Source organism: Pedobacter cryoconitis (genome assembly GCF_014200595.1).
Taxonomy (GTDB): Bacteria; Bacteroidota; Bacteroidia; order Sphingobacteriales; family Sphingobacteriaceae; genus Pedobacter; species Pedobacter cryoconitis_C.
Window position 1 is genome coordinate 1,499,458 of record NZ_JACHCG010000001.1, and the last position, 57,671, is coordinate 1,557,128.

Annotated in this window: 49 protein-coding genes (2 of these 49 only partly in view); 26 read left to right on the forward strand and 23 right to left on the reverse strand. The window is 39.0% G+C overall.

Annotated features, from left to right (window positions below):
- The 4 genes from HDE70_RS06075 to HDE70_RS06090 form a co-directional block, all read left to right on the forward strand.
- Positions 1 to 1,363, forward strand: the end of a protein-coding gene (locus tag HDE70_RS06075; protein ID WP_183888741.1) for a neuraminidase-like domain-containing protein. Its footprint begins 7,841 nt before the window's first position; 1,363 of the gene's 9,204 nt are visible here — the last part of the coding sequence; its start codon lies off the left edge, out of view; the stop codon is at positions 1,361 to 1,363.
- 102 nt (positions 1,364 to 1,465) lie between these two features.
- A complete protein-coding gene (locus HDE70_RS06080; RefSeq protein WP_260160513.1) occupies positions 1,466 to 1,891 on the forward strand; it encodes a DUF3995 domain-containing protein in 426 nt (141 codons plus the stop codon).
- A gap of 97 nt (positions 1,892 to 1,988) precedes the next feature.
- Positions 1,989 to 3,029, forward strand: a complete 1,041-nt coding sequence (locus HDE70_RS06085; RefSeq protein WP_260159963.1) for a hypothetical protein — start codon at positions 1,989 to 1,991, stop codon at positions 3,027 to 3,029.
- The gene (locus HDE70_RS06090) at positions 2,959 to 5,292 is read left to right on the forward strand and encodes a hypothetical protein (RefSeq protein ID WP_183888745.1); all 2,334 of its coding nucleotides are present in this window, start codon (positions 2,959 to 2,961) and stop codon (positions 5,290 to 5,292) included. The genes HDE70_RS06085 and HDE70_RS06090 overlap by 71 nt, the downstream gene beginning before the upstream one ends.
- Before the next feature lie 73 nt (positions 5,293 to 5,365).
- Here the strand turns inward: HDE70_RS06090 and HDE70_RS06095 are convergent, their stop codons facing one another.
- The gene (locus tag HDE70_RS06095; protein ID WP_183888747.1) at positions 5,366 to 7,675 is read right to left on the reverse strand and encodes a glycoside hydrolase family 3 protein; all 2,310 of its coding nucleotides are present in this window, start codon (positions 7,673 to 7,675) and stop codon (positions 5,366 to 5,368) included.
- 270 nt (positions 7,676 to 7,945) lie between these two features.
- On the opposite strand from HDE70_RS06095, the gene HDE70_RS06100 reads away from it, so the two are divergent.
- Positions 7,946 to 8,449 (forward strand): GNAT family N-acetyltransferase, encoded by a 504-nt coding sequence (locus HDE70_RS06100; protein ID WP_183888749.1) that lies wholly within the window; start codon positions 7,946 to 7,948, stop codon positions 8,447 to 8,449.
- Entirely contained in the window at positions 8,436 to 9,377 is a 942-nt protein-coding gene (locus HDE70_RS06105) for a bifunctional helix-turn-helix transcriptional regulator/GNAT family N-acetyltransferase (RefSeq protein ID WP_183888751.1), read from the forward strand. Before HDE70_RS06100 ends, HDE70_RS06105 begins: the two co-directional genes overlap by 14 nt.
- 5 nt (positions 9,378 to 9,382) lie before the next feature.
- On the opposite strand, the gene HDE70_RS06110 is transcribed toward HDE70_RS06105, so the two are convergent.
- Entirely contained in the window at positions 9,383 to 9,757 is a 375-nt protein-coding gene (locus HDE70_RS06110; protein ID WP_183869120.1) for a VOC family protein, read from the reverse strand.
- A 166-nt stretch (positions 9,758 to 9,923) separates the two neighbouring features.
- Between HDE70_RS06110 and HDE70_RS06115 the strand changes: the two genes are divergently transcribed.
- Entirely contained in the window at positions 9,924 to 10,700 is a 777-nt protein-coding gene (locus HDE70_RS06115; protein WP_183888753.1) for a glycoside hydrolase family 16 protein, read from the forward strand.
- 51 nt (positions 10,701 to 10,751) lie between these two features.
- Here the strand turns inward: HDE70_RS06115 and HDE70_RS06120 are convergent, their stop codons facing one another.
- The 7 genes from HDE70_RS06120 to HDE70_RS06150 form a co-directional block, all read right to left on the reverse strand.
- Positions 10,752 to 11,108: an RNA polymerase sigma factor gene (locus HDE70_RS06120; protein ID WP_183869115.1), complete on the reverse strand. Its 357-nt coding sequence runs from the start codon at positions 11,106 to 11,108 to the stop codon at positions 10,752 to 10,754.
- Between the two features lie 153 nt (positions 11,109 to 11,261).
- Positions 11,262 to 11,897, reverse strand: a complete 636-nt coding sequence (locus tag HDE70_RS06125) for a cysteine hydrolase family protein (RefSeq protein ID WP_183888755.1) — start codon at positions 11,895 to 11,897, stop codon at positions 11,262 to 11,264.
- Between the two features lie 58 nt (positions 11,898 to 11,955).
- Entirely contained in the window at positions 11,956 to 12,531 is a 576-nt protein-coding gene (locus HDE70_RS06130; protein WP_183888757.1) for a Crp/Fnr family transcriptional regulator, read from the reverse strand.
- A 5-nt stretch (positions 12,532 to 12,536) separates the two neighbouring features.
- Positions 12,537 to 13,490, reverse strand: a complete 954-nt coding sequence (locus tag HDE70_RS06135; protein WP_183888759.1) for a DUF4249 family protein — start codon at positions 13,488 to 13,490, stop codon at positions 12,537 to 12,539.
- 2 nt (positions 13,491 to 13,492) lie between these two features.
- Positions 13,493 to 16,030: a TonB-dependent receptor gene (locus HDE70_RS06140; RefSeq protein ID WP_260160514.1), complete on the reverse strand. Its 2,538-nt coding sequence runs from the start codon at positions 16,028 to 16,030 to the stop codon at positions 13,493 to 13,495.
- Positions 16,014 to 17,006 carry a FecR family protein gene (locus tag HDE70_RS06145; protein ID WP_183888762.1) on the reverse strand — a complete coding sequence of 331 codons (993 nt, stop codon included), beginning with the start codon at positions 17,004 to 17,006 and terminating at the stop codon, positions 16,014 to 16,016. Before HDE70_RS06145 ends, HDE70_RS06140 begins: the two co-directional genes overlap by 17 nt.
- Before the next feature lie 19 nt (positions 17,007 to 17,025).
- Complete coding sequence (locus HDE70_RS06150) at positions 17,026 to 17,616, reverse strand: RNA polymerase sigma-70 factor (protein WP_183869110.1); 591 nt, start codon at positions 17,614 to 17,616, stop codon at positions 17,026 to 17,028.
- A 115-nt stretch (positions 17,617 to 17,731) separates the two neighbouring features.
- Between HDE70_RS06150 and HDE70_RS06155 the strand changes: the two genes are divergently transcribed.
- The 9 genes from HDE70_RS06155 to HDE70_RS06195 all read left to right on the forward strand — a co-directional run bounded on the left by HDE70_RS06155 (position 17,732) and on the right by HDE70_RS06195 (position 27,548).
- Positions 17,732 to 18,214 carry a hypothetical protein gene (locus HDE70_RS06155; RefSeq protein WP_183869109.1) on the forward strand — a complete coding sequence of 161 codons (483 nt, stop codon included), beginning with the start codon at positions 17,732 to 17,734 and terminating at the stop codon, positions 18,212 to 18,214.
- A gap of 36 nt (positions 18,215 to 18,250) precedes the next feature.
- Positions 18,251 to 18,721: a Dps family protein gene (locus tag HDE70_RS06160; protein WP_183869108.1), complete on the forward strand. Its 471-nt coding sequence runs from the start codon at positions 18,251 to 18,253 to the stop codon at positions 18,719 to 18,721.
- Between the two features lie 121 nt (positions 18,722 to 18,842).
- A complete protein-coding gene (locus HDE70_RS06165) occupies positions 18,843 to 20,984 on the forward strand; it encodes a hybrid sensor histidine kinase/response regulator (protein ID WP_183869107.1) in 2,142 nt (713 codons plus the stop codon).
- Between the two features lie 160 nt (positions 20,985 to 21,144).
- Positions 21,145 to 22,458: a M16 family metallopeptidase gene (locus HDE70_RS06170; protein ID WP_183888764.1), complete on the forward strand. Its 1,314-nt coding sequence runs from the start codon at positions 21,145 to 21,147 to the stop codon at positions 22,456 to 22,458.
- Positions 22,459 to 22,489: 31 nt separating this feature from the next.
- Positions 22,490 to 23,932, forward strand: coding sequence for a M16 family metallopeptidase (locus HDE70_RS06175; protein WP_183888766.1), 1,443 nt, complete (start codon positions 22,490 to 22,492; stop codon positions 23,930 to 23,932).
- 119 nt (positions 23,933 to 24,051) lie between these two features.
- Positions 24,052 to 24,924 carry an AraC family transcriptional regulator gene (locus tag HDE70_RS27425; RefSeq protein ID WP_183888768.1) on the forward strand — a complete coding sequence of 291 codons (873 nt, stop codon included), beginning with the start codon at positions 24,052 to 24,054 and terminating at the stop codon, positions 24,922 to 24,924.
- A gap of 71 nt (positions 24,925 to 24,995) precedes the next feature.
- Positions 24,996 to 25,682, forward strand: coding sequence for a hypothetical protein (locus HDE70_RS06185; protein WP_183869103.1), 687 nt, complete (start codon positions 24,996 to 24,998; stop codon positions 25,680 to 25,682).
- 127 nt (positions 25,683 to 25,809) lie between these two features.
- Positions 25,810 to 26,385 (forward strand): DUF1572 domain-containing protein, encoded by a 576-nt coding sequence (locus tag HDE70_RS06190; protein ID WP_221302011.1) that lies wholly within the window; start codon positions 25,810 to 25,812, stop codon positions 26,383 to 26,385.
- Positions 26,386 to 26,666: 281 nt separating this feature from the next.
- Positions 26,667 to 27,548 carry an AraC family transcriptional regulator gene (locus HDE70_RS06195; protein ID WP_183869102.1) on the forward strand — a complete coding sequence of 294 codons (882 nt, stop codon included), beginning with the start codon at positions 26,667 to 26,669 and terminating at the stop codon, positions 27,546 to 27,548.
- 81 nt (positions 27,549 to 27,629) lie between these two features.
- Here the strand turns inward: HDE70_RS06195 and HDE70_RS06200 are convergent, their stop codons facing one another.
- The 3 genes from HDE70_RS06200 to HDE70_RS06210 all read right to left on the reverse strand — a co-directional run bounded on the left by HDE70_RS06200 (position 27,630) and on the right by HDE70_RS06210 (position 30,872).
- The gene (locus tag HDE70_RS06200) at positions 27,630 to 28,769 is read right to left on the reverse strand and encodes a peptide-N-glycosidase F-related protein (RefSeq protein WP_183888770.1); all 1,140 of its coding nucleotides are present in this window, start codon (positions 28,767 to 28,769) and stop codon (positions 27,630 to 27,632) included.
- 96 nt (positions 28,770 to 28,865) lie between these two features.
- Positions 28,866 to 29,759: a M57 family metalloprotease gene (locus tag HDE70_RS06205; protein WP_183888772.1), complete on the reverse strand. Its 894-nt coding sequence runs from the start codon at positions 29,757 to 29,759 to the stop codon at positions 28,866 to 28,868.
- A 228-nt stretch (positions 29,760 to 29,987) separates the two neighbouring features.
- Positions 29,988 to 30,872, reverse strand: a complete 885-nt coding sequence (locus HDE70_RS06210; RefSeq protein WP_183888774.1) for a M57 family metalloprotease — start codon at positions 30,870 to 30,872, stop codon at positions 29,988 to 29,990.
- 328 nt (positions 30,873 to 31,200) lie between these two features.
- On the opposite strand from HDE70_RS06210, the gene HDE70_RS06215 reads away from it, so the two are divergent.
- The gene (locus tag HDE70_RS06215) at positions 31,201 to 33,000 is read left to right on the forward strand and encodes an MASE3 domain-containing protein (RefSeq protein WP_183888776.1); all 1,800 of its coding nucleotides are present in this window, start codon (positions 31,201 to 31,203) and stop codon (positions 32,998 to 33,000) included.
- Between the two features lie 52 nt (positions 33,001 to 33,052).
- Here HDE70_RS06215 and HDE70_RS06220 read toward each other — a convergent pair whose 3' ends face one another.
- The gene (locus tag HDE70_RS06220) at positions 33,053 to 33,925 is read right to left on the reverse strand and encodes an N-acetylmuramoyl-L-alanine amidase (RefSeq protein WP_260159985.1); all 873 of its coding nucleotides are present in this window, start codon (positions 33,923 to 33,925) and stop codon (positions 33,053 to 33,055) included.
- Between the two features lie 266 nt (positions 33,926 to 34,191).
- Here HDE70_RS06220 and HDE70_RS06225 point away from each other — a divergent pair, with 266 nt between their 5' ends.
- Both HDE70_RS06225 and HDE70_RS06230 read left to right on the forward strand, forming a co-directional pair.
- A complete protein-coding gene (locus HDE70_RS06225) occupies positions 34,192 to 34,497 on the forward strand; it encodes a hypothetical protein (protein ID WP_183869097.1) in 306 nt (101 codons plus the stop codon).
- Positions 34,498 to 34,669: 172 nt separating this feature from the next.
- A complete protein-coding gene (locus HDE70_RS06230) occupies positions 34,670 to 35,188 on the forward strand; it encodes an ExbD/TolR family protein (protein ID WP_183888778.1) in 519 nt (172 codons plus the stop codon).
- A 58-nt stretch (positions 35,189 to 35,246) separates the two neighbouring features.
- On the opposite strand, the gene HDE70_RS06235 is transcribed toward HDE70_RS06230, so the two are convergent.
- From HDE70_RS06235 to HDE70_RS06270, 8 genes are all read right to left on the reverse strand, one after another.
- The gene (locus HDE70_RS06235; RefSeq protein WP_183869095.1) at positions 35,247 to 36,200 is read right to left on the reverse strand and encodes an EamA family transporter; all 954 of its coding nucleotides are present in this window, start codon (positions 36,198 to 36,200) and stop codon (positions 35,247 to 35,249) included.
- Positions 36,197 to 36,688 carry an Lrp/AsnC family transcriptional regulator gene (locus tag HDE70_RS06240; RefSeq protein ID WP_183869094.1) on the reverse strand — a complete coding sequence of 164 codons (492 nt, stop codon included), beginning with the start codon at positions 36,686 to 36,688 and terminating at the stop codon, positions 36,197 to 36,199. Before HDE70_RS06240 ends, HDE70_RS06235 begins: the two co-directional genes overlap by 4 nt.
- A 76-nt stretch (positions 36,689 to 36,764) precedes the next feature.
- Complete coding sequence (locus tag HDE70_RS06245; RefSeq protein WP_183888780.1) at positions 36,765 to 37,424, reverse strand: HAD family hydrolase; 660 nt, start codon at positions 37,422 to 37,424, stop codon at positions 36,765 to 36,767.
- A gap of 62 nt (positions 37,425 to 37,486) precedes the next feature.
- Positions 37,487 to 40,372 (reverse strand): TonB-dependent receptor, encoded by a 2,886-nt coding sequence (locus HDE70_RS06250; RefSeq protein WP_183888782.1) that lies wholly within the window; start codon positions 40,370 to 40,372, stop codon positions 37,487 to 37,489.
- Positions 40,373 to 40,933: 561 nt separating this feature from the next.
- On the reverse strand, positions 40,934 to 42,277 hold the full coding sequence (locus tag HDE70_RS06255) for a RagB/SusD family nutrient uptake outer membrane protein (RefSeq protein ID WP_183869091.1): 1,344 nt from the start codon (positions 42,275 to 42,277) through the stop codon (positions 40,934 to 40,936).
- 17 nt (positions 42,278 to 42,294) lie between these two features.
- Positions 42,295 to 45,342: a SusC/RagA family TonB-linked outer membrane protein gene (locus HDE70_RS06260; RefSeq protein ID WP_183888784.1), complete on the reverse strand. Its 3,048-nt coding sequence runs from the start codon at positions 45,340 to 45,342 to the stop codon at positions 42,295 to 42,297.
- A 333-nt stretch (positions 45,343 to 45,675) separates the two neighbouring features.
- Positions 45,676 to 46,299 carry a chloramphenicol acetyltransferase gene (locus tag HDE70_RS06265; RefSeq protein WP_183888786.1) on the reverse strand — a complete coding sequence of 208 codons (624 nt, stop codon included), beginning with the start codon at positions 46,297 to 46,299 and terminating at the stop codon, positions 45,676 to 45,678.
- Positions 46,299 to 46,997, reverse strand: a complete 699-nt coding sequence (locus HDE70_RS06270) for an HAD family hydrolase (protein ID WP_221270723.1) — start codon at positions 46,995 to 46,997, stop codon at positions 46,299 to 46,301. The genes HDE70_RS06265 and HDE70_RS06270 overlap by 1 nt, the downstream gene beginning before the upstream one ends.
- 73 nt (positions 46,998 to 47,070) lie before the next feature.
- Here HDE70_RS06270 and HDE70_RS06275 point away from each other — a divergent pair, with 73 nt between their 5' ends.
- Positions 47,071 to 47,640, forward strand: a complete 570-nt coding sequence (locus HDE70_RS06275; protein WP_183888788.1) for a Crp/Fnr family transcriptional regulator — start codon at positions 47,071 to 47,073, stop codon at positions 47,638 to 47,640.
- 31 nt (positions 47,641 to 47,671) lie between these two features.
- On the opposite strand, the gene HDE70_RS06280 is transcribed toward HDE70_RS06275, so the two are convergent.
- Together HDE70_RS06280 and HDE70_RS06285 are read right to left on the reverse strand one after the other, a co-directional pair.
- Complete coding sequence (locus HDE70_RS06280; RefSeq protein ID WP_183888790.1) at positions 47,672 to 48,658, reverse strand: hypothetical protein; 987 nt, start codon at positions 48,656 to 48,658, stop codon at positions 47,672 to 47,674.
- 116 nt (positions 48,659 to 48,774) lie between these two features.
- Positions 48,775 to 50,178: an alpha-amylase gene (locus HDE70_RS06285; RefSeq protein WP_183869086.1), complete on the reverse strand. Its 1,404-nt coding sequence runs from the start codon at positions 50,176 to 50,178 to the stop codon at positions 48,775 to 48,777.
- A gap of 217 nt (positions 50,179 to 50,395) precedes the next feature.
- Here HDE70_RS06285 and HDE70_RS06290 point away from each other — a divergent pair, with 217 nt between their 5' ends.
- From HDE70_RS06290 to HDE70_RS06315, 6 genes are all read left to right on the forward strand, one after another.
- Positions 50,396 to 51,502: a hypothetical protein gene (locus HDE70_RS06290; protein WP_183888792.1), complete on the forward strand. Its 1,107-nt coding sequence runs from the start codon at positions 50,396 to 50,398 to the stop codon at positions 51,500 to 51,502.
- A 67-nt stretch (positions 51,503 to 51,569) separates the two neighbouring features.
- On the forward strand, positions 51,570 to 51,860 hold the full coding sequence (locus HDE70_RS06295; RefSeq protein WP_183888794.1) for a hypothetical protein: 291 nt from the start codon (positions 51,570 to 51,572) through the stop codon (positions 51,858 to 51,860).
- A 29-nt stretch (positions 51,861 to 51,889) separates the two neighbouring features.
- Entirely contained in the window at positions 51,890 to 52,369 is a 480-nt protein-coding gene (locus HDE70_RS06300) for a DUF421 domain-containing protein (protein ID WP_183869083.1), read from the forward strand.
- Between the two features lie 155 nt (positions 52,370 to 52,524).
- A complete protein-coding gene (locus HDE70_RS06305) occupies positions 52,525 to 53,703 on the forward strand; it encodes an ROK family protein (protein WP_183869082.1) in 1,179 nt (392 codons plus the stop codon).
- Positions 53,704 to 53,778: 75 nt separating this feature from the next.
- Complete coding sequence (locus tag HDE70_RS06310; RefSeq protein ID WP_183869081.1) at positions 53,779 to 57,045, forward strand: SusC/RagA family TonB-linked outer membrane protein; 3,267 nt, start codon at positions 53,779 to 53,781, stop codon at positions 57,043 to 57,045.
- Between the two features lie 21 nt (positions 57,046 to 57,066).
- Positions 57,067 to 57,671, forward strand: the 5' portion of a protein-coding gene (locus tag HDE70_RS06315; RefSeq protein WP_183888796.1) for a SusD/RagB family nutrient-binding outer membrane lipoprotein. The gene runs 991 nt beyond the window's last position; 605 of the gene's 1,596 nt are visible here — the first part of the coding sequence; its start codon is at positions 57,067 to 57,069; its stop codon lies beyond the right edge, outside the window.

Below are 57,671 nucleotides of genomic sequence, written 5' to 3' on the forward strand. Positions count from 1 at the left end.
TTTTGCGGATTGGAAATTACAGGAAACCCTGGCGGCGAAGGAACTTGATTCTCTGGATAAACAAATTGCTGCGGCCCAGATCAGGCAGGAGATTGCAGAAACCGACTTGCGTAATCATTTGATACAAATTGATAATGCGAAGAAAACGGATGATTTTATGCATCAGAAATATACGAATAAACAGCTTTATGACTGGATGATCGGACAGGTGAGCTCAGTTTATTTCAGTGCTTACAGCCTGGCGCACGATTTCGCTAAAAAAGCAGAGAAGAGTTATCAGTTTGAATTGGGGAATGACGATACATATATTCAGTATGGGTATTGGGATAGCTTGAAGAAAGGGCTTCAAAGTGCTGATAAACTGCTTCATGATCTCAAAAGGATGGAATGTGGTTATCTGGATAAGAATAAACGGGAATATGAGCTGACGAAACATGTTTCGGTTTGTTTGCTGGATCCGCTGGCTTTAGCACAGCTGCGCGCAACAGGGGTATGTGATTTTGATTTGCCCGAAGCTTTGTTTGATCTGGATTATGCAGGACAGTATTTCAGAAGGATTAAGTCTGTGAGTGTGAGTTTGCCTTGTATTGCCGGGCCTCATACTATGGTGAGTGCTAAATTATCGCTCGTTAAAAACAAGTACCGTAAAAATATGAACCAGAATAACCTGGCAGGGACGGGGTATACAGAAGATCCGGCTGGGAATGACGACCGTTTTGTTTTCAATATTGGTGCAATTCAGTCTATTGCAGCTAGTAGTGCGCAAAATGATAGTGGTATCTTTGAATTGAATTTCAAAGATGAAAGGTATCTGCCTTTTGAAGGTACGGGGGCGATCAGCAGCTGGCGGCTGGAATTACCGGGAACAATCCGGCAGTTTGATTATACCACGATTACGGATGTTGTTTTACATGTAAAATATACAGCCAGAGAGGGTGGATCGGTACTTAAAGGTTTAGCAGAGACAAGTTTGAAGGATCGTTTAAATGCGATCAGTCAGACGCTGAATGAAACCGGGTTACATTTAGGTATTAATGTCAAACAGGAAATGCCTGATGTCTGGAACCTGCTGCTTAAAAATGCTTCAACTCCGGTCACGATCGCAAAATTCAAATTGCCCTATTTTGTTCAGCCCTTAACGGCAGCGATCAGCAAGGTCATTTTTGTGGCCAGGGTAAAGGGCGATCCGGGCACTTATACGCTGAAGATAGGTGGGGCTGACCTGAATTTCTCTAAATCTTCTAATTTGCTGAAAGCAGAAAGTGCTGTTATTCAGTTGGACACTGAGTTTATCTTGTCTGGAGATGCAGCTCAGCTGGCTAAACTGGAAGAATTGGTTATGGTGGTGAAATATGGGATTTAGATAGGGTTTTTGCAGGGGTACTATGCCAGAACCCCTGTACAATTAGTCCTGAAATACACTTTTTTCTTTTCCGGACATGCTTGAAAAACTGTAGTTTTGAGCATGCTTATTTTTCTGACTTTCCTGAATTCACTGATCCTGATCATTTTGTCATTGCTCCATATCTATTGGGCATTTGGCGGGCTTTGGGGAAAAGATCTGGCTGTACCAACAAATCGGTCGGGTCAGAAATTATTTATGCCCAGCGTTCTTTCTACACTGACTGTGGCCGTCGGGTTGCTGATTTTTGCACTATGTAATCTCAGTATTCAATTTTCAGCTGTTTTGCCGCTAAACCCACTATTTCTGAAATATGGAATTCTTGTGATCGGACTCATCTTTCTGCTACGTGCAATTGGTGATTTTAATTATGTTGGCTTGATGAAAAAGTACAAAACATCCGATTTCGCCAGGCAGGACAGGTTATTTTACACGCCTTTGTGTTTAACGCTTTTTGCTGCTCATTTACTGATCTTTATAGGGTTTTAACGGGATAAAATCTCGTTCTGCTGAAAAGGAAACCAGATTTGTCTACCTTTACAGCATTCTTAAATCGTATTTGAGAATGAAATATTAATTTGCTGATATGCGTCAAAAAGTGTTTTTATTCGGGCTGATTCTTATGGGACTGACCACCTGTTCTATTACGGGCTGTAAAGAAAAAAAATCTACGGCAAGTTCTGCTTTTTATTACTGGAAAACCACTTTTTTATTGGATAAATCTCAGGCTGCACTTTTAAAGGATGGAGCTGGTAATCAATTATATCTTCGTTTATTTGATGTGATCTGGGATGAACAGAAAAATGATGTCCGGCCCAATGCTGTAATCAATATTAACCAGGATGTGAGTCAATTCCATATTGTCCCGGTTATTTATATCACCAATAAGACCTTTGAAAAACTAACTGCTGATCAAATAGAGCCACTGGCCGAAAAAGTCAATAAGTTAATCAATGAGATTACCACACAAAATAAAGTGTCCTATCAAAGTGTTCAGATAGATTGTGACTGGACTACGGGGACTAAAAATCGTTATTTTGCTTTTCTTAAGGCTTTTAAAGCGGCTAATAAAAAACAGCTGGAAGCAACGATACGCCTGCATCAGATCAAATATGCAGACCGTACAGGTGTACCACCCGTTGATAAAGGCTTATTAATGTTTTATAATATGGGCAAGATTTCAGCTCAGCTGAAACAGCGTAATTCCATTTACAATGCAACGGATGCCTCAAAGTATATCAGCTATCTGCCTACTTATCAATTGCCTTTAGATATTGCGCTGCCTTTGTTCTCCTGGACAATACAAATCAGAGAAGGGAAGATCATTCAGCTTTATGGTAAGATAGGTCAAAAAGAATTGTCAGACCGCAATAACTTTCAGCAAACAGCTCAATCAAATGTTTATAAAGCGAACAAAAGCTTTTATCTGTCAGGTCTTTATATCAAAGAAAATGATTTGTTTAAACTTGAGGATGTAAATTCCAGGTTATTAAATCTGGCAGCGAAACAACTCTCCAGACACCTTGCACATCTTGAAAATAGAAATATAATATACTATGAATTATCAACCGTCGCTGCTTCAGCGCTTGAAGCAAAAGATATCAAAGAAGTTTCTGCTCATTTTTAGCGTCTGCTCCATTGCGGTAGCAGGTGTTGTAGTCGCCTGTGGTGATGGGGGCTATTATGATGATTTTGAGAGTTCCAGCTTTGCACCTGAAGCTTTTGTAAGCAGTACTTATTCTCCTTTTTTCTTTACCAGTGAAATCACATACTATAATGGATATAATCTGGATAACAGCAATACCCGCTATAATCAGCTGGTTGTGACCGAATGGAATTCCTGGTTTGAGAATAAGGTAGATACTTCCGCATTGAAAACACTGCTTATCAAAGCCAGTTCCGGAAATATTGATTCTGTTGCCCGTTATTATAAAGGCAAGCTGGATGTATTGCCAGCAGGAATGCCTGATCTGAAAAATACAAAAGCGAATAAAAAGAAAGTAAATGCTTTTCTTGACTATCTACTTTTAGCTAAAGAGTGCGAGGTTTATGCAGTTGGGGATGGTGATTACTGGTCTTATGAAAAAACTCCTGTCAAAGAGGTACCTGTAGTTTTGGAGAATACTTTATTGAAAGCTGTTGCTGAAGCAAAAGATCCTTTTATCAAAGAACGTTTATGGTTCCAGATGGTGCGTTATTACTATTTCAAGCAGAAACAACATGCAGCTGATGTGCCAAAGGTTGATGTACCCTTACCAGCCTATTTTGCTAAAGAGGAAGCTACTTTTCCAAAAAACATGATGTATTACCGTGCATTGGGGTATCTGGCGGGTTATTATTACCAAAAGGGAGACTTTGCACAGGCAAACTATCTGTACAGCTTATGTTATAATTACTCTTTTGAAATGAAAATCCCTAGCAGATGGAGTTTTCATCCTCAGAATGAGACAGACTGGAAACAGACTTTAAACCTGGCCAGAAATGGAGACGAGAAAGTCACTTTATGGCAGATGTTAGGAAGCAGCAGGGATGAAGCCCGTGCGATTAAGGAAATTTATGCGATTGATCCTAAATCTGAGAAACTTGATCTCTTATTGAGCAGACTGGTTAATATCAGAGAGTCACAAGGGCAATCATGGAAAGATACGAGTAAAATTGATCCGGTAACACGTCTGGCAATATCAAATGAGCGGGCTTTGGTCAGCAATATTGCCAATGAAGAGAAGACCTCAAAACCTTATTACTGGAACCTGGCTGCGGGTTATCTGAATTCACTTTCGGGTAATTATGCAATGGCCAAAACATTTTACACCAAAGGAAGAAAGCAGTTACCTGTCAATGATACTTTGGTTATGGCACAATATAAAGTGCTGAACTGGCTGCTTTATTTGAAAACGCTGAAACATATTGATGCAAAGGCTGAAGCGGAGATGGTTGAGCCTTTAAACTGGCTGAATAGCTTAAGCAAGAATAAAAAATCTATTGCTAATCTGCGTTATAACAGTGCGATTGCCCAAAGTATGATTTTGTTATCTGCACAATATAAAAAACAGGGAAATGTATTAAAAGCATACTTTTTTGCTCCTGAAATGGCGTTCTATAATAGCAATGAAAGGATAGAAGCGGCAAAAGCATTGCTTAATAAAAAAGATAAAACTCCTTTTGAACTGGCTATGCTGAATTATTATTCGATCAATGTCGGGCAGCTGAGCTATTTACAGGCTATGTTATTGGTTTATCAGGAGAAATTGGACGAAGCTATTGTGTTGATGAAACAGGCAGATACGGTCAATAGAACTGAGCTGATGGCTAATCCTTTCAATATCAAGATTCAGGATTGTCATGATTGCGATCATGAGGCCGACAAGGGTAAAAAACATTTTACAGTGCTGGGCTTTATTGAAGCTTTAAAAACAATTAAAGGGGATCTGGCTGCGGGTAAAGAAGTATCCAGAAATGCAGCCCTGCTAGGTAATGCTTATTATAATATTACGCATTATGGGAATGCTCGGGTATTTTACTATTCAGCAAGCGTAACTGAGAGCTATGGAGATTCTCCTTATAGTATTCCGGTACCTTATAGAAAGATAGTTACTGATAGTAAAGTCGCAGAGAAGTATTATCTGCTGGCGCGCGCCAATGCAAAAACTAAAGAGTTAAAAGCGAAGTACACTTATATGGCAGCTAAATGTGAACGGAATGAGATTTACAACGTGCAATACAATAGTCCAGGTAATGACCGGAAGTATTATGGGGGCTTTGATTTTAGTAAAATACCTACTGGTAAATATTTTGCGGAGTTGAAAGCACAGTACAGCCAGACCAAATATTATCAGGAAGTATTAAATGAGTGTGGTTATTTTAAAGCTTACATCAATAAGAAACCTTAATTGAATAGTTATTCAACTTTTAAGAAGGAGCGGCATTTGTAGCCGCTCCTTTTTTTATGGGATCATACCCGGCTTATTTGGAATGATATTTAGCGTTGCGCTCATCGCTGATTTGTCCTTTCCAGTTCATTCCATAACCAAAATCATAAACATGTCCCTGCGCGTCTGTATGGCAGGTCATATCGAAAGGGACGTCTTCATATTGCTGCTCTACTGTTAGCATGTTAGCTGGCATCTGAACGGGCAATAAGCCTGAAGGTTCTGCTGCTCCTGAAATAATATCCATTACAGCTTGTCCGGAAACGCCAAAGTGTAAGACAATTCCTTCCACCTGCTGCTCAAATTCATTAAATATCATGGGTTTGGAGGCGTTAACAACTACAATCACTGGTTTGTCTTTCATCGCTGCTTTTGTATCCAGGATCGTTCTCAAATCCATCGTATTATAGGCGGTAACGGTTTTATTAATATAAGAGCGATTGCTAATGGAAGGATCTATAACCGGATCTCCCGCAGCCATACTTTGTACTCTGGCTGTAGAAGCAGTGTAAGCGTTATATTGTAAAGTGATTGGGACATAACCATTGCCTCCGGCTTTTCTGTCCTTCAAATCATACCCGCCCACCGCACTGTAAGGACTGGATACAAAAACAATAGAAAAATCGGCCTGGGCAGGGTCTTCTGTTACGTTATAATATTTTTTGATCAGATTGATATCTACCGGGTAATCAAATTTTGGAGCGGATAAGTTTCCCCACCAGTCTTTGGAAGCTGGATAATAGATTCTTGGCACAAATACGGTTTTGTTCTTTGCCACAGGCAGGATGGAAGACTTGTTTTTAAGCAAGACTACAGACTTCAGCTGCGCCTGGAATCCTGCTTTCATAAATTCAGTATTGCCTACAATCTGTTTGCTTTCCTGAGGATCAAGGTAAGGGTTTTCAAAAAGCCCCACTCTGAAAATGTTTTTCAATAAACGGATTGCTGAAGTTTCAAAGCGGGCACGCATAAATTTTGCTCCATATTCTTTGATACCCATTTGATAAGCGGCCATGATCGGTTTGATTTCATTGTTCCCGCCAAACTGATCTACGCCTGCCATAATCACTTTATAATGTCTTTCATTAATGGTTAATGCCTCAGCACCCCAGGGCTTACCTGCAAAAATATCGGGTGTAGCACCTTCATTGCCCGTAATGAGCCAGTCTGTACAGACCACGCCATCATAATTGTATTTCTTTCTGAGCAGGTCTGTAATCATGTATTTGCTATACCCGTTGGCAACATTCTGACCAGAGGGATCTTGTCCGCTGGTAATGGTATAATAAGGCATTACTGCTGCCGCTTCTTTGGTTTTGCCATCCAGTTTAAAAGCCCCGTTGATGAAAGGGCTCAGATGCTGTTCAAAATTCTTTCCGGGATAAACGGTAAATTTTCCATAAGCCCAGTGTCCGTCGCGGCCACCTTCTTCAGCGCCTCCGCCGGGCCAGTGTTTAACCATGGCGTTGACACTTTGATAACCCCAGCCATCTTTGATTTCATCTTTTCCGGAAGAAGTTTGAAAACCGTCAATATAAGCACGCGCCATATCCGCAGCTAATAACGGGCTTTCCCCAAAAGTCATGGCGATGCGGTACCAGCGGGGTTCTGTCCCTAAGTCGATTTGCGGGGAAAGTGCTGTGGAAATACCTAATGCCCGGTATTCCCGGGCGGCGATGTGTCCAAATTCCTTCACGATGGCCGGATCAAATGTTGCCGCCATGCCCAATCCATCAGGCCACATGGAAATGGTACCTCCGGCGCCTGCGTTAAATTCACTGTTTATAGTTGCCGTATGACGGGGATCGGTACTGGTATTTCCCGGAATGCCAAGCCCTATACCTTCTACAAAAGCCTGCATGTTGTTGTTCCATGCTGCGGCTACTTCAGGGCTCTGTACTTTGGTAATCAGGATATGCCGCAGGTTATCTTCTTTCAGGAATTTCTTTTGGTTATCACTCAGGTCTTCTGCTTTAGCCTTGCTTTTACTGAAAGCCATTCCACTATAGGTTGCTGCACCAAAGCCAGCATCAGCACCAGGGAGCATTTGGTGGCCGCTATAAAGCATCAAGCCTGAGATTTGCGCAATGGTCATTTGCTGCGCCAGATCTTTGGCCCGCAGATCGGCAGATAATCTCCAGTCTTCGTATTTATCCAGCTTCCCGTTTTTATTCAGATCCTTAAATTTAAGCCCGTCAACGGTTAGTATTTTTACACCCGACGCCGGATTATAACCTAATATAATTCCGTTCGGATTAGTGATCAATTTATAGTTTTTTCCTTCCTGGGCGTAGGTAACCTGGAGGCAGGAGAAAACCAGAAGCGTTAATATTTCCTTTTTCATACAGTTTAATTTGGTTTGTTTTACGGTTGTTTTGTTGTTGATGTGGTTTATTATCAGTGATATAAGGTGATATCTGGTGTTTCTTATATCTTTATGCTTCGGTATGAAGCAATGGTAAACTTTATTTTCTGTTTTTCCAAATCCATATTTAATCCGGGTATACTATTGCTATAAAAACCCTGCATCATTTTATCTCTCCAATGCAATTATTTGATAATAATTTGTATTTATGTAGGTGACTACGTACTTTTACACTTATATAGTAGACAGATGGAAACACAATTTGAAATTACCACTTCAACAGTTGCAGAGACTGAACAAATCATTGACTTAATTCTTACTATTCAGCAGCAAGAATTCAATATTCCGATTACTGCGGCAGATCAGCCGGACCTGAACGAGATAGATCAATTTTACAAAGCACCAGGGGGAGAATTCTGGATTGCGAAACATCAGGATCAGGTGATCGGTTCTATTGCCTTAATTAATATAGGTGAGGGGATCGGGGTTATCCGTAAAATGTTCGTCCACAAAGATTACAGAGGTAAAGAGAAAGGGATTGCGCAAAAGCTGCTGGTTACCCTGATTGCTTATGCCAGAACAAAAGGAATTGAAGCAATTTACCTCGGCACTGTCCAGAAATTACAGGCAGCGATCCGGTTTTATGAGCGGAATGGTTTTGTACCAATCGAAAAAGCGAACTTGCCGGCGAGTATGCCTTTAATGAAACTGGATACTCATTTTTTTGTTTTACAGATGAATGATGACAAATAAAGAAACTGCTAATTTAATCGATGAGTCTGGTATACTAGCCATTTCAACACGTTTACAACGCTTAAGTGAACAGTTCCGTAAGGATGGGTTATTGTTGTACAAAGCTTTTGGGATAGAGTTCGAACCAAAATGGTTTCCCGTAATTTATACGCTGCAATTCAAATCTCCTTTGAGTATCCTGGAGCTTGCGTCCGAAATTGGCTATGCACATCCTTCGACAATCAGTTTGCTGAAAGAGCTGGAACAGCAAAAGCTGATCAGCTCTTTGCGGGATAAAACTGATGAACGAAAACGGCTGATTGTCCTGACAGGAAAGGCCTGGGAACTGATTGAGCAGATGAAACCAGTATGGGAAGTGATGGTCAAAGTATTATCAGAAATTACTGAGAATGAAAATAGCTTGCTGAAGGCGCTGAATGAATCTGAAGCACAACTTCGTAAGAAAGGGTTTTTAGAAAGGGCATTGGTTCTGGTAGACCAGCTAAAAAAAGAGGAGGCCGGGGCTGATGTCGTGCCTCTTGAAATGGAGGTTCAGTTAGTGGAAACTACGGAAGGATTGAAAACTTCTGGTGCTATATTGAAGTCCGTTTTAAGGGAAACGGATGCAGATCAGTTGTTTGCGGTGACTATAGCTGATCAATCTTCACACTTCCTGGCTACTGTACACGATTTGCCCGCAGGAACATGCAGTTACCACAAAACTAAATCAGGGAACAAAATCGAAGGACTGGCTATATTGGAGCAGTACAGGGGAATGGGAGTAGGGAAAGCGTTAATTCAAGCGATTACTGCTTCACAAAATGAAGTTTTTTATGTGCATTCACCAATTTCTTTGGTGAGCTGGTTTGAAAAAACAGGTTTTTTGAAAAAAGGCAAACAGCTCGAGGAATCCGGTAATCTTTATTACAAAATGATTTTTAATACTTAAAAAGGTCAGGAATCTTTATAATTACTTATTTCTATTAAATTCAGATCAGGATCATTAATGTAAACGGATATAATAATTCCGTTTGCTCCTGATTTTTCAACCGGGCCTTCCAGAATCCGGATGTTTTTATCTTGAAGATGGGCAATGACTTTTGCGGTCGTCCAGTTACTGATCAGGCAAATATCTGCTGAGCCTACACCTGCTTTATTCCTGGTTTCCTGTCCCAAAAGTTGGAGATTTATCTTTTGGTTACCAAACTTCATTGCTCTTCTGCCGTTGCTAAAGGTTATCGGAGTCATCAGGAGAATGGATTCATAAAAGTTGACTGATCGCTCAATATCAGTTACAGTAATTACGATATGATCAAAATGGCTTATCATTTCTGTGTGTTTATAATGGATTTCTTATTTAACGGGCAATTTATGTAAGAATTGTCAGAAGAAAGCTTGAAATATATTTATGATTTCATTACCCCTGTTTGTTTTACTAAGTGTCAATAGGTTAGATGATTATATAAACAACTAAACCTAAAACCCCAAAAAACCTATGAAAAACATGTATTTTATTGCACTCCTTGCGATGCTGGCCATTTCTTGTAAAAAAGATCAGGCTATTGCTGAAAATTCAGGACAGCAAACGGATAAAAAATCGGTTGCTGCCGTGAGTACTATTGTTTTTAGTGGCCTGACCTGGAATGTCAAAGATGTAGGCAATACCACAGTCGGCCCTGGCCCTAATTACTGGTCAGGAAGCAGCGTCTGGGTAGACGCACAGGGATTCCTTCATTTAAAACTGAAGAAAGATCCGGTAACCGGCAGATGGAACTGTGCGGAAATTTATTCACAACAGAACTTTGGTTACGGTTCTTATATCTGGCAAATTGAAGGCCGTCCTGATCAGTTAGATCCAAATATAGTACTCGGTTTGTTCAATTATAAAGCCGGTGATGACGGGCATCACGAAGTAGATATTGAATTTGCAAGATGGGGAAATAGTCAGTGGCCTAATTTCAATTACACCGTATATCCTGCCTATGGAAATCCGGAGACAAGGGATTCCAAAACTTATGAACTGGCTTTAAATGGTACTTATAGTACTTATAAGTTTACACGTACCAGTCAGCAGGTTGCTTATAAAAGTTATCATGGACATACGCAAAATGAAGCAAATGCTTTTTATGCCTATAATACGCCTGCTGGTTTCCCGGTAAGTACAGAAGCGCTGCCAGTACATATGAATTTATGGTTGTTTAGTGGTCATGCTCCCATAAATGGACAGGAAGTAGAAATTATTATCCACTCCTTTAAATTTACGCCTCAATAATTATTAATTAGGAAGCTGGTGAAATTATTGTTTCACCAGTTTTCTTCCTGTTTAGTTAATTCCGGTAGGCATGGAAATTAACATCAGGTGGCTTAAACCGCTCTCAAAATGACGCTCTGTTTTGCCTTCAATGTATAATTGCAATATATAAGAACGCAATGAAGCTAATAAGTACGGAAGTAATTTATCGATTTTCCCATTTTCTCTTTCTTCCCAAAGATTGACAAAAACACTTTCCGTAATTGATTCAGCGAGCTTTGGATTTTTTATCCTTTTATAAGACTCGTTATAGACTTTCTTCCAATACCGTTCAAAAATTTCTATGAATGCCAGCCGGTCGCCTTTTTTTAAATGTTCGAGTAGCATCACATCGCTGAAGTAACTGTACACGGTTTTTTCTGATTCCATAGTAATCCTTTTAGGTCAATATAATTGGCTTTTTATTTATCAAGTATAAAAAAATAACCGCTAATTATTATCAAAATAAATGCTTGTAATTCAGTTTTTTATAGCTAAAAGCATTTAAAATAAAATATTAGCGGTTATTAATGATAAGTTTTTTTAAGGTTGTTTCAGGAATTCCTGAGTGGTGCCGATTTCAGCATAAAAAAAGTTCAGGGCAGCTAATAAAGCTTTCTGCACTTCTGCTGCTTTTACCTGCTGTCCATTTACTTCCAGATCTCTCGTTGCGGTTGCATCTGCGATGACTTCGCAGTTAAAGCCAAAATCTTTAGCTGCTTTAACTGTTGCATCAATACAAACGTGGGTCATCATACCTGCAAATACAAGATTTTTAATGTTTTTGCTTTGAAGATATTTCAGTAAATCCGTTTCACGAAAACTGTTAGGGTAGTGTTTGATGATTAGTTTCTCGTTTTTTATCGGTTTTACACTTGCATAGATTTCAGCGCCTTGTGTATCGGGTAAGAAAAAGGTGGCGCCTTCTTGTGTGGCAATATGCTGAATATGAATCACCGGCATATTGATTTTTCTGCTTTTTTCAATTAGCAGCCGGGTATTTTCGGCCGCCTCATTTGCACCGGAGAGCGTCATTTTTCCATCGGGGAAATAATCATTCTGGACATCAATCACAATTAATGCACTATTGGTATGCGCTTTCTTTTGAGCAAATACAGCAGGGATACTAGATAAAGTAACCAGACAGGTTACACCAAGATTTAAGATTGCTTTTTTCATTTTTGTTTTTTTATTCAACAAAAGTATAGCGCTCTTTTTTGCAAAAAATTGAACTAGTTCAATGGGAAAGTTTTTTCCGGATCTTATTGAGAAACTCATGTGTAATGCCCAGATAAGCTGCAATTTGCAGTTGTGTCAACCGTTCTTCCAGCCGGGGGTATTTTTCTATAAATTCAAGATAACGTTGTTCAGCTGTTTTACCGATTGAGGAAATCACCCTGCGCTGAAAAGAAACCAATGTTCTCTGGTTCATAATCCGGAATAGTTTCTCCACCTGGGTGAGCTGCTGGTATAAAAGGTCTTTATCAGGTTTATTAATGCATAAAACCTCGCAATCTTCTAAGGCCTCAATAGTTAGAATAGCAGGAACCTGGTTGGTGAAACTATCAATATCGGTAGCCCACCAGTCTTCAACTGCAAAGTAAATGATTTGCTCTGAACCATTTTCATCCAGGTAATAAACTTTAAAACAGCCTTTAGTGACAAAAGCTTCATATCTGCATACTTCTCCGGCACGTAAAAGAAATTCCTTTTTCCTGAATTTGCGAAGATGAAAGTTTGCACAAAACTGTTCAAATTCTTCCGCTGTAAGCTGAATGTGTTTTGAGATGTTTTGATGAAGCAGACCGAACATAGCTTTTATTTTTTAATGATGATCTTCTGGATATAGGCAGCGCCCCAAATCCCAAAAGCATCTGATATGTTTCCTTTAACAGGGACATCCAGCACGCCAACAATGCTTTTGGCAGCTTGCAGATCTATGCTGTATAAATAATTGAAATAGGCAGCAGAAGTAGATTTTACAACCAGGGTGTACCGCATATTTTCAGCTTTTAAGGTACTCTGGTCATAGTCGATTTCTAAGGTGGTTTTATTTCCATTGAATGTTTTATCCGTTAAAAATATCCTTCCCGAATGATCTTTTAGCACGTTGAATCTTACATTTTCAGTTCTGTTATCATCAGTGGTAATAAATAACCGATCAAATTTTGCATCAAAAGTAGTATCGCGCTGAAGTACTAAGGCAGGATTGGTTTTCAATAATGCTGTAAATTCAGCTTCTGAGTTGACTTTTACCTTTTGTCCGTTGGCCAGATAGTATCTGTCTACGGTATATCGATTGGCCCTGAGTTCAAAAGTATAAAAATTAGGTTCTGTGCTCAGGTCAACAATCTCGGCCTCCATATAGGTTGAATCCTGTTCAAGCAAATTGAGTTGAAAAGCAGGGGGAATAGTAGTCTCTGCCTGGTATGTTTTTCCCTGGTAAGCAACAGACAATTTGTAATTTTTGCCGGCAATAGCCTTTTTTCCCATGTAGTTACCTTTTCCCATGTAAAGATACTTTTCTATCAAGGTGTTATTCTGGTCAAGCAGACTGATCTGAGCATCTTCAACATTAGGAAAACCTGCCGCAGCGGCAGAGAAAACGGATGTGCTTAAGTTGATTAGTGCATCATCTTGCTGATTAAATTCACCCAATACAACCAATTGAGGGTTCTTAGCTGAAAGTTCTACATTTGTTTCTTTTTCACAGCCGCTCAGGGCTAAAAACAGAAGCAGGGCCAGAAGATTTATTTTCCTGTAAATAGGCATGGCTAAAATTTATACGTAAAGGTAAAATAAGGAATTAATTTTAGCTTGGCTTCTTCCAGAATATTTACTTTGTTAGACTGCTCATTGACCGAGACATATAAATAAGATGACGCTGAATTCGCAATTGCATTGTACATTCCTAAAGTCCAGATTCTTTGATGCCCGTTACTAAATTTACGGGTAAGGTTCAAACCCAGATCAAGTTTGTAATTGTTGGAGAGCGTGTAATTGTTTAATCCAGAAATGATATAAGTATTCGGCGCGGAAGTATTCCCCAGAACTTCGTCAATGCTTTTATGTATAGTTTGTGGTACTGTCACATGCCTGCCTGTAATATAAGTCCAGAGGGCAGATATTTCCAGTCTTTTCCCTAAAGAAGCATTGACTGCAAAATTAAAGTTATGCCTTAAATCCTGATCTAGGGGGAAGCTTTGTCCCAGGTTAAGGGCTTTAAACTGTCCGGTAGTTTTGGATAGGGTATAGGCCATTTGAAATCTCAGCCAGTTCAGTTGTTGTACATAACTAAATTCTATCCCTCTGCTGATCCCCTTTCCCGAGGCCAGCCGGTCCTCAATTTTTCTCGCAAAATAACCATTGGCAATATCCTGTCCTGAGCCCAGTGCCAGTAAGTTATCCATGTTTTTTAAATAGATTTCCGCACTAAAGCTGCTTGTTTTTCCTGCTTGCAGGCGATAAGAAAGGTTGATGATTTCGGAAGTCTCTGGTTTAATGTTTTTACTGCTTGGAATCCTGAATTCCGTTGGAACTGAAAGGCCATTCGTTGTAAACTGATGTATAAATTGAGACATTTTTGAATAAGACGCAGTAATTATCTGGTTATCACTCAAACGATAAGAGAGCCTTATCCTTGGCTGTAAAGTGTTGTAGAATGTAGTCCCTGATTTAAATCCGGTATAGTGCAGGCCTGCCGTTAATTCTGTACGTGTTCCAATCTTAACTTCATCTTCGATATAGGCATCTAAATTAAGGGTGTTAATGGTGATGTTTTCTTCTGTGCTCAGGCCAACCGGAAAGATAAATGAATTCATACTCACACCACCTCCAAAATTTAACTTAAGATCCGGCCTTAAATAATAATTGAAATCACTTTTTAATCCGTAATCCTTTACTGTGGTATATACACGTTTTGGCAATCCAACCAGTGTGGAAACCAGGTTAGCATCCAGACTATTTCTGTACTGACTAAAAGTGGCAGTCGTGTTTTTAAAGAGACGGGGACTTAAAATACTATTCCACCTGAATGCCACCAGCCGGTTTCCCCATTTTAAGGTCGATCTTAAAGCCTCCTTACTGTCCTCAGGGATGTCTAATTTTTGCCGGTAAGAGTCATTGCCTAAATAGGTGCTGATATAAAATCTGTTATTAGGGTTTGCTATGTAATTGAGTTTCAGGTTCACGTCTAAAAAATAATAATAGAGCCCTGCATCCTCTAATGCTTTTGCACCTAGTAAATCCAGCCAGCTTCTCCTGGTATTCAGGGAAAAAGAGGCTTTATTTTTGATAACCGGCCCTTCAAGACCGGTAGATGCATACAGTAAACCAATGGTTGTATGGCCATGGTATTTTTCCATGTTACCATCTTTGGAACGGACATTCAATACTGAAGAAAGACGCCCGCCGTATTTTGAAGGAAAATCGCTGCGGTAAAAGTCCACGCTTTTGAGTACGTCAGGATTGAAAATGGAAAACATCCCGTTAAAGTGATTGATGTTATAAATGGAAATATCGTCCAGGGTAACCAGGTTCTGATCGGCATTTCCACCTCTTACAAACATACTTACTGAGCCACCAGAGTTACCTGAAACACCAGGATATAACTGAATGGCTCTGATGACATCTTTTTCTCCCAGAAAGGAGGGGAGTTTATTTGCTGCTTCCAGATCTACATGATCTCCGCCTATATTTAAATTATTCCGGGATTCTGTACTTTTTGTAACGACCAGCTCAGGAAGATCTACTCCGGATTTCAGGAAAATATCCTTCCGGATACTTTTTCCGTCCAGATTAATTTTTACGGTGACCGGGGAATAGCCTGTATGCGTAATCGTCAATTCATAACTGCCTTTTTCAAGACTGATACTATAGAAACCAAATCCGTTGGTTACAGCAATACTGTTACTTTCAGTTTCTGTGATATTGGCGCCAATGATAACCTCTGAACTCCCTTCCTCTTTGATGAAACCGCTCAGGGTAATGAGCCTGGGGTTGCTGATCAGCAGTATTTTTCCTTCGTATTCCTTAATCTGAATAGATTCTGCACGCAAAATTTCTTCCAGCAACTCTCCGACGGTGCTGATACGATTGGACAGGGTTATCTTTCTGTTCATCCTGATGTTATCAGGATTATAAGTTAATAAGATGCCGGTTTGCTCAACCTGAGTTAGAAAAGAAGAGATTAATCCTTTTCTGTGGGTGATTTTTATAGGCGTGTTTAATAGCCCGGCCTTGTTTTGTGCATTTAAAATAACAGGGGCCAGAATTAAAAATAGGAAAAGATAGAATTTATTCCCTGTTATCATTCTCACAGGCTAAATTATGGATTAATATATAATCTTTTTTAACCTCGTAATTAAACTTAAGAATGAGTTTTAATTCTTCTAATACACTTTCTAAAGTCTGGTTCTTAAAAGTTGCTGTTACCGCGCACGATGCAGCATTATTATCCAATATAATTTTTCTGTGATAGGTGTTTTCAAGTACTTTGACCAGACTGGACATCCGCTCTTTTCTGAAAACTAAAATGCCTGTTTTCCATGCATATTCATTTTCAGACGCAACGGTGTCTTTTTCAAGCTGATCATTATGTAGTGTTCCTCTGTTACCTGGTAATAACGTAATGGCAAGGCCGCGTTTTTCAGTACTGCTCAGTTGTACTTTTCCGGTCCTCACGGTAACTTCTACCTGTGCCTGAGCAGTATTGACATTAAATGAAGTACCCAGAACTTTTACCTGTCCTTTTCCGGCTTCAATAATAAATGGTCTTGCCGGGTTTTTGGTGACCTCAAAGAAAGCTTCTCCTTCAAGTCTTACCTGCCTTTTATCTCCGGAGAGCAGTTTAAAATATTTTAAAGTACTGTTTGCATTCAAAGTAACCAGGGAGCCATCTGCCAGTGTAACCTGCTTATTGGCGAAATTTCCTGAGCTTACCGTGATTAAAGGGTTATAGTAAGAGCTATAATAAATCAATGCAAAACTGGTGACCAGGAACAGGGATGCAGCAATAGACATCCACCAGATACGTTGTCCGGTTGTTTTGACTAATTTTATGGTTTGAGTTTGTTTTCCTCTGATCTGAGCGTCTATATTTTGCCAGGCATCATCTAAGTTGCAATCAGGGTTGTAAACAGCCTGCTCAGCTTTTTCTATCAATGATTTTAAGCGGCTATATTCCAGCGGATTGGATTTGATCCATTCTTCCACAGCTATGTTTTGCTCTGGAAGAAGCCCGCCGTTGAAGTGTTTGGCCAGAAGAGAATTAATATCTTGATTTTGCATGGTAGCTGTTAAACAAAGATTAAACGTAAAAATTTAGAATACCCCTATGTTCCAGAAAATAAATTAATGAAAACAAAACAGATAGGGGAATATAGTGCGTACGGGCAAATTCCCGCATAATACTGATCGCTTTACCCATTTGGTTTTCAACTGTTTTAATGGAGATCCCCAATTCGGTGGCGATTTGCTGGTAAGTAAGCTTATCAATCCGGCTCATCCTGAAAATAGCACCGCATTTTGGTGGAAGCAATGCCAGCGCCTGGTCAACAAGTGTCTGTATATCTGTATTTTCTTTATCTTCTTCTGCTGTTTCTAATGGGGTGTCTGTTATTTTATTGTAAACTGTTTCATCCTCCATTGATAGGGTATGAACTTTTTTCCTCAGCCTTGAAATACAATTATTGCGTACCGCAGTGATCAGGTAGTATAGCGCATTTTTATCATTCACCATGTCCTGCTTTATTTCCCAGAATTTCACAAATACTTCTTGTACGGCATCCTGACTTTCGTCGGAGTCGGCAAGATATTTATAAGCATGCATACACAATGTTTTGTAATGCAGGCGGAATAACTTCTGAAAATCTGAATATAAAGGTTCTTGTATGTGCATATAATAACACCCAGCCTGGGCTTGCAATTGGCAAAGATAAATTAATTTAAAATATAACGTGGGGGTATTTATGATTCTTGCCGTCTATGGGGAAAGGAATAATAAATTATACCGGATGTTTAGAAGGAAAATTGCTGTAATTGTTACATTAATTGTTTTATGCGGGGTCTTCAGCAGGGTTAAAGCACAAGGCAGGAAATTTGGAAGATTAAATAGCCTTCGCTTGTCTGAAAGTGTAGTGAGAGGAAATTCAAATCTCTCTATATTAACTGTTTTGGGCTATCGTTACCAGTTTAGTGAAGAATTAAAAGTTGGTGCCGACTTCGGTTATCATAGTGGTACTTATGATGATCACAAGGTAAAAGAGTTTAATGGTGCTGCCAGTATTGATTTCACTTATTCACATGGCAGAACGGTAGAATTCTATGGCTCAGTCGGTGCTGGATATGGCTTGTTTACCGATATTCTTGCCAATAAGTTTAGCTATCAGTTCAATCCGCTGGCTATGCGGATTGGCAATGGAAGTATAGCAGGTTTTGCTGAGCTGGGCTGGGGATACAGAGGTCTTTTAACTGCCGGGCTTGCCTATAAATTTTAACTCCTGATCAGCTCAATTTTTTACATTTTAAATTATATGGAACCAATTATCGGAATTATAGAAAATAACCCGGCAAAAGTAGCGCAGATGCTGAATGTAGTTTTGGCAGATGAATTTTTGCTTTATACCAAAACAAAGAATGCCCACCAAAATCTGGATGACAATGATCTTTATTTGAAATTGATGCTTTTTAAGGAACAATATGAGCAGCTGGAAAATACTATGGACAGTATTGCAGCACGTATTCATTCCACGGGATACAATATCCCGGTTACACCCGAGATATTTTTAGAACTCGAGCATCTGGCTGAGCAATCCCTGATCCATACAAATGGGGTGGAGCTTATCCATGAACTATTGGAAGATCATGAAAGCCTGATCATCCGCCTGCAAAAGAAAGCTGTTTATTTTGGAAATGAACTTCAGGAACCGGGAGTTGGCCGCTATATTATTGAACTAATGGAAATACATCAAAGAATGATGCTGGAACTGAAGATTTATTTGTAAATTAAACAATCCCTGTGTGATACGTTAACCACAGGGGTTTTTACTGCCTGTCCTGATTATAAAGGGAGGCTAAAAAAATTAATGGTATTTTTGTCGTTCTATTGAATGAAATATTTACGATTTGAAACCTACATACACTAAATTTCTATCGAGAAAAATTATTCTTGCCTTCTTAGCCGGCGTTATCGTTCTGGCTATAGCTGCCTTATTTGTGCGTTATTCTATCACCCATAAATTAGAAAACCTTTCCAAATTCGCTTACGATATAGAACGCGATCAATCCAAACCACAACGGGCTTTATTATTACTTCATCAGGCGGAGGACGATTTTCAGGAATCACTTTTAAGCACAGACAGTACTAAAAGCAATGCCTACAAAGTAAAATTGTCACAGGCTTTTGATGAGATCGATTCTTTGCTTAAAGAAAACACCGATACGGCGGGTTTATCTGCTGTACAGCGTAATAAAGTTAGATATTGGTATCACAAGAAGTTAAAGCTATCCGAAAACTTATATACACTTAAGCATAATTTTGATTCCCTGCTCACTGCTTATACTGATTTTAACCTGAATAACCAGAATTTACCGGGTATCCACACCATAGTACATGCGAATAAAAAGATTACTAAAAATCAAACTGATACGATCCGTAAAGATGTAGAAGTTAAAAAGAAAGGACTCTTTAGCAGGTTGAAAGATGCTATTTCTAATACGAATGAGACTAAAACAGGGGTAATTGAGATTAATCATAACCGCACCAGTGGCTCTATTGATTCTGTGACGATGAAAATTGCAGGAAATGATAAAAGGGCCTATGCAAAAGGTATTCAGCAATTACAGCAGCGCAATGAAAAGTTATTAACTGCGCAAAAGGAACTGATTACCCTGAATATCCGGATCAACAATGAGATGGAACGGATTATTAATGGTGTAAAGGAGATTAATTATAGTATCGTAGCTGAATTTAAAGAGATGGCTTTCAAAAGCTATCAGGAAACTACTGCTTTATTGAACAAATTTTACCTTGCCGCACTATTTCTTGTATTGGTATTTGCCATATTGCTGATCATATTTATCATTAAGCTTGATAAATCAGAAGTTGATCTGCGGAAAGAAAACGATCGCGCTGTAAGTATTGCACAGCAAAAGATGGACTTGTTGCTGCATATGAGCCATGAAATCCGGAATCCATTAACAGCGATCAAGGGTTTCCTTTATATATTCAGCCGTACCACTCTTTCTCCGCGTCAGAGAGAAATGCTGGGCTCTATTACCTTATCTTCTGATATGCTGCTGCTTACCCTGAATGATACCTTAGATGCAGCTAAAATGGAAACCAATGAGTTCAAGATTAATTCTGAGCCTTTTAATGCCGATTTTGCGCTGAAAGAAGTGATAGAGAGTATGGAGTTCAGTGCCACTAAAAAGAAACTGGAGATCCACTATAATTTTGAGGGAGATAAACAATTAGTCTTGTCAGGTGATAGTTTCAGATTGAAACAAATCATGGTCAATTTGCTGAGCAATGCGATTAAGTATACCAATACAGGCAGTATTACTGTACATGCAAAACTAAACACAACGGCGCAGCAAAACAAACTGGAAGTTAGCATTAAAGATACTGGAATGGGGATCAGCCCGGAACAGCAAACCAACTTGTTCTCTAAATACTATCAAACTAATTCCGCCAAAGGCAAAGCAGGAACGGGGCTTGGCTTATATATATGCAAGCAGATGATTGAATTGCAAAAGGGGGAAATCAGCGTGGAAAGCAAAGCCGGGGAGGGCAGTACTTTCAAATTTTATATTCCCTATCAGCAAGGGACGGCTGTAGAGCGCGGAATAGTTAAACCTGCAACTGATGAGCCACTGGTGTTGCTGAATGGTATCAGTATTCTGGCAGTAGATGACAATGAACTGAATTTACTGTTCCTGAAAATGATGACCAGTAAGTGGAACGTTAAGTTTTACCAGGCATTAAACGGGGCTGAAGCTTTGGATATTTTACATAAAAATATCGTAAGTGTGGTGCTGACTGATATTCATATGCCCGAAATGGATGGATATGAATTGCTTGCTGCCATTCGCTCTGCTAAGGATTCCATTTCTAAGATACCCGTGATTGTTATCGGAGGAAATGAAACTGAGCTGGAAAATATAGAGATTTCAGCGAGTGGGTTTTCCGGTCTGATCAGAAAACCTTTTGTTGAGTCAGAACTGGTTAGAAAAATCGCAGCTGTGCTACAGCTTCCACCAGCATAGTCTCAAATATTTTTATTCTTTTTTGTAATTTTAACCTTTTCCGTGAGTCTCAGAAGAGGGATGGATGAATTATTTGTAAAATCTTCTACCCCCAGGATACGTGTCAGCTGTTTTACTGTTAACGACTTTATCATTTTATAAATTATCGATCAATTCAAATATGAAACAAAAATTACTAATCACAATGGCCATTTCGGGCTTGTTCCTGAGTGCTTCGGCGCAAAAGGTAAAGTTTACCGAGTATGATATGGATAATGGCTTACACGTCATCTTACACCAGGATAAAACAGCACCAGTGGTGGCTGTCTCTGTCATGTATCATGTAGGTTCAAAAGATGAAGATCCGCAAAGAACTGGTTTTGCACATTTCTTTGAACATTTGTTATTTGAAGGTAGTGACAATATGAAACGTGGAGAGTTCATGAAAACTGTGAGTAGCAATGGCGGGCAAAACAACGCGAATACCTCACAGGACAGAACTTTTTATTATGAGGTATTTCCATCTAATCAGTTAGAACTTGGGCTATGGCTGGAAAGCGAGCGCATGCTGCACCCTAAAATAGACGAAATCGGGGTTAAAACACAAAATGAAGTTGTTAAAGAAGAGAAAAGATTACGTATCGATAATTCTCCTTATGGGAAGTTCACGGAAAAGATATTTGACCGTTTGTTCCAGGGGCATCCTTATCGCTGGCAGCCAATTGGCTCGATGGAGCATCTGGATGCTGCGAAATTAAGTGAGTTTATTGCTTTCTTTAAAAAGTATTACGTTCCAAATAATGCCGTATTAACTATTGCCGGTGATATTGATGTTGCCCAGACGAAAGCACTGGTACAGAAATATTTTGAAGAGGTTCCAAAAGGTGCCCCGGTTGTGAAAACAGTTTATGAAGTTAAACCTGTTGAGAAAGAAATCATTGATACTGCTTATGATGCAAATATTCAGATCCCTGCGATATTTGCGGCTTACCGTGTACCAGGTATGAAAAGTCATGACAGCAAAGTTTTAGGCATGATCAGTACCCTGCTTTCCGGTGGTGGCAGTTCAAGACTAAGTACTAAAATGGTGGATGAAAAGAAAACGGCACTTCAGGTTGCTGCTTTCAATTATACCTTAGAAGATTACGGCGCTTATATTACATTGGCGCTTCCGAATAACAATACCCCACTGAATGATCTTTTGAAAGATATTGATGCTGAAGTTGTCCGCTTACAGACTGATCTGATCAGCGAATCTGAACTGACTAAATTACAAAACCAGTTCGAGAATGGCTATGTGAGTAAAAACAGTAAGATGATCGGCCTTTCTGAGAATCTTGCCAATGGTTATACTTTTCACAATAAAGATACAAATGATGTGAATGAGGAATTAGATAAAGTGAGAGCGATCACGCGTGAAGAAATCAGGGAAGTTGCCCGTAAATATTTAAATAAGAACCAACGTATTGTTCTTTACTACTTACCTAAAAAATAGTCCGCTTTCCAATCCAGTTTAAAATTACAAAATGAAGAAGATATTCATACTTGCCTTTGCCACACTGTTTGTACAGTCTGTAGTAGCGCAAAAATTAGATAGAAGTCAGAAACCAAAACCAGGGCCGGCACCTGTACTTACTTTTGCTGATCCGGTTATCTATAAACTTCCTAACGGGATTACGGTTCTGGTTGTTGAAAATCATAAGTTACCCAAAGTCTCTGCTACGTTCAGCATAGATGCCGGCCCGGTTACTGAAGGGGCGAAAGCGGGTTCAATCTCTTTATTGAGCGGATTAATGAACGAGGGAACAACAACTAAAACTAAAGCTCAGTTTGATGAAGCTGTAGATCAGCTGGGCGCAGATGTGAGTGTTTCTGCAACTGGTGGCCATACTAGTGCGCTGACCCGTTATTTCGATAGCGCATTTCTTTTAATGGCCGATGCTTTGCGTCACCCTGCTTTCCCGGAAGCTTCTTTTGAAAAATTAAGATCTCAGGCACTCACGGGTTTAAAATCCAGTGAACGCAGTGCTAAAGCTATTTCGGGACGTGTGGTGGATGCGCTTGCTTATGGTGTGAACCATCCCCTTGGAGAGTTTGAAACTGAACAAAGTATCAAAGCGCTTAGTTTAAATGATGTCAAAACAGCTTATAGTAAATATGTAACTCCTTCCAGAGGCTATCTTACTTTTGTTGGGGATATTAAACCTGAAGCAGCAAAAGCTATTGCGATTAAAGCATTAGGGGATTGGAAAGGTGCTTCTTTGACACTTCCTGTATTAGTAAAAGTAGATAATCCTTCAAAAACTGAAGTTGATGTGGTGGATGTACCAAGTGCGGTGCAATCAGAAATTACGGTAACGAACCTGATTGATCTTCCGATCAGCAGCCCTGATTATCATGCAGTTTTACTGGCGAATGAAATTCTTGGTGGTGGTGCTGATGCTAAATTATTCAGAAATCTGAGAGAGAAACATGGTTTTACTTATGGTGCATATGCTTCCACTGGTTCTGGTCGTTTTCAATCAGAATTCCGTGCAAATGCAGCGGTAAGAAATGAAAAAGTAGACAGCGCGGTGGTTGAATTTCTGAAAGAGATACAGGTAATGCGTACTGAGAAAGTAAGTGCTGATGATCTTCAGAATGCGAAAAATCTTTACAATGGATCTTTTGCTTTAGGATTGGAAAATCCGGCACGTACTGCTGGTTTTGCCAGCAATATCCTGATCAATAACCTTCCGAAAGATTTTTACCGTACTTATCTTCAGAAGATTAATGCAGTGACTGCTGATGATATTCTGCGGGTGAGTAAAAAGTATTTTGGTTATGATGATGCAAGGATCATCATTGTAGGTAACCAGGAGAAATTTGTTCCGGGCTTAAAGAAAATGGGATTTGTTGTTAAAGCCTATGATAAATATGCTGCTCCGGTAACTGCGGTTCCTGAGGCGGCAAAAAAGGCGGCTGAATAAACTGTTTTTTTAATAGATCAGAACCCCCGATTGATAACTGCAATTAGTTTCAGCTATCAATCGGGGGTTTTTGTATTCTGCTTTAGAATTGATCATCTTTGACTACGCTAATTTTAATTGTGAAAAAATTAAAGCAAAAACGCACTACTATACCTGTTCATAAGTTGCAGGAACGTACCTCACTGGGTATACAAATTCGTAATTTTGTTAATTTTAACAGGCATGACATGCGGAAGCTGGGTGCACACCGGGATGATCATTATATTTTGATTATTCAGGAATATGGATATAGCCATGTGAATATTGATTTTAAAACTATAGCAATTAAGGGTTGTGCTGCTTTTTTTATTTTACCGGGACAAGTCCATTATGTACCTGAATCTGAAGAAACGGCCGGTTGGTTTATGGCGATAGATTCCTCTTTGGTAGACAAAAGTTATCAGCAGGTTTTTGAAGAACTGGCGCTGCATCAGCAAACCCTGCTGGTGAGTACCGAAAAAGTAGCTCAGTTGGTGAGATGTGCAGCACTTTTGTGTGATATGTTCGATAATGACGGACAAGCATTGATGCCGGGTACCGTGATTCATTCGCTCGCTTCTGCTTATGTAGGGATTTTTGCCGCACTTTACAAGTCCAGTAACCCCGAAAAGGATAAACAGCAGCTCAGACCGGAAATTATTACCAGTGAATTCCGGAAATTGGTAAGCAGTCAATTTAAAACCCTTAAAAATCCAAGTCAGTATGCAGATGCGCTTTCGCTTTCCCTGTCTTATCTCAATGAGGTGGTTAAAGCGGTAACCGGTTTTCCTGTAAGCTACTGGATTCACCATGAAATCGTTCTTGAAGCCAAGAGAATGCTATACTATAGTGATTTAACGGTGAAACAGATTGCGTTTTCACTGGGCTATGATGACCATGCTTATTTTTCGAGGCTGTTCAGTAAAGTGGCAGGTGTCCCAGCCGTCCAATTCCGGAAAGATTACCGCGAATAATCCAAGTTAAACCTTGGATAGTCTCTTGAATAGGGCTTTATTTTGTTGTTTTTTTGTATAAAATAAAGCTTATGAATATTATCAAAAAGAAAGTCTTATCAATTTTTGAGAGCCGCGTTTTAAAACAAGGGTGTGTATTGGACGTGAGAGCGTGGAATCCTGCCACTTTTTTTGAAGTTGATGTACACCTGCCGGGGGTGAATATGGAGAAATGGACTTCAGTCCAGCATATGAAAGTTAAAGTTTCCGAATATACTTATCGTGACTATACTCCGGCGCTATGGGATGCTGAAACAGAGACATGTACGCTTTGTATCAGCTCAGACCACAAGGGGCCGGGAAGTGACTGGGTTAATAGTTTGAAAAAAGGTGATATTATCTCTTATGTAGGGATAGGGGGAACTTTTCATAAACCAGTGGCTGATAGTAAGTTATTGTGTTTAGGAGACAGCAGTAGTATCGGTCATTTTCTAGCTTTAAAACAATTAGCCTTAGGTATTGGTGAAGTCTATGGCGCGATTAGTTTTAATATGGAATCACATGCACGGGAATTTTCAGAATATTTTGATACTTATCTACAGCCATTAAAGGAAAATAAAAATGATATTTCTTTAGTTTCCTGGCTGAATGAACAGGAATTGAGTAATGAGACTATTTATATAGCTGGCCATATTCCAACGGCAATGCAACTCCGCTCACATTTAAAACAGCGTAATGATTTTAACGGAAGTATTAAATTACAAGGATTCTGGCAATAATGAAACAGATTAACGAAATGAAATCGGATCTTTTACTGGATTTGTGGTTTTTAATGGTCGCGCTTAATTGCTTATTAAATTTGGCTGGTATATTGTAATTTTGTGCAATCATATATCAATTAAGCTTATGCTGATCAATAACTATCTTGAAAGCGTATTCAAACAGTTTGAATACTATAAAATGCTTGGGGAAAAGACTTTTGCGCAATTGAGCGATGCGGAGCTTTTTTATCAATATAACCCGGAAAGCAATAGTATAGCGACTATTGTCAAACATATATCCGGGAATATGTTATCCCGCTGGACAGATTTTCTGACTACGGATGGTGAAAAAGACTGGCGTAACCGGGAAGCTGAATTTGATAACGATGTCAAAGACAGCGCAGAGTTGATGTTGCTATGGAATAAAGGCTGGGATTGTTTGTTTACAGCTTTGAAGACAGTTAATGAGGATAATTTTGAGCAAATTATTTATATCAGAAATCAGGGACATTCTATTACCGAAGCAATCAACAGACAACTGGCGCATTACCCATATCATATTGGTCAAATTGTGTTTTTGGGTAAAATGCTGAAGGATAAAGATTGGGGTTCTTTGTCCATTCCGCGTGGAGATTCTCAAAAGTATAATGGGGAAAAATTCGCTCAGCCAAAAACGAAGGCGCATTTTACAGATGAATTCCTGAGTAAAGGGGAAGGTTAGTCTTTATGTGGCTGATTTTTAAATAGGTATGCGGTTTTTATTGTCGGTTTAGTGGTCAAATTATCCGCTATGCTGCTTTTGTAATTGTGAATATTAATTCTCAATAAAACATTTTAATTTTGGTTATAAGATAAGATTTTTAGTAAAAATTTACGCTATTGCCTTGGTAGAGGCATTATTTATGGGTATTTTTAAGGTATAATTAGCGCTCAAAAAAATCCAATCAGGAGACCTTAATTTATTTTTAAGGCGACCAACGCACTACCATGCAAAAACAATAAATGAGAGCCCAATTATTAAAAATCCCAACCCAGCATGTTAATTCTTTCAGCATCCGACGAGATCTGCTGCCAGACATTAACAACAACTTACATTATCATCGCGAAATAGAGCTGATCTATTTCAAAAGCGGTTCAGGAACCCAATTTATCGGGAACAGTGTTCAACATTTTGAATCAGGAAACGTAGTTCTTATCGGAAGCCGTCTGCCTCATTACTGGAAATTTGAAGAAGCTTACTTTTCTCCTCCGGACGGAAAGCAAACAGATGTGATCGTGATTCATTTTTGTGAAGATTTTTTAGGAGAGAACTTTTTAAATCTTCCTGAAAACAGGATGATCCGTAAACTCCTTCAGGAATCGAAAAAGGGCATCCAGGTGCCGGACCATATCAACTGGCAAATCGGCACATTGATGGAACAGATTTTTCTGAGTGTTGGTGCTAAAAGGTTATTGCTATTGTTAGAGATCTTATGCATCCTGGGAAATAATCATAAACCAGGCAATTTACTGAATGATGATTTTTTATGTCATACCGCTATAAAAGACAATAGCCCGATCAGTAATATTTACAATTTTATCCTGTCTAATTTTAATAAAAAGATAGAGATAGAACAATTGGCAGATTTCGCGAATATCAGCGTCCCTTCTTTTAGCCGCTATTTTAAAACGCATATTGGAATGACATACAAACAGTTTCTGTTAGATGTCAGGGTTGGACAAGCTTGTAAATTGCTGATTGAAGGCCGGATGAATGTAAAGCAGATCAGGTATGAATGTGGTTTTCAAAACGTAGTCAGCTTTCATAAACAATTTAAAGAGGTGACAGGAAAGAGTCCGCTGGAATATCAGAAGTATCATTTACAGCACAGAACTGAAATTTAATTACAAAGGGGTTATCATTTTAAATGATAACCCCTTTGTAATTAAATCTTAAAGGAACAAGTATTGCTGATAGCAGGAAGCTTACTTTTCTCCTTGCAGGTATACTGACAAAGGAATATATCCTTGTTTGTCTTTGAAAACGGCATCTGGGACTTCTATTTTAAAAGTGTGGTCACCTGCTGTTAAATTTCCAAGATTGATTACCCGGATTGGAATTGCATCCCCGGGGCACCAATTGCTAAACGATGCCCATTGTGCATCAGTTTGTGGCTTTGAACCATAAATTCCATTGCCTTGCGTATTGACTGCACGATAAGGTTCACATGATTTACCACCGGGTTTATAAGTTAATTTCTGAATATTATCAAAATAGATAAAATGATTACGTCTGTTATATTCTTCTCCTCCGGCATTAGCACCATGGTTAGAAGTAATCAGATACAGTTTAGCAGATTTAACTGCTGTTGCTAGATTAACAGTAATTGATTTGACAGTTTTCCCGGCCACATCTGTGTTGTCATAATTATTTATGCTCTGGTTGAAAGACAGCGGCTCCAGAATAACTGCTGGATTTGTAGCTGGTGTACCGCTGGTACTGCTGATCAGGTCAACTGTACCAAAAAATGTATCATTTCTTCCGGCACATCCGGCTATTTCTTTGTTAGCTGCATATGGAACGCCAAAGATGCTGAATTCCAGATAAATATCGTATTTTGCGTTGAGTGTTGGGTCTTTTAAAATGGCAGCCACATTATCAATATTGAAAAGATAAGGAACCTGATCGGGCTGCTTGTTTTTATTCATAAACGGGGTAATAAAACGGCCGATTTCCAGATGTTTGGCAGTGGCATCATTGTAGGCTGCGTCTTTTTTGACCATCGCAAGCGCCACATATGCAATCCGGTCGTAGTTATCACAAGCGGCTTTAATGGTCACTTTCATTTGTAACACATTTCCAAGGCCTTGTAATTGTGCTGAACTTAGTTTTTTGACATATTTAGCATTGCTGACCCTGGTTATACCTTCTGGTACAGGTTCAGAAACTGTTGCGGCATATCCGTCATAAAACAGGATCTGGTCAAAAATTCTGGAGGTGCCACCGGCTGCGGCTATCGCATTGGTTTGATTATCAGATTTTCCACCGGCAGGAGTAATTTCGGTCTGCTTACAAGCGCCAAGCAGAGCAGATACACTTAAAAGTGCGTATACTAGTTTTTTCATCGGGGGTATGTTTTTAATAGGAAATTAAGGAAACTGCCTCGTTAAAGGCAGCTTCCAGGTGAGTCAACCAAAAAATGTTTATTACGTTAGCATAGTTTATTTTGCAGGATACAGGTATTTAATCGCTACAATATCACTTGGTGTAAATGGGCGGTTAGTTCCATCAGAACAAGCCAGCATCCATGAGCCTGGTTCGCCACCTACCGGAGTACCCGGAATATAAATCGCTCCTGCATCTTTACCATCCTGGCTGTCATTTTCATTCGCAGCACGGAAATAATCTGCAATTGACTGGTAACCGCAACTGTAACGTCTGTCTGCGTAATCGGTGTGTCTGAATCCAATCGCGTGGCCAATTTCATGGGCTACAACGGTAGCAAGCAGGTTGTTGTCTTTATAGTTTTTATCATAAACGGTATTGCTCAGTTTAATTGGTGTAGCAGGTTTTCCGTCTGCTGATGGGAATCCTGCTGATTGTCCCAATATTCTCGGATCATCAAATTTCTGCCCGCTAATCAGGATATCCTCTTTAATCAGGGAGTTCGAATCCAGTAGGGTAAAGACAACTTTAAGACCAAGATCATTGTACCGTTTTACCGCTTCTTTAGTGGCATTAGTAAACACAGTCTGCGCTTCACCAGCATTAACTTTCAGCTTGATAGTGTCCAGAGTGACTTTGTAATTCGTTTTATATTGCTCGGTTTTAGGGCCTTTTGCAGATAAACTTGCAATATAAGATTTCTGTTTTTGCAAGTCATTGAGCGTAAGAAAAATGTCACCTTCAACTATATAACCGCCTTCGGTTTTAAAAGCGTTGGTAGGAGAAAACCCTGCGCTGGCAATCGCATTTTGCTCTGCTTTAGTTAATGCTGAGGTTTGTTCTGCTGGTGGAACATCGGTATTGTTCTTTTTACAGCTGGCTATGACAGCGACGGTCATTAAAAGAGCAATGGAGATTTTTTTAGTGTTTAATAAAATGTAGTTTTTCATAGGTATAATAGGTTAAGTTAGTTTGGTAGACTAAAACAATAATAATTAATCCTGATGATGAAAAATTATAAATGGTGAATTGCGTATAAAAGGTGTATTCTTTTGTAATGAAAGTGTACCAAAACCAGAAGCCATCTTTTCATGGGGAAAAGATGGCTCCTTTGTGTTTAGTCAACCGGTAGGTGTTTAATTATTTAGTATGTGGTGTGTATCGCAATTAGAAGGTGATTATTTTACAGGATAAAGTGCTTTTAAAGCAACGATATCATTCGCAGTAAATTTACGGTCTGTTCCATCAGAACAAGCCAGCATATAGGATCCTGGTTCACCGCCTTTTGGTGTACCAGGGATATAAACTGCACCTACTGTGCTTTGTCCTTCGTTTGGATTTGAGTCATACCCACAACTATAGTTTCTATCTGCATAGTCAGTGTGTCTGAGACCAATTGCATGTCCAATTTCATGGGCAATTACCGAAGCCAGCACGTTAGTTTTTGTATAGTCTTTATTATAAACTACTGAGCTGAGTTTGATAGGTGTAGCAGGATTTCCACCTGAAGGGAAACCAGCTGAACGTCCCAGGATTGTTCCGCCATCTGCTGTTTTCCCCAAATCGGCCCCGTTGATTACAATATCTGCCTGATCAGTAGACGTTGAGCTTAAAAGTTTGAAAGTAAGCTTAAGACCAAGGTTATTGTAGCGTTTCACGGCTTCGGTTGTAGCTGTATTAAAAACAGTTTGGGAAGTACCGGCATCAACTTTGATTTTTAATTCTCTGGATAAGCCAGTCACAATATTAGTGGAACGGTACTGCTCTGTTTTTGGGCTTTTATCAGAAAGTCCGGCAACGAATTCCTGTTGAACCTGAAGCTGTTGAGGTGTCAGGAAAATATCGCCCTCCACTAAATATCCACCCTCAGTTTTAAGGACATTATGTGTCGAAAATCCAGCTTGTGCGATCGCTGTTTTTTCTTCTTTTGTAAGTTCTGACGTGGTATTCTGTTCTGGAATTGAGGCATTATTAGTATTCTTTTTACAGCTTATCACAACAGCTACTGTCATCAATAGGGCTATAGAAATTGTTTTTGGATTGAATAGGTTGTTAGTTTTCATGTTTTTCATTAGTTAGTTTGGTCGACTAAACAAGTATAATTAATCTCGGGGATGAAAAGCTGAAATGGCAGGATTACGTATAAAAGGTGTAGTCTTTTGTATGAAAACGTTATAATGATCTGTCAATTAATTACGCATATGTATTGTTTATGATAGATGTAATAAAGTGTAAGCATTATGTTCTTGTTTATAAGAACAATAACTTAAATTTAGGCTAGTAAAATATTTAATCAATTGACAGTTGAAAGCTTCTCTGCATAGTTTTATCAAAGCTAATTACAGAACCATTTTTACAGTGGGATTACTGATATTGATATTTCAGATAAGTATGAAGCAAAATTTCCTGTTATTTCATACTGTTGTTGAACTTTCTGCAATTGTGATTGCCTTCGCCGTTTTCATTGTGACCTGGAACACCAGGAAAATAATTGATAATAATTATCTGTATTTCGTAGGGATGGCCTATATTTTTATTGGCACTTTAGATCTTCTGCATATTATTACTTATCCGGGACTGCATATTATTCCAGGAACTATTTATTATACGAATCAGTTTTGGATAGCCACAAGGTTTCTCGAAGCTTTAACCTTTATTATGGGTTTCTGGTTTCTGAAAAGAAAGAAAGTACTCAATGGAGATGTTACAATTTTGAGTTATTGCGTGGTAACAATACTCCTGACATTAGCTATTTTATACTGGAAGATATTTCCTGTTTGTTATATCGAAGGAGTAGGGCAGACCCATTTTAAAATCAATGCTGAATATGTGATTATCGCTATGCTGTTTTTTGCCGGATGCCTTTTGTATAGTTCCCGGAATAGTTTCAGTGCCTCTGTGTTCCGGTTTTTGATGTTATCTCTGTTTTTCGCTATTCTCAGCGAATTCTGTTTCACCTTATATGTTTCAATTTTTAGTCTTCCTGCTGAAATAGGGCATTATGCAAAGCTGATTTCTTTCTTTTTAATCTATAAGGCTAATGTAGAAACCGGATTTACCAAGCCAACTGAACTCATCTTTAAAGATCTGAAGGATAATGAAGAGAAGTACAGGACGCTGACAGAAAATCTTCCGGAACTGATCTTTCGTTTCGACCGGAGTTTCCGGTGTTTATATGCGAATTATGCACTGGAACAATTTCTTTCCCTGAAGCATGGTTGCTATACCGGTATGAAATTAAGCCATCTTGGATTTCCCTCTTCTTTTGAGCACCTGCTTATCAAAATGTTAATCGCAGTAAAGCAAACGAAAGTTACTCAGGAAACTAATTTTGACCTGAACGAAGGCAAGTATGCCAACTCTTTTTCTATACAAGTGATTCCTGAATATGGCCTGGAAGATCATGAAGGGACTTATTTAGTGATTTGCTATGATATTACGGATTTAAGGATTACTGAACACAGGTTAATGGAATTAAATAATACCAAGGATAAGTTCTTTTCAATTATTGCCCATGACCTGAGAAATCCATTTACTTCACTGATCTCTTTTAGCGAGCTGATTTATAAAAATGTAAACAGGCTGAGTCCTGAGAAAATTGAAAGTTTAGCCATGAGAATGAATGATTCTGCTAAACAGGCGTATATTTTATTAGAAAATCTGCTGCATTGGTCAAAGATGCAGACCGGGGTACTGAAGCCTGATTTACAGGAGCTGGATGTTGTTGAATTGTTAAATGAAATTAAACATATTTCTTCTTCCACTGCCGTTGCGAAAGGGATAGAGATTAAAATTGAAGAATTACCTTCAGCCAGGATTGTTGCAGATAAACAAATGATGAGCACTATATTGAGAAATATCATTGCCAACGCGATCAAGTTCAGTTATACCAATGGGAGTGTGGTCCTCAGCGCTTATGACCGTCAGGATGAGGTCTTGTTTTCTGTAATGGATTCTGGTGTTGGTATTGAAAAGAAGAATATGGAGTTGCTGTTCAAAGCTGACAGCAGTTTTTCTACGCCCGGAACCCAAAATGAAACAGGAACAGGTTTGGGATTAAGGTTATGCAGGGAATTTGTAGAAATAAGCGGTGGAAGTATCTGGCTGGAAAGTGAACCGGGGCAGGGAACAACTATTTATTTTACGATACCAGCGCAAGGTGTGTCTTTTAACAAAGATATTTCTGTTTAAACGACTGTTAAATGATAAAAGCTCCTCAGGAGCTTTTATCATTTAACAGATTTTAATTAGCAATCAATTGTTTTGTATATTCCTGAATCGCATTTTTGATATTTTGAACGATCTCTTGTCTTCCGCTTAAAGAATTGATATATTCTTCTTCTTCCGGATTACTGATAAATCCTATTTCGGTTAATACTGCTGGCATACCTGCTCTTGCCAATACAGCCAGGCTTTGTTCTTTTACCCCACGGTTAACGCGCCCTACTTTAACATATTGCTGTTGAATTAAAGTTGCCAGTTTAATACTCTGGCGGCGGTATGCATTTTTCATCAGCGAAAGGATGATAAAACTTTCCGGATCATTCGGGTTATATCCGTCATAGTTTTCCTTGTAATCTTTCTCTAATAAGATTACCGCATTCTCTCTGACTGCTACATCCTGTTCGCCTAATCTGCCCGAACCGGAAACGAACGTCTCCACTCCGGTGGTTTCTGTTCTGCCTCTCATATTTCCGGGCATTGAATTACAGTGAATAGAGATGAATAAGTCGGCGTGAGCTTTGTTTGCGATATCGATCCGCTCATATAACGGGATAAAAACATCCTCGGTACGTGTATATATGACTTTTGTATTCTCAATTTCTTTCTCAATTGTTTGTCCCAGCAGCATGGCAACATCCAGGGCAACATCTTTTTCTTTGGAAAACAAGCCTCTTGTTGATCCGTCTTTTCCACCATGACCTGCATCGATAACGATGATCATTGGCTTAAGAACAGGAGCTGGTTTGACTTGTTGTACCGCAGGTGCTGTTTGTATTTGTGGTGCTGATTGTACTTGCTGAGGCGTTTGTGCGTATATATAAGAAGAACTAAGCAGAAAAAGAACAGTAAAAGCGGTTCTAAAGGCTGTTTTGTTTTTAATGTTTTCGGACATTATTTTTTGCAGGTTTATTTAGTGTTTTGTAAAGTTCCCTTGCGGGGTAATTCACAAATTTACAAAGATAACGTTGAAATTCTAAACTTAGTTCGAATTCATTGCCCTGAAAATTAATTGAAAACCCTTCTTTGCTCTTCTGCAAATAGCCAGCTTCATCATAAATAATAAAAAAGATAAAACTTTAAACCTGTTTTTTTGATTTAAAGTAGAAACTGGATGATATGAATTGTTCAGCAAGAGTTATTTAACCTTAATAAAGTAAGATGAACTTAAAGTCTTTAGTAGCCGTAGCTTTAACCGGAATGGTTTTCACGGCATGTAATTCAGGAAAAAAAAGTAACAGTGATACTTCTGGTACAAAAATGACAGATACCACTGTTATGGATACCACAAAACATGATACTGCAAAATCTGATACAGCAGGTGTTGGTGTGAGCGGATCTGGCCCGGGTACTGAAGGATCGGGATCTGGTGCAACAGGAACTAACGGACAAGGTACGCCGCCTCCAGGTACTACAAGTACTCCTGGAATGACGGGTGACAAAAACCCGCATCCGGTGAAACCATAATCAAAAACTGGTAGTTTTATAATTGATATTGTAAAACTACCGGTTGATTAACAGGTTTTTATAAATGTAAGTGTTTTTTTAGGAGATGAAGCTATGGAAATGATCCGTAATCAGCATCATCTGTTTAATAAACCGAACCTCGCTGCCCGTGGCGATTAAAAACCAAATGATTATGGCTGAATTAAACAATATTTCCCGAAACAGAAAAAGCATTCCTAAAGTTGATCTGACAGCAATGGTAGATCTGGCCTTTTTACTGATTACTTTTTTTATGCTGACCACTTCACTTTCTAAGCCAGTGGCTATGGATATCGCTAAACCTGATATTAGTGATCCGGATGCGACCATGGATTATGCAGCTTCAAGAACGATGACTATTTTACTGGGGAAGGATAATAAAGTTGCCTGGTATATGGGAGAGGATGGGAAGAGCAAGCCAAATATTGAAGGTTTCAATGAAATCAGGCGCTCCATTTTAGACAACAAAATAAATGTAGCGCTTGCGAATTCTAATCGTCCTGACAAGACACTCACTATCATTATTAAACCTACATCGGGTGCCACCTATAAAAACTTTGTAGATATCATGGATGAATTGTCCCTGGTAAAAATTACGAATGCTCCGGCAATTGATGATAATCACATTACTGACGGCGAGAAGACGTTTATGAAACTTAATAATATCTTATAATTGAACTCGTCAAAACATAGCAGACAAACTTATTTTTTAGGGCTTGTCTGCTGTGTTTTTATTTAGTTAAAGGTAAATCAGCAGTGACTTTATCTTTCTTGTATTTAGCAAGATTAATCAACAGGACACTTCCAAGAATAACAAACAGGCCAAGAATTTGAATCAGACTGACCGTTTCACGGGTAAAACATACGCTTAATAAAATGGCTACTACAGGGTTAACATAGGCATAAGTACTTACTTGTGTTGCAGGACGAACTGTTAAGAGCCATACATAAGCACTAAAAGCAGCGATAGAGCCAAATATAATCAGGTAAACGATAGCTAGCCAAGCACTAAGCGGTACATTGTTCCAGTGAAAATACTGATATTCAGAGCTCAGTGCACTGCCCACTATAAAGGCAGCACCAGCAGCCAGCATTTGCCAGGCTGTATTTACAGATACAGAACTTCCGGGAGCTGAATGGTATTTAGAATATAAAGATCCCCCTGCCCATGCAACCGGCCCCAAAACTAACAGCGCCATCCCTAATATCTGGTTTGAACTTTGAGGTGTATTTACTGCCTGAAGTACTTGTTCTGAAAATAGTAAAATTACGCCGATAAAACCTATAATCAATCCTGCAATTGTCGATTTACTGCTTAGGTTTTCTTTCCATTTAGGTTTGTCCAGGATCACAAACCAGATGGCTGCGGAGGCAACCATAATAGCTACCAGGCCACTTGGAATAAACTGTTCTACCCAGATTACTGTACCATTGGCAACCCCAAGCATTAACAGACCGCTGACTACTGCATATTTTATGTTTTTCCAGTCAAATATTTTTTCTCCCCTGAATTTACACCACGTCATAAGCAGGGTGCCTGCAATGATGAAACGAAAAGTGCCGAGAAAAAACGGTGGAAAGCCAGCAAGAGCTCTTTGAATGAAAAAATAGGTTGATCCCCATACGATATATACAGTGGCAAAGGCGAGATAAACGAGGAGTGGAGAGGCGGGTTTATTGGTCATGATATTTTTTTGTTTTCAGGAATTACTAATTGCTGTTGTTCTTTTACGGTTTCCAGCACAATAGTAGTGCGGATAGATACGATCGTAGTGATCTTACTAAAGGAAGTTCGCATCAATTCCATCAAAGAAGCAGAGTCTGCCGTTCTCACTTTAACTAAATAACAATCTTCTCCTGCAATAATATGCACCTCCTGAACTTCCTCTATTTTAGCTAGTTCGGTCGCTGTTGTGGTACAGCCCAAACTGTGAGACGCTTTCATGGAGATAAAGGCCAGCAATTTCAGACCAACTGCTGCGGGATTAATCCTGGTCGTATATTGAACAATTACTTGCTTTTGTTCCAGTTTCTTTACCCGCTCCAAAACAGCAGAAGGTGCCATTTCAAGTTCCTTTGCCATGTGGACATTGGAAATTCTTGAATTATCCTGCATTAACCTTAATATCGCAAGATCAATATGATCTAAATTGATGTTGTTTTCGACTATCATTCTATAAATGTAGTATAATTCAGAATTATATTCATTTATATTGTGAAATAAATAAGTTAAATTCGGAATAGGCTCTTTAAGAAAACAACAATTTGATTTTATCGAATGACAGATTCTTATAGTTATCTATGTATAGCGCGCAAGGAGGCAGTTCTTCTATGGTATGAGAAGTTAATACGCCGACTACCCGCATTCCTGCATTAAGCGCCGCTGAAATCCCTGAGTACGAATCCTCAAAAACAAGACATTGTTCAGGGGAGACATCCAGATTATGAGCGGAGGCCAGGTATATTTCAGGATCTGGTTTATGCTTTATAACATCCTCACTCGCCAGTACAGAACCTAGTTTTTCACGAATGGGCACCTCGCTTAAAATCAGGTCCAGGTTGGCGTAAGGTGCAGATGTAGCTACACCAAGTTTAACTCCGTTGTGTTGTAAATCAGTAATTAATTCAAGGATACCGGCAATAGGTTCAATATGTGAGGCATATATTTTCCGGAAAAGACTTTCTTTTTCATTTTCCATTTGAAGAAACTCTTCATCTGCAACCGGTCTTCCTAAAAAATGAGATAGGATATAGCGGTTGCTTTTTCCAAACATATGCGCAGCAAAGTCTTCTTGTGTAGGGTAAAGATTACGTGCGGAGAAAAATTCACGAAAAGCCAGGGAATGATAGGGATTTGTATGACAGATTACTCCGTCCATGTCAAAGATGACTGCAATTTCTTTATTCATCCCGCAAAGTTAAGCTGAATAAAATGGAAAAAGCTGCTTAGCTTTTTCCATTTTACAAAGATTTAGAATGTACAGCCGATTTTTGCGTATACATAACGGCCGCTATAACCAAACTGGCTGATTGCCCTTGGATATAAGAATCTTCCATTTGAAGTATTGTCCAGGTTACCAGTATAATTTTCGGTAGGAATACCACTTAAATTGTTCGCATTATTTCTTGGATTGGTATATAGTTTATCAGGATATACATCAAAAATGTTGTTTGCGCCAACGGTTAATGTTAAAATTTTATTTGCTGCATAACTTACAGAAAAATCAGTCACCCACTTTGGTGTAAATGTTTGATCCAGTTGTACTGGTAAATTATTCGATGGAATGTTTGGATCAATCGCATTCAGATAAGTTACTTCTCCAAAACGAACTGTCCTTGCTACAAAACTTAATTTGTCAACAGTCAGATTAGCAGTAATATTTAACTTGTTTTTAGGGACTGAACTTTCATAACGTGAACGCTCTAAACGGTCAAATAATTTAGCTTTTAAGGTAGGGTCGCTTTCTATTTTATCTCCTCCGTTGATGCTTCTCACCACCGTTTTATTTAAGTTCCCTGCAATACTCAGTAATAAACTGCTTTTACTGCCTAAATAAAATTTGTTGGTCAGCACGACATCTAAACCTGCTGTATTGGTGGTGATGGCATTGGTGAAAAACTGCACACTGTTTACTTGAGCATTCGGATCAACTGTGTTTAAAATCTGGTTAACTACACCGGTTGGAATTAGTGCACCTGCACTGGTTCTTTCACGTGCATACTGACTAGAGAAAACAATCCGGTCTTTAATGTCAATATTGTAAGCGTCGATAGTGAAAGTAAACGTTTTGGCTATTTTTCCTGCTAACCCGAGACTTCCTGATCTGGAGATTTCAGGTTTTAGAGAGCCAACACCAAACTGGCCAACAATTGGATTGTCGTTATTAACTGTTAACACCTGTGTAGGATTACCTGCAACAAATTGTGTACTCTCATTATTGAAATAGCGCTGGTGTAAAGAAGGCGCTCTAAAGCCAGTTGCATAGGCGCCGCGCAAAGAGATGTCACCAAATAATTTCACTTTACCAGTAAATTTATAAGAGAAGTTGGAACCAAAATCGCTGTACTTCTCATAACGTCCTGCGGCTTCTATAAGTACTCTGGGGCCAAATTCAGCTTCAAAATCTGCATAAGCACTTACGTTATTTCTTGATTTGTCAATTGCGTTACCAGGTTTGAAACCTGGAAATACCTGTGCACCTGCTGCGGTGAACGATGTGCCTATCAGTCTTCCCGGAATACCTGCCGATGGCTGGCCAAAAGAATAAGATAGTTCTTCGCCTGGTTTAATCTGATAATTATCAACCCTGAACTCTCCACCAAAAGCAGTATTTAATGACGTGATAAATCCGCCATCAAACTCATGTTTTTTACTCAAATCCAGATTGCTGGTATTTTGTCTGAATAGCAATTCACCTGCATAAAATGAAGTCGGGCTGGTGCCCAGAGGGAGGGAAGCGTTAACTGTATTGTTGATGTTGAATTTAATGTTGTTCTCGCCGCTGGTATTGCTAATATCATAATCCCAGGTTCCGATTTTACCTTTTGAACCGATAGAGAAGGAAAGGTCATTAATTTTTGTATCTATAAAAGGAAGAAATCCATTAGGGAACAAGGTCAGGTCAATCTGTGTGGTTTGCGTTGGTAAACGGAAAAAACCAGCAGCACTGCCCGTTTTGTGCGTATATCCGGCTGCAAAATAAAGATTGGAGTTTTTAGTGAAATTGTATTGCCCGTTTAGGAAGAAACCTCCGTTTTTTGAATCAGAGTTTCCTACGCGCATGTTATTTCTATCCAGCCCATTCGCAGCTGCTCTTGCATCATCGGCAGCTTTTAAGCCTGCATATCTGGCTTCAAATGCCGCTTCAGTTTCCAGCGCCCCTTTTGCAGGTGCTGCTGAATATAAAAGCGGACGGGTGTCCAGGCCACCACGATTTGTATATTCCCGTTTTATATATTGACCTGCAAAATTGATAAAGCCCTTATCATTATTAAATGCCCATCCTTTGCTGAAATCAGCCTGAAAAGTACGCCCATCACTAAAATCACGCCCTAAAGCTTTAGAATCAGACTGGCCAAATGATGTAGAAAAGCTGTAAGGAGTTACTTTTTTCAAGACAATGTTGATTACGCCTGCAATAGCATCCGAACCATATTGTGCTGCTGCACCGTCACGCAAAACCTCGATCCGTTCAATGGCTGCAACAGGAATTGAGTTTAAGTCAGTACCGACCGAGCCACGGCCAAATGTACCATTGATATTCACCAGCGCGGTAGTGTGTCTGCGTTTTCCATTTACTAAAACTAATACCTGGTCAGGGCCTAATCCCCGGAGTGAAGCCGGGTCAATGTGGTCAGTTCCATCTGCAACAGTTTGCCTGTTAGAGCTAAATGAAGGAGCTACATAGTTTAAGATCTGGGTCAGATCTACTTGTGCAAATGTTTTCACATCCTTGGTTGTAATCAAATCTACAGGAACTACACTTTCAATGTTTGTTCTTGGTACCGATGATCTGGATCCGATTACAACAACATTTTGCAATAAGGTTTTAGTATCCATTAAAACGAAGTCTGTAGTTTTTGAACTACTGTCCATTTGAATGGCTGCTTCTGTATTCTGGTACCCTGTAAAAGACACACGGAGTTTATAGGTGCCGGTTTTTTGGAATTTAATGGCATATTTTCCATTAGAATCTGTAGAAGTCCCCAGTTTAAGGCCAATTACCTGTAGGGTTGCGCCCGGAATAACGAGTCCGGCAGAATCTGTGACTTTGCCTTTTAAGACCTGGGCAAATAGTTGGTTCGAAATCATCAGAAAAAAGACGACAAAAACGATTTTTTGTAAGGTTTTAATCATAGTTCAGGTTTGTTTAGACTGTAATCTAACGAAAATATTACGATAAATTTATTGTTACAATCCTGTTTATGATTTTTTTTATTTTATGTGTCGTGTTTAGAGCTGATAATTATGCGCTTTAATGGTGTTTTCTGGATATTTCATTAGATGATAGCCTGTTGTTCAAATTTTTTTAAATTTATTTGTTGTTTATTTCTATAAATCATAGTAAATTGAATTCATTCGTTTATTCGTTGGTGCTCATTCTGCTTATTTTTCTTATTTCTGTAATTAACTATTTTTTGATCATATTGTAATCTAATTCTGGGGTGTATGTCTGATTTCGTGTGGTTTTATTTTAGCATTCTGTTTGTATTTGATTGTTTTTTCTGTGAAATGAGAATTTGCATTTTCTTTTTTAAGACTATACAAAGGTTAAGGACTGAAAAATCGATTTAAATAATCAGAAAAGCTTTTTGTTTGTTGCTTTTGAGGATCTTAATAGCTGATTTTTGCTAAAAGCTAAAAATTAGTGTAAAAAAAATACGGCCTGTCTCCAGGCCGTATGCTTAATCCATTTAATTAATATCCTGGATTCTGAACTACATCAGGATCTGAAAGGATATCAGAATAGGGAATAGGGAATAACCAGAAATTGGTATTGGTCAGACTGAGTACTTTACCTGCCTGTTTTGTCCTGACCAAATCAAACCAGCGATGTGCTTCAAAAGCAAATTCAACATTGTTTTCATCTGCAATTGCCTGTAATATATCTGTTTGATTACCTGTAGTAACTGGAGGAACACCAGCTCTTTTACGGACTACATTCAAATCAGCGAGTGCTCCATCCAGTGCATCCAAATGTGCTTTGGCCTCTGCTCTGATCAGGTAAAGTTCAGAAATCCTGATCAGATAAGAAGGATCTGTGCTTGTTCCGGCAGTATTATACAACGCTCCGTAAACACTATTTCCAGTGCCACCGATCAGGCTTTTTCTGGTTCCTCCAATTGCAGGGTCGTTCAGTTTACTAATCAATGAAGCAGTAGGTTTCAACGTGTAAGATCCGCCCAAAGCACTTGGATACCATAAAGACCAGTAGTTATTTTGATTGTTAGCTGAAAAGGTTAGCTCAAAAACAGATTCAGTGCTTAAATAAGGAGCTGTAAAGAAGGATTGATAAGTATTTACCAATGCAAATTTTGACTGCGCAATTACCTGCGTCGAATAGGTGACTGCATCTGCCCAGTTTTCGCGGTACAAGGCTAACCTTGCGCGTAATGCCCGGACAGCACTTTTTTGAACCCTGTTCCTGGTCGTCGCATCATCGTCAGGCAATAATTGTTCTGACTGGATTAAATCAGCAAGTACCTGGTCATAAGTTTGTGTTAAAGTGCTCCTTTTAACCCCTTTTATTCCGTTAATGGTCGCAGTAGGAGTGAGCTGTAACTGTACACCTCCCCAGCCTCTGGCCAGATCGAAATAACCCAGCGCACGGATAAAATAAGCTTCTCCCAGAATCCTGTTCTTTTCTGCTGTTTGAAGTAAAGGATCTGTAACCCCGGGCAGGCCTGCAATCACACTGTTTGCAGAATTAATTGTACTATATATCTTTCTATAAACTCCTACAGTAATTACATTATCAGTAGGAATCGCATTCTGATCCAGCTGCAAATACTCACTTAAAGTACCATTAAAAGCTACGTTATCTGCCGTAATCGTACCCAAAGTAATATAATCTGTGGTGTAATTCTGTAAGCTGTTATAAGTACCTAAAATAGCGGCCCTTGCTGTTCCTGCGTCTATAATTGCAGTTGCGGAGGGAATTGCATTGTTGGGTACTTCTTCCAGGTATTTTTTGCAGGAGCTAAATAACAAAGGTAAAATAAGCAAATAGATAGCTTTTGTATAGGGAGTTGGATATTTCATATTGATCGTTTTAAAAATTAAAATGTTACGCTTATACCTGCCTGAATCGTTCTTGGCTGAGGCACAGTAGCCCAGTCATATCCAGCCGTATTCTGGTCGCCACTTTGAGAACTGACTTCCGGATCCAATCCTTTATATTTGGTAAAGGTTAACAGATTTGTACCTGATACGTAAATCCGTGCTTTGCTGATTCCCCATTTCTGACTGATTAATGCAGGGATCGTATAACCTAAAGTGACATTCTTTAGTCGGATAAAAGAGCCATCTTCCAGGTAACGTGTACTTAGTCTTGCTACATTTCCGCCATAGTTATTTGCTGCACCGCCATTCGCTGTGGGGTCGCCACTATAAGTCGTTAATCTTGGAATATCGGTAATGTCACCTGGTTTCTGCCATCTGTCCAATTGTCTTGGATCAAAACCTATATTGTTCTGCGTACCACCATGTACCAGAAAGAAATCATGCATATTCATAATCTTGTTTCCTTGCTGAAAGTAGAAGAAGAAGTTAAAATCGAGGTTTTTATAGGTTAGCGTATTTGTTAGCCCTCCTGTGTATTTTGGAATCGCGCTCCCTACAATTTGCCGGTCTGCTGTATTAATCTGACCATCTTTATTGACATCATCATATACTGCATTACCCGTATTCGGATCTACATATAATTGTTTGTAGAGTTGAAAAGAATTTACGGCGTAACCTTCTCTTAGAATGGAGATGTTTCTTCCCGAAGCACCAAGAGAGATGTCAGAAGCCAGCTTTTCAATGCGGTTCGTATTTTGTGAAACATTAAAATCAGTTGTCCAGCTAAAGTCCTTTGTTTCTATATTGACTGAATGAATGCTGAGTTCCAGTCCTTTATTTCTGATGGCTCCGAAATTCTGAAGTTGTGAGCTAAAGCCTGAACGGTAGGGTACAGGGACATTAAGTAATAAGTTGTAAGTATACTTATTGTAATAATCAAAAGTGAAACTCAACCTGTTTTTTACGATGGCGAATTCAGTACCAATATCAATCTGGCGTGTAGTTTCCCAGGTTAAATCAGGATTAGCCAATTGTGTAGGGGCTGTTCCCGCACTTTCAAGGTAATTATACCCGGCTTTCCATAAACCTAATGCTGCGTAATCTCCGATCCCGTTTTGATTTCCTGAAAGGCCCGCACTTGCCCTGAATTTCAATTCATCAAATATTCCCAGTTTAGAGATAAATTCCTCTTGTCCTGCTCTCCAGGTTAATCCTCCGGATGGAAAATAGCCCCATTGCTTGTTCTTCCCAAATTTAGAGGAAGCATCAGCCCGCAGACTTCCGTCAATAGTATACTTTTGATTATAAGTATAACTAGCCTTACCAAAAAAAGAAACCAGTTTGTTTTGAGAACGGTAAGAAGATCCTGAGCGGATAGCAGCATCAGAAATAGCGGTCAAAGCATTGGTTGCAAAGCCGGTTCCTGTAGCGCCAGTACCTTGTGAAAGGTTAGTACTTAATGTATTTCCTACTAAGGCATTGATATTATGCTTTTTATCTGTTCCGAATGATTTGATATAAGTTAATACCTGTTCATTGGTGAGTACCAGGTTTTTGCCTTCATTTGAGCTGGCAGCTCCATTAGAAGCAATACCCGCACTGATCAATGTATTGCTGTAATTATTTTCATAAAGGCTATTGTTATCTATACTCCAGCTGCTTTTCAATTTCAGTTCGGGTGAAAAAGCATATTCAGCAAATAAATTACCGATGGTTCGCCATCCAACAGCAGAATTATTCAGATTTTCGATCAGTGCAATATGGTTATCAAAACTTCCATACCTGGCAAAAGTGCCATCAGCATTGTATACTGGCAGATACGATCTTGGAAAGATAGCAGAGTTAATTACTCCTGTAGCATTGTTATCATTACTGCTGACGTTTCTGAACGTACGGGTAAAATTAAAACTCGTTCCTACTTTTAATTTATCTGTCAGGTTGTTATCGTAGTTAAACCGGCCTGTATATCTTTCAAATCCTGAAGGCTTAACAATTGATTCTTGTTTTAAATAACTTAATCCGGTGTAGTAAGTACTTGTTGCCGTTCCTCCTTGTGCAGAAAGTTCATAGTTAGAAGTTCTTGCTGTTCTGAATAAATCACTGATCCGGTCATAAGTAGGCAGGGCAGCGGGATTTGGAAAAGGAAGGACCACAGTTGCGGGGTCTGTACCGCGGTCTTTAGCCGTATTAATTACTGCTTCATTTGCTAGTTCTGCGGTTTGCGGCCCGGTTGCGGTTTGAAATTTCTTATTCGCATCTGACCAGCCCTGATAAGTGCTTAAAATGATTTTTGCTTTCGTGTTTAACTTTCCACGTTTAGTAGTGACCAATACAACGCCGTTAGCACCTAATGATCCATAAATAGCTGTTGAATTTGCATCCTTTAAAATCACCAGTGATTCAATATCTGCCGGGTTAATATCTGACAATGGATTAGAGCCGGCCTGGTTGCCTAAACCAGTTGTAACCGGGTCTTTGCTATTGACGAAAACCCCATCAATTACATAAAGTGGTTCTACTGAGGCGTTAATAGAATTGTTCCCTCTGATGCGAAAGGTAACTCCACCACCGGGCACACCAGAATCTGAAGATACTTGTACTCCGGTTGCTTTACCTTGTATTAACTGGTTAAAACCGGAGCCTGCTATATCTTTTAGCTGATCACCTTTGATTGTGGATATAGAACCGGAGATAAATTTGCGTTCCTGTGTACCGTAACCCGTTACAACAACCTCGCTAAGCTGTTGTAAATCGGGTACAAGCTGCACAGAGAGCGAATTTGCAGTCACTTTAATACTTTGTGAAAGATAACCGATATAACTGAAATCAAGGGATTTCTCGTCATCCGGCAGGCTTATCGTAAATTCACCTTGTGCATTAGTTATGGTACCCGAGTTTTTAGTATGCAGGCGTACACTGACGCCAGGAACAGGCTGATGATCGGTCTGATCAGTTACCCTGCCGGTAATGGTTTTATACTGTGAAAATGCTGGTATAGACAGCAGTATCAACAGCGAAAAAAGCTGTAGTAATTTTAGTTTCATGTCTGAAAATTTGAAAAGATTTGGGCATAGTTTTCCCTTGCCCCGGAAATTGGGACTGTTAAGAAAATAGCCGGATTAAGGATTGATTAAGAGACGGTAGGTGTACCGGGACCGGGCTTTATGCCAGGAGACAACATCGCATGGAAGGCATGCGGCTTGCATAAATTAACACGCTGAAATCAGGATTGATCAGCGGCAATTGAAGGTCAGTTTTTTTAGCTTCGGAAATCATTTTATAATTGGCATTTGTGTATGATGGCACAAATATACAATGTTCAGATTAAATACTACTATTTTGGTAGTATTTAATCTGAACATTAAAATGCCTTGAGTTTATCCGTTCATTAACTCCTGAAATTTGGCGACAAACTTCCCTACATGATAACCATCCATTAAGGCGTGGCTTACATGGATGGAAACATTCATGGCCTTGCTGGTTTCTGTGGTGGTTAGTTTGCTGAATGATATCTTGGGGGCACTATCTTCCATTGAAAAAGATCTGGCATGCGACAAAGCAGAAAAGTCTATCCAGGGAAGGGCGGAGTAATGAATTACATTTTCACTGAATACCTCAGGGAATAGTCCGGTTCCTTTTGAAACCCGGTCAGCTTCTTGTTGCGCCAAGCCATAAAAATCCTCTAAATCTTCCTTAAATTCCATATAAGAGAAACCAAAAGTTTCATCAGCACGGCCAATTGTTGCCGAAGCATTAACCTGATCATAAACGATTACTTTTTCTCCTTTAATTCTATACTTAAATTCTTCAATTGTATTTGCAGCCTTTAAAGATTGATACAAATAATATAGGAAGAATGACTTTCCTGATTGTTTTGCTTGCGCATAAGCCTTGGTACAATCTATTTTTACAGTCACCCCAAAGAAGGGCTCTTCGAATTTTCTGAAAAAATGGAAATGTTCTTTTCTTTTCCAGTTTGCGATATCCAGTTCTTTTTCCATTAGTTTTTTAAGATTTCAATAATTTCTGTCATCGTGTTTAAAGACAGAAAATTTGGATGTGTTAAACTTTCTGTGATTTGTTCATGTGCCCACGTGGTATGATAGGGGATGTGCGCAGCATAACCACCTAATTCTAAAACAGGAAGTATATCTGATTTAATAGAATTGCCGAGCATTAAAAAGTGTTCCGGTTTACAATCCAGATGTTTCAGTAATTTCTGATAATCAAATGTCTGCTTATCACTCATAATTTCAATATGATGGAAATAATCCTGCAACCCAGAATTTCTAAGCTTTCTTTCCTGATCTAAAAGATCGCCTTTTGTAGCAACAACTAATCTATAATCGCTTTTCAGGTGTTTTAAAACCTCTGTTACACCATCCAGTAAAGCTATCGGCTGTTGTAAAAGTGACTGGCCAAGCGCAATAACTTTATTGACCAGTACTATACTTGCTTTATCATTTGATACCCTGCTTAATGTTTCTATCATACAAAGCATAAAACCTTTGACTCCATAGCCATAAAGAGCTAAGTTTTTCATCTCAGTCCTGAATAATTCCTGAGAGACTTCATGAACCGGTAAATAGGCTTCCAGTAACTGGCAAAATGCAAGCTCAGTTTCCTGAAAATAGGGCTCATTGACCCAAAGTGTGTCATCTGCGTCGAAAGCGATTACCTGAATTTGATTTTTGATCATTACTTTTGTTTTCAATTGCTGCAAAAGTAAAATACTTTAATTTTCTAAAAAGGACAATTGTCCCGAATCACCTATGTTAAGAACCAATACTGATTTATTAACCTTCATTGAGCATCTTTATACCCTTCAGGAAAGAAAAGAGGATATCATTCTGAGGTCTTTTAATAAAGGTGAAAGATTACTTGAACAGGATGTTAAGATCGGTAAAGTATTTATTATCAAGGAGGGGGTAACAAAATGCTACCTGACTGAAGAAAATGATAAAGAGTATCTGTTTGAGTTTTTGGGCAAGGGACAGATTATTGGTGAAATAGAAGCGCTGAAAAGCAGGGCATGTCTTTGTACTGTAGAAGCAATCAGTGCGGTGAGTGCCTATTGCTTATCTGCTTCTTTTTTTCTGTCTTTAGTAGATAAAAATCTTGAAATTAATAAAATACTGCTGCAAGAGTTGACTGACCGTATCTTGCATACCAGTAGCAGGGCTTCTTTTCAGCAATTATATTCTTTAGAACATGGACTTTCTAAATTGCTCCAGCTTCAGGAAAAGGAACAAATTGATTTGAGCAGGGATGATATGGCAGCTTATCTTGGTATCACTATCAGAAGTTTAAACAGGGCATTAAAACAACTGAAGAAAACTTAAGTCTTATTCAGGATAATACCCTGTGCTGATTTTAAGGCAGATGAACAGTTATCAATTCAATATTATTTTTAAACAAGGGAATGCGATCAGTGAATTCAAAAGCTTTATTGAATGATAAAATTGCCTTTTCCGATGAGGTTTTGAATGGTTTTTTAAGACGGATTAAAACACGGTCACCTTTTTCTATCGTGTACAAATCCTGTTTTGATCCTGAGATTTTTTCTATAGTGACAGCATCCTTCAAATGAGTTGAAGGAGATTCGCCGGGGTAAATGATATCCAGGTTATCCTTATTTATTTTTACAGAAAAACCGGAATGGTTGACTATAAATATTTCTGCATTTAAAGTATCACTTTCCTTATAACTTCTTAATCTGAAATTTACACCTGAAAGGGCAATTTCCTGATCACTTACATAAACAAATGGCGGTTGCTTAACTTGTTTTATACCGCTTAAATAAGCTTTCTGTTGCGTAGTGAAATCGGACTTCGTATTCAATGAGTAACTCGTGGTGTTAGCTTGATACTTGTTAAGATATGCTTTGTATTCAGCTGGTGCTAAAGTCGTGGTCATACTTGTTACTGCTAACTTATTGTCCTCCGTTTTATAGTTGATTATAAGGTTGTAAAGGGATTTGAAATATCCATTTCTACCCGTAAGTTGATATTCTTTGAGATTGTTTAATGGTTGGAATTTTAACGAAAGTTTTTTGTTCTCTCCTGGTTTCAACACTATTGATCCAGTACTTCCAGTTTTGGGTAATGTCCGGAGCCCTTCGGCTGTGGCTATTTCAATTTCACTAATCGTTAAGGCACTGCTGCCTGGATTACTGAGCTCAATATCAGCCCGCAATTCTTGTGTTTTGAGATCAGCAGCCAGGTAGAATCCGGCCGATATTTGCTCAGACTCCATATTGGCAGGTGTATAATTCAAATCCCCTTTGATCCTTTTAATTTCGGGATGATTTTTACAGGCAAAAAGTAAGGTGAGCAGGACTAAAGGAATGATTCTTTTCATAGATGTTTGATGTGTATCAGCTATTGAATGGAGCTCTTTTATATAGCAGAGATAAAAGCTGAAGCGGTTTAAACTATCAAACCGCTTCAGCTTCGGATGAAAAATGATGACTTGATTTACAGACCAGTAACTGACCAGATCGAATAAGCGTGTGGGGGAACCTGGATCAATACCCTTCCGTCAGCAGCAACAGTTGGCTCCCAATTCGATGCACCTGTATATTCTTTTATCTTTTTATTAGCCCAGTTAGAAGTTACCCACTGTTGCTGCCAGTTATCACTACCATTAAAATAGACAATTAAACCAGGAAGCGTACCGTATCCGTTTCTTCTGTCAATATACTGATCGGTAGCTGAGTATAAATTGGTTGTTGTTCCTCCAGCCAGGTTTTTATGGATCCAGATCAGGTTATTCATCCGGTTTTTGTCCAGCAGATTCTCGTAGTCTTTATAGAAAACACAAGGATATCCTTCGTGAGTCATGATATAAGCATAAGCGGAATACTTATTGGTGGTAATATCAGTATCATGGTTACTTACAAAAGTAACTGCCTTGGCTGCATTTCTCTTTAATAACATATCATCATTCAAACGTGTCAGGTCATTCGTGTCAAAGGCACTATGCATCGCATAAAAACAAGCAAAATCAAAAGCTGAAGAAGTTTGTTCAGTTGCATCTACCCAATTCTGTAAGTTTGCGGCATTACCATCCCATTCCTCACCAACAGCAAAAACAGCCGCAGGGCCACCTACACTGTTCACGAAATTTTTGACTACCCAGGCACCGTAGCCTTTTACGTAATCAAAACGAAATCCGTCAAAGTGAAGATTGTTTTTATAGAATTTGGACATGCTGTAAGAAGCATTATAGATCCAGTTAGAAACATTTGCTTTTTTATGGCAAAGGTCAGGGAATCCGGCAAAAGCACCTTCATCAGCAGCTTCGATATCGTTGGGGTGGAAATCATTATAAGTACGCTGGAATTTACCCGATAACGGCGTGAATTTAGTATAAGTACTGGTATTGGTATAAGGATTCGCTTCTAAAGTTCCTCCGCTACAATGATTGAGTACAATATCAGCATATACTTTTATACTATTGTTGTGCGCAGTAGTGATCAATTTACCAAGGCTCGTTGAATCACCAAACCTTGTCGGTTTTGTACCCATTTGCGTGTAACTGCCGAAATCAAAATAATCGTAAGGATCATAACCCATACTTGTTGCACCACCTTGTGCTTTAGTGGCAGGCGGAAGCCATATTGCGCCAATTCCTGCTGCTTTCCATGCCGGAATTTTGTCATTCAGTGTATTCCACCAGCCGCCCTGGGGAACGTCCCAGTAAAATGCCTGCATCATCACATCGCTTCCGGAACCCGTGGCTGCGTCAACTTGAATCTGTTTAAAATTGTCTGATGGGGCGGGGTCAGCGATTACTGACTTTTTGCAAGCAGAAAAGGAGAGAAAAAAGCCCATAAACAGGACAGTCTTCCCTAATAGGTAAGATGATTTTTTGTTCATACTATCTGGTTATTTATTTGGTTTTATGTTTTGCTCAATACCTGTCTCCCGACAAGCTCAATCTTATTCGGGAACGTTCCCGAACGGGAATAAAAATACAATTATTTATTTAATATGAACAAGATTGTTGATTTAAGTTTAATAAGTTATTGCTTAGGAAAGCTATTCTATTATCTTCGCTTTCATTGGTAATCCGTTTGTGTAAGCCTGGTATATAATGAAAGAAATAGCTGATCTTAAAACAAAAATAAAGCAATTGACAAAAGCAGACTTTGAGCAATTAAAAGTCGAAACTGAGAGCCAGGTTGCAGTATGGTTCTGGGCAACCAGTGATTTATATAATCCGGAACCATTTCATTATGAGAGCAATAACTGGGCAAGGGGACGTAAACTCAAAGGGGAACCGGCAAAAAAAGCGGAGCATCACCATTATGGTTTAAATGCTCAGGGTGAAATCATCGTTGAAAGGCAATACACCAGTTTTGAGCAATATTTCTATGAGCTGTTTTTTATCAGGACTCACGATACGATAACCCGCTATAGGTTTTCTTATGATAACAAGGAGATCGAACAGATTTCCCGGTTCTATTACGAGCAGAACCAGCTGACTCAACATATTACTGTAGCTGACAATCAATGCAAATGTGATTATGCAGTTTATTATTATAACAGCAATCAAAAGTTGATTGAAAAGAAATGCCATCTGGAATTTGATGATTTTGAAACAGACAGGAACCATGAATACAAATATGACCAGTTTGGCCTGCTGGAAACTATTACGGAAAACCGTGAAAGTATTATTTACCAGAAATCAGCTCAATCTATCAGTTTTAAACAGCTTACGGTTATGGCCGAAGACAGGCTATTTACGGTACTCCGGCAAAATATCCATCAGCATGCTATACCAGAAGAATTATATTGTTTGTATCTCTATTATGGGAATGCTCATTTGTTTCCGCCAGCTATAGCTTACGGCACTAAAGCTGAAAAAGACCATTGGCAGGTGCAAGGAACTAAGGCGAAATGGATCATCTGGAATCCTGCTGATTATCAATACAACATGGAAGTTAATATGGATGGGGAGACAGAGCGCTTTTTTGACCTTTATAACCAGGAAACAGAAATGCAGCAAAAATATGCAGCTGCAAAAAAAGCTATTATAAACGTGGTCATGAAGCTAAAAGATAGTTTGAATGAATTCACACTGAATAAAACAAGTGATTTTGTAATCATAGCAGCTGATGATGAACAAGCTGATTTAAAAAAGAACTTCAAAATATTGAATCCTGAACTTTTTGAACAATTCAGAAAAGATCTTCCATAGAATTCAAAAACATTTTAATTAAGCTGATGTTTAAACCTTTCACCTACAAAAGGGTAGCAATCAGCTTATGGAACCATTTAACATTAAAATCAAACACGGTAAAAAAGAAATTACCTTAACTATCCTGCCCGATGACAAGGGCTATTTTAAAGTAATTTATTTTGGAGGAATATTAGGAGCCATCTATTTTGACGGGCATAACTGGGAACAGGTTCCTCCAGCCGATGTTATCGCCGGAGATCTGCCAATGTATGAACCAGATCCAACAGGTGATGATCATGAAGATATCTCACTGACTGAATACCTGGTTGAACGCGCAGGCCGTGAAATTGACTTATACCATGATGAACATATCTGATGGACCTAATCTAAAATCTAATGGACTTAATGAGCAGGATATTTGGGGAGGGCAAGGACCTCAACGCATTAAATATGGGATGCCGTGCACTGGTGTTGTATTTCATAATGCTACTATTTATCAGGATTTCCGGTACCCGCACATTCGGTAAAAAGACTGCTTTTGATAATATCATTGTCATCACAATTGGTGCATTATTAAGCAGGGTAGTTGTGGGTGCATCTGCTTTTATGCCAACAGTTACCGCTGGTTTTGTACTGGTTATGTTGCATCGTGCTTTAGCATGGGCAAGTTTACATCACCAATGGGTTGATCGTATAATTAAAGGATCAGAAAGAATATTATATACACAAGGGCAAATTGACCAGCAAAATCTGGACAAGAGCCTGATGTCTAAAGGCGATCTGATGGAAAGTGTAAGAATAAACGGTAATCTCAATGACCTTGAAGCTATAAATGAGGCGCGTTTGGAGAGAACAGGGGAGATCAGCATCATCAAAAAAGAATAAATTTTATAAATAAAGAAAATATAGCCTCCATATTTTAGTTAATAAATAAATTTTAAACATTACTAATACTTATTAAATAAAATAAAAAGTATTAGTAATGTTTAAAATTTAATTATTAAGTTTGGTAAAGACAACTAAACCAGACTATTGCAGCTATGAATAATAGGGAACTATTAAGAGTTGATATTATTAAGCAACTATATTATAAAAATCCACTTTCGCTAACTGAGCTAAGTAAGCTGACTTCTAAAAGTTTACCACTGGTTACGAAAGTAGTGAATGACCTGGTTTCAGAAGGATATGTGCAGGAGCAGGGCCTTGGGCCTTCTACAGGAGGAAGAAGAGCCTCTTTATTTCTTTTGAATATCGAAAAACAGCGCTATGTTATTTCTGTAGCTACAGATCAGTTCACCGCCCGGTTGATTATCTACGATCTGGCTAATACGATCATTCTTCCAGTTAAAAAACTTGAACTCGATATCCTGGACGATGAAGAAGCAGTAGATAAACTCGTTTCATTCATTGCGGAAAATATTGCAGCTTCTGGCATAGACCAAAAAAAATTCCTGGGGATTGGAATTGGTATGCCCGGTTTTATCAGTGCAGAAGAGGGCGTAAACTATACGCATCTAAAAACTAAAGACGGTTCACATTTTGGTAAATATTTAACAGACAGGCTTAAGCTTCAGGTATTTATTGATAATGATTCACGCCTGATTGCTAATGCCGAGTTGTTTTTCGGTGCCGCAGTAGGGATGAAAGATGTAATGGTCGTTAATATTGGCTGGGGAACTGGTTTAGGTATGATTATCAACGGTCAACTATATAGGGGAAACAGCGGATATGCAGGTGAGTTCAGCCATATCCCTTTATCTACAACCAATATGTTATGCTCTTGTGGTAAACGCGGCTGTCTGGAAGTGGAAACCTCTCTGCTCGTGATGACACAGAAAGCTAAACTGGCTATGGAAGCAGGAGAAGCAACCAGTATGACCGAACTCTTTAAAGATGAAAGCAGGAATACAGGAGAGTTATTTTTAGAGGCTGCCCGTAACCACGACCCTTTAGCAGTTTCTATCCTTTCTGAAGCAGCCTTTCATATTGGAAAAGGAGTAGCCACCTTAATTCATATTATGAATCCCGAATGTATCGTCCTGAGTGGCAGGGGGGCAGCAGCGGGTAAAATATTACTACCACCCATACAACAAGCAATCAATGAATTCTGTATTCCAAGAATAGCTGCTCAAACCACAGTTGTACTTTCAGAATTAGCCGCGGATGCAGAATTACTGGCAGGAGCAAGCTTAGTCATTGAGCATTGTGAATTTGACTGATTTAACTTTTAATTCACATTAATAACTAATATAAAATAAAACTAAATCGAATTACTAACCTAAACCACACCAAACATGAGAAAAATTTACTTAAAGTATTTAAGTGTTTTTCTGTTAACCCTGTTGACAGTCAACGCTTTTGCACAAAAAACCCTTACTGGGACAGTAAGGGATGCTTCCGGCCCTGTGCCGGGAGTTAGTGTTTCGCTAAAAGGCACTTCCAAAGTTACCCAGACAGATGGCGCCGGAAGGTTTTCAATCACCGCCGGTTCAAATGATGTTTTGTCTTTTTCTGCGGTAGGTTACGCCAAACAGGAAGTCACTATTGGGAATCAAACCTCACTGAATGTTACCTTGACTGAAAGTGAAAACAGTCTGAATGAAGTTGTTGTAACTACCGCATTAGGGATTAAACGACAAGAAAAATCATTGGGCTATGCAGTAAGTACGGTCACAGCTAAACAATTAACAGAAGCTGGTAATACCAATTTTGCATCCGCTTTATATGGTAAAGCTGCCGGAGTAAAAATTACTACTGCGCCAGGTGGTGCGAGCAGTGCGGTCAACGTACAAATCCGTGGAATTAACTCTATCAGTTATAATCAACAACCTCTATATGTAGTAGATGGGGTAATGATTAGAAATGATGGTCAGAATGGAGCTGCGGGTGCTAACAACAATAACTATTGGGGAGATCAGCGGATCAGAGGAAACGGTATTTTAGATATCAATCCTGCGGATATTGAAAGTCTGACTATCTTAAAAGGAGCGAGTGCTTCTGCTTTATATGGTTCAGACGCTGGAAGTGGTGTGGTCGTAATTACTACTAAAAAAGGAATAAAAGGAAAAGGTCTTGGAATTGATTTTAATTACCAGGGATCAATTGATCAGGTTGCTTTTCTTCCGAATTTCCAGAATGTGTACGGCCCGGGTTATGACAGGGCTACTAACTTAGCGAATGCCGGGCGTGAAGATGGCTGGATTGCAGATCCAAGTTCACCAACAGGATTAAGACCATATTTCAGAGCTTACGCAAACTTTGGCCCTAAAATGGAAGGTCAGCAGGTGAAATGGTGGGATGGTTCAATCCGTTCTTATTCTCCGCAACCTGATAACTACAAAGACGTTTATCAGACAGGTTATACCTCAAACGCAAACGTGGCTATCTCAAACCAAAGCGAAGCGATCAATTACCGTTTCTCCGCATCGCGTCTGGATTATAAAGGTACACAACCAGGAAACACAGGTTCGAAGAACTCTTTCAACTTAAACTCTACGATTAAACTTGCGCCAAAACTTTCTGCCGATGTAATTGTGAGTTATGTAAATACGATTACCAAAAACAGACCTTATCAGTTAGGCCAGGTTTTAGGTTCATTTGGTGGTTTCTTCAGCCGTGCTGAAGATATGAACCTGATGAAAGAAAAATTCCAGACTAGTGATGGCTATAAATATGCACAGTTTAACCAACTGGATCGTCCAGAGCCATTCGTTTATAATATCAGAGCAACTAATTTGCTTGATTTCTACTGGCAGCAATTGAAAAACGAGTACGTTGAAAATGAGAATAGATTATTATCAAGTTTCACTTTAAACTATGATGTTGCTAAAAACCTGAAATTCAGAGGGCGTATTGGTAATGACTATACAGGTGCAAGAACAGAAAACCGTCAGTTTACTGAAGTTCCGATCGCATTAAATGGGAATACAAGTACTGGTGGATACACCACTACGCAAGGACAATATGCAATTTTGTATGGAGATGCTTTACTAACTTACTCCAATAAAATTGGTAAAGACCTGAATCTGTCAGTAAGTGGGGGTTACCAGGGTAGAAATGAAACTTATAAAGACCAGCAATCGAATACGAAAGATGGATTAGTTTCAAGAAACTGGTTTGCAATCAGCAACTCATTCAGTGTTCCTGAAACTTCTGACATCAGAAAACAACAATCGAAATATGCTTACCTTGGAATCTTAAACTTAGGCTACAAAGACTTCTTGTTCTTAGAAGGTACAGCACGTCAGGAATATGCATCTACACTGCCTCCGCAGAATAACAAATACTCTTACTATTCATTAAATGGTGGTTTCGTTTTCAGTGATGTAGTGAAATTACCGGGCTTCTGGAACTATGGTAAATTAAGAGCTTCTTATGGCGTGGTAGGTAATGCGCCACCGTTATATGAATCAAATATTGTTTATACACAAACCTCTCTTCAAACCATTAATGGTTCAGTTCCATCCTTAGTTACTGCTAATGCTTATGGAAATAATACTTTAATGCCAGAAAAGAAACACGAAGCTGAATTTGGTCTGGAAACCCGCTTTTTAGAAGGACGTCTTGGCTTGGATGTAAGTTATTACAATAACCGTGTTAAAAACCAGATCGTGCCACTACAAGTAAGTTCAACTGCTGGTGCAACCAGTCAGATTGTAAATGTGGGTGAAATTGGAAGCAGAGGATTTGAAGTCGCTTTAAATGCAACTCCTGTAAAAGCTGGTAAGTTCCGTTGGGATACACGTTTGAATTTCTCTTCTAATAAATCACGTGTAATTTCATTAATGCAGGGTATGTCTGAGTTGAATTTCTATTCTTCAGATCAGTCAACTGCTAAAATTGTAGCCAAAGCCGGTGAAGAATTGGGTAATATTTATGTACGCCCAAGAGCAACAGATTCCAAAGGCAATTATATCATCAATGATGATGGTTTATATGTAATGGATAACAGTACCTACGTTAAAGCTGGTAACATTATGCCAAAAGTTGTTGGCGGTTTCTCTAATACGATCAGCTATGGTAACTTCTCTCTGGACTTCACTATTGATGGCCGTTTCGGAGGAAAGATGCTTGCACCAAACCTTAAATTTATGCGCGGAGCAGGTATGCTGGAAAACTCTATGGAATTCAGAGATGCTGAACATGGTGGAATTGCTTACACCAGTAATGGTAAAACGTACAACGATGGGGTATTGTTACAAGGTGTAAACCAGACTACAGGCTTACCAAATACCAAAGTTGTTTCTGCTGCTGATTATTATATAAACACTTATAACTGGGGAGAAGGCTCTTTGACAGATGGAGAAATTTTTGATAACAGTTATATCAAAATGAGAGAAGTGGTATTAAGCTACAAGTTGCCAGCTTCGTTTACCAGTAAACTTAAAATCACCAACCTGAGAGTTTCATTGATTGGCCGTAACTTATTCTACATCTGGCGTACGCTGAAAGATTTAGATCCTGAAGCACCATTAGGAAATAAATGGTGGTCACAAGGAGTAGATGTAGGCTCTACAGCTGCATCAAGAAATTATGGTTTTTCTATAAGCGCGAATTTCTAATCGCATTAATTCAGAGATAAGATGAAAAAATTAATTATAAACATAAGCTTTGTTTTAGTTGCAGCGACGTCACTAGTGAGTTGCAAAAAAGCAATTGAAGATAAATTTTATAACCCGGAGAAAGCACGTGATGCAAGTTTGTCCGGACTTTTTACAGCCATGTTAAACAATGACAGGGTAGCTGCGAAATATTGGAATGTACGTACTTTTTTATGTCAGATGCCTGGCGTGTATGCACAAACTTCTTACTTCCCTAATGCAAATTCAGTTTACCAGCAGAGTGATGGCTATTCGCAAAACTATTGGGATGATTTTTATGCTACAGGTGGTAATGGAAGCGGAAGTATGGCACAGTACCGTTCTATGGAGACTAAATTCAAAACGCTTTCAGATACAGAAAAAGCAGCCCAGGCCACAATTATGCAGGCTGCGAAAGTAGTTTTGATAGAGCAGGCTGCAAAGATGGTAGACTTATGGGGGGATATTCCTTATAGCGAAGCCGGTAGTCTGGAAACAAGCAGTACAATTGTGAATGCTAAATTTGATGAGCAAAAAGCATTATATACCAGTTTCATCGCTGATCTGGCAACTGCTGGTGCTTACTTCAAAGCGAATCCGACCAATAA

Bases quoted from the DNA above. Each gene is read 5' to 3' on its own strand.
- HDE70_RS06225 (WP_183869097.1), top strand. From the start codon at position 34,192: ATGAACTTAAAGTCTTTAGTAGCCGTAGCTTTAACCGGAATGGTTTTC.
- HDE70_RS06265 (WP_183888786.1), bottom strand. From the start codon at position 46,299: ATGGAAAAAGAACTGGATATCGCAAACTGGAAAAGAAAAGAACATTTC.
- HDE70_RS06130 (WP_183888757.1), bottom strand. From the start codon at position 12,531: ATGTTCGGTCTGCTTCATCAAAACATCTCAAAACACATTCAGCTTACA.
- HDE70_RS06125 (WP_183888755.1), bottom strand. From the start codon at position 11,897: ATGAAAAAAGCAATCTTAAATCTTGGTGTAACCTGTCTGGTTACTTTA.
- HDE70_RS06105 (WP_183888751.1), top strand. From the start codon at position 8,436: ATGATGACAAATAAAGAAACTGCTAATTTAATCGATGAGTCTGGTATA.
- HDE70_RS06085 (WP_260159963.1), top strand. From the start codon at position 1,989: ATGCGTCAAAAAGTGTTTTTATTCGGGCTGATTCTTATGGGACTGACC.
- HDE70_RS06305 (WP_183869082.1), top strand. From the start codon at position 52,525: ATGAATAATAGGGAACTATTAAGAGTTGATATTATTAAGCAACTATAT.
- HDE70_RS06280 (WP_183888790.1), bottom strand. From the start codon at position 48,658: ATGAAAAGAATCATTCCTTTAGTCCTGCTCACCTTACTTTTTGCCTGT.
- HDE70_RS06160 (WP_183869108.1), top strand. From the start codon at position 18,251: ATGGAACCAATTATCGGAATTATAGAAAATAACCCGGCAAAAGTAGCG.
- HDE70_RS06230 (WP_183888778.1), top strand. From the start codon at position 34,670: ATGGCTGAATTAAACAATATTTCCCGAAACAGAAAAAGCATTCCTAAA.
- HDE70_RS06095 (WP_183888747.1), bottom strand. From the start codon at position 7,675: ATGAAAAAGGAAATATTAACGCTTCTGGTTTTCTCCTGCCTCCAGGTT.
- HDE70_RS06120 (WP_183869115.1), bottom strand. From the start codon at position 11,108: ATGGAATCAGAAAAAACCGTGTACAGTTACTTCAGCGATGTGATGCTA.
- HDE70_RS06255 (WP_183869091.1), bottom strand. From the start codon at position 42,277: ATGAAATATCCAACTCCCTATACAAAAGCTATCTATTTGCTTATTTTA.
- HDE70_RS06210 (WP_183888774.1), bottom strand. From the start codon at position 30,872: ATGAAAACTAACAACCTATTCAATCCAAAAACAATTTCTATAGCCCTA.
- HDE70_RS06295 (WP_183888794.1), top strand. From the start codon at position 51,570: ATGGAACCATTTAACATTAAAATCAAACACGGTAAAAAAGAAATTACC.
- HDE70_RS06200 (WP_183888770.1), bottom strand. From the start codon at position 28,769: ATGAAAAAACTAGTATACGCACTTTTAAGTGTATCTGCTCTGCTTGGC.
- HDE70_RS06285 (WP_183869086.1), bottom strand. From the start codon at position 50,178: ATGAACAAAAAATCATCTTACCTATTAGGGAAGACTGTCCTGTTTATG.
- HDE70_RS06195 (WP_183869102.1), top strand. From the start codon at position 26,667: ATGAGAGCCCAATTATTAAAAATCCCAACCCAGCATGTTAATTCTTTC.
- HDE70_RS06235 (WP_183869095.1), bottom strand. From the start codon at position 36,200: ATGACCAATAAACCCGCCTCTCCACTCCTCGTTTATCTCGCCTTTGCC.
- HDE70_RS06240 (WP_183869094.1), bottom strand. From the start codon at position 36,688: ATGATAGTCGAAAACAACATCAATTTAGATCATATTGATCTTGCGATA.
- HDE70_RS06135 (WP_183888759.1), bottom strand. From the start codon at position 13,490: ATGCCTATTTACAGGAAAATAAATCTTCTGGCCCTGCTTCTGTTTTTA.
- HDE70_RS06185 (WP_183869103.1), top strand. From the start codon at position 24,996: ATGAATATTATCAAAAAGAAAGTCTTATCAATTTTTGAGAGCCGCGTT.
- HDE70_RS06145 (WP_183888762.1), bottom strand. From the start codon at position 17,006: ATGCAAAATCAAGATATTAATTCTCTTCTGGCCAAACACTTCAACGGC.
- HDE70_RS06150 (WP_183869110.1), bottom strand. From the start codon at position 17,616: ATGCACATACAAGAACCTTTATATTCAGATTTTCAGAAGTTATTCCGC.
- HDE70_RS06290 (WP_183888792.1), top strand. From the start codon at position 50,396: ATGAAAGAAATAGCTGATCTTAAAACAAAAATAAAGCAATTGACAAAA.
- HDE70_RS06170 (WP_183888764.1), top strand. From the start codon at position 21,145: ATGAAACAAAAATTACTAATCACAATGGCCATTTCGGGCTTGTTCCTG.
- HDE70_RS06310 (WP_183869081.1), top strand. From the start codon at position 53,779: ATGAGAAAAATTTACTTAAAGTATTTAAGTGTTTTTCTGTTAACCCTG.
- HDE70_RS06270 (WP_221270723.1), bottom strand. From the start codon at position 46,997: ATGATCAAAAATCAAATTCAGGTAATCGCTTTCGACGCAGATGACACA.
- HDE70_RS06140 (WP_260160514.1), bottom strand. From the start codon at position 16,030: ATGATAACAGGGAATAAATTCTATCTTTTCCTATTTTTAATTCTGGCC.
- HDE70_RS06220 (WP_260159985.1), bottom strand. From the start codon at position 33,925: ATGTCCGAAAACATTAAAAACAAAACAGCCTTTAGAACCGCTTTTACT.
- HDE70_RS06215 (WP_183888776.1), top strand. From the start codon at position 31,201: ATGAAGCAAAATTTCCTGTTATTTCATACTGTTGTTGAACTTTCTGCA.
- HDE70_RS06245 (WP_183888780.1), bottom strand. From the start codon at position 37,424: ATGAATAAAGAAATTGCAGTCATCTTTGACATGGACGGAGTAATCTGT.
- HDE70_RS06275 (WP_183888788.1), top strand. From the start codon at position 47,071: ATGTTAAGAACCAATACTGATTTATTAACCTTCATTGAGCATCTTTAT.
- HDE70_RS06260 (WP_183888784.1), bottom strand. From the start codon at position 45,342: ATGAAACTAAAATTACTACAGCTTTTTTCGCTGTTGATACTGCTGTCT.
- HDE70_RS06090 (WP_183888745.1), top strand. From the start codon at position 2,959: ATGAATTATCAACCGTCGCTGCTTCAGCGCTTGAAGCAAAAGATATCA.
- HDE70_RS06080 (WP_260160513.1), top strand. From the start codon at position 1,466: ATGCTTATTTTTCTGACTTTCCTGAATTCACTGATCCTGATCATTTTG.
- HDE70_RS06250 (WP_183888782.1), bottom strand. From the start codon at position 40,372: ATGATTAAAACCTTACAAAAAATCGTTTTTGTCGTCTTTTTTCTGATG.
- HDE70_RS06300 (WP_183869083.1), top strand. From the start codon at position 51,890: ATGAGCAGGATATTTGGGGAGGGCAAGGACCTCAACGCATTAAATATG.
- HDE70_RS06115 (WP_183888753.1), top strand. From the start codon at position 9,924: ATGAAAAACATGTATTTTATTGCACTCCTTGCGATGCTGGCCATTTCT.
- HDE70_RS06110 (WP_183869120.1), bottom strand. From the start codon at position 9,757: ATGATAAGCCATTTTGATCATATCGTAATTACTGTAACTGATATTGAG.
- HDE70_RS06190 (WP_221302011.1), top strand. From the start codon at position 25,810: ATGCTGATCAATAACTATCTTGAAAGCGTATTCAAACAGTTTGAATAC.
- HDE70_RS06205 (WP_183888772.1), bottom strand. From the start codon at position 29,759: ATGAAAAACTACATTTTATTAAACACTAAAAAAATCTCCATTGCTCTT.
- HDE70_RS06175 (WP_183888766.1), top strand. From the start codon at position 22,490: ATGAAGAAGATATTCATACTTGCCTTTGCCACACTGTTTGTACAGTCT.
- HDE70_RS06155 (WP_183869109.1), top strand. From the start codon at position 17,732: ATGTTTAGAAGGAAAATTGCTGTAATTGTTACATTAATTGTTTTATGC.
- HDE70_RS06100 (WP_183888749.1), top strand. From the start codon at position 7,946: ATGGAAACACAATTTGAAATTACCACTTCAACAGTTGCAGAGACTGAA.